The organism is Boseongicola aestuarii (assembly GCF_900184815.1).
In the GTDB taxonomy this organism is placed as follows: domain Bacteria; phylum Pseudomonadota; class Alphaproteobacteria; order Rhodobacterales; family Rhodobacteraceae; genus Boseongicola; species Boseongicola aestuarii.
In genome coordinates this window covers 456,606-512,163 of the sequence record NZ_FXXQ01000001.1, presented here as the reverse complement: position 1 = coordinate 512,163, position 55,558 = coordinate 456,606, and the positions used below count along the sequence as shown (strand labels likewise).

56 protein-coding genes and 4 tRNA genes (2 of these 60 only partly in view) are annotated in these 55,558 nt (G+C 59.9%); 38 read left to right on the top strand and 22 right to left on the bottom strand.

Features of this window, described 5'->3' with window-relative positions; genetic code table 11:
• From BOA8489_RS02515 to BOA8489_RS02505, 3 genes are all read left to right on the top strand, one after another.
• A protein-coding gene (locus tag BOA8489_RS02515; protein ID WP_093972374.1) for a sarcosine oxidase subunit gamma crosses the window boundary here: on the top strand, positions 1–104 show its 3' end. 469 nt of this gene lie to the left of the window's left edge; the window shows 104 of its 573 coding nt (coding positions 470–573); its start codon lies off the left edge, out of view; the stop codon is at positions 102–104.
• A gap of 97 nt (positions 105–201) precedes the next feature.
• Complete coding sequence (locus BOA8489_RS02510; protein WP_093972373.1) at positions 202–801, top strand: superoxide dismutase; 600 nt, start codon at positions 202–204, stop codon at positions 799–801.
• A gap of 142 nt (positions 802–943) precedes the next feature.
• Entirely contained in the window at positions 944–1,402 is a 459-nt protein-coding gene (locus tag BOA8489_RS02505; protein ID WP_093972372.1) for a host attachment family protein, read from the top strand.
• Between the two features lie 35 nt (positions 1,403–1,437).
• On the opposite strand, the gene BOA8489_RS02500 is transcribed toward BOA8489_RS02505, so the two are convergent.
• Complete coding sequence (locus BOA8489_RS02500; RefSeq protein WP_093972371.1) at positions 1,438–1,653, bottom strand: hypothetical protein; 216 nt, start codon at positions 1,651–1,653, stop codon at positions 1,438–1,440.
• Between the two features lie 144 nt (positions 1,654–1,797).
• Positions 1,798–2,352, bottom strand: coding sequence for an LOG family protein (locus tag BOA8489_RS02495; protein ID WP_093972370.1), 555 nt, complete (start codon positions 2,350–2,352; stop codon positions 1,798–1,800).
• Between the two features lie 128 nt (positions 2,353–2,480).
• Here BOA8489_RS02495 and BOA8489_RS02490 point away from each other — a divergent pair, with 128 nt between their 5' ends.
• Positions 2,481–3,851, top strand: a complete 1,371-nt coding sequence (locus tag BOA8489_RS02490) for a LysM peptidoglycan-binding domain-containing protein (protein ID WP_093972369.1) — start codon at positions 2,481–2,483, stop codon at positions 3,849–3,851.
• Between the two features lie 106 nt (positions 3,852–3,957).
• Positions 3,958–5,772 (top strand): ABCB family ABC transporter ATP-binding protein/permease, encoded by a 1,815-nt coding sequence (locus tag BOA8489_RS02485; RefSeq protein WP_093972368.1) that lies wholly within the window; start codon positions 3,958–3,960, stop codon positions 5,770–5,772.
• Positions 5,773–6,099: 327 nt separating this feature from the next.
• Here the strand turns inward: BOA8489_RS02485 and BOA8489_RS02475 are convergent, their stop codons facing one another.
• Both BOA8489_RS02475 and BOA8489_RS02470 read right to left on the bottom strand, forming a co-directional pair.
• Complete coding sequence (locus BOA8489_RS02475; RefSeq protein ID WP_093972366.1) at positions 6,100–9,810, bottom strand: efflux RND transporter permease subunit; 3,711 nt, start codon at positions 9,808–9,810, stop codon at positions 6,100–6,102.
• On the bottom strand, positions 9,807–11,042 hold the full coding sequence (locus BOA8489_RS02470; protein WP_093972365.1) for an efflux RND transporter periplasmic adaptor subunit: 1,236 nt from the start codon (positions 11,040–11,042) through the stop codon (positions 9,807–9,809). Before BOA8489_RS02470 ends, BOA8489_RS02475 begins: the two co-directional genes overlap by 4 nt.
• Before the next feature lie 213 nt (positions 11,043–11,255).
• Between BOA8489_RS02470 and BOA8489_RS02465 the strand changes: the two genes are divergently transcribed.
• The 3 genes from BOA8489_RS02465 to der are packed head-to-tail and all read left to right on the top strand — an operon-like array spanning position 11,256 to position 14,809.
• Entirely contained in the window at positions 11,256–11,912 is a 657-nt protein-coding gene (locus BOA8489_RS02465) for a tetratricopeptide repeat protein (RefSeq protein ID WP_093972364.1), read from the top strand.
• A 50-nt stretch (positions 11,913–11,962) separates the two neighbouring features.
• A complete protein-coding gene (locus BOA8489_RS02460; RefSeq protein ID WP_093972363.1) occupies positions 11,963–13,291 on the top strand; it encodes an outer membrane protein assembly factor BamB family protein in 1,329 nt (442 codons plus the stop codon).
• A 51-nt stretch (positions 13,292–13,342) separates the two neighbouring features.
• On the top strand, positions 13,343–14,809 hold the full coding sequence (gene der, locus BOA8489_RS02455; protein ID WP_093972362.1) for a ribosome biogenesis GTPase Der: 1,467 nt from the start codon (positions 13,343–13,345) through the stop codon (positions 14,807–14,809).
• Positions 14,810–14,821: 12 nt separating this feature from the next.
• On the opposite strand, the gene BOA8489_RS02450 is transcribed toward der, so the two are convergent.
• Entirely contained in the window at positions 14,822–15,601 is a 780-nt protein-coding gene (locus BOA8489_RS02450) for a TspO-related membrane protein (protein WP_245813629.1), read from the bottom strand.
• Positions 15,602–15,838: 237 nt separating this feature from the next.
• Here BOA8489_RS02450 and BOA8489_RS20105 point away from each other — a divergent pair, with 237 nt between their 5' ends.
• A complete protein-coding gene (locus BOA8489_RS20105) occupies positions 15,839–16,036 on the top strand; it encodes a hypothetical protein (protein ID WP_141138217.1) in 198 nt (65 codons plus the stop codon).
• Positions 16,037–16,051: 15 nt separating this feature from the next.
• On the opposite strand, the gene BOA8489_RS02440 is transcribed toward BOA8489_RS20105, so the two are convergent.
• Both BOA8489_RS02440 and serS read right to left on the bottom strand, forming a co-directional pair.
• The gene (locus BOA8489_RS02440) at positions 16,052–17,803 is read right to left on the bottom strand and encodes an FkbM family methyltransferase (protein WP_093972359.1); all 1,752 of its coding nucleotides are present in this window, start codon (positions 17,801–17,803) and stop codon (positions 16,052–16,054) included.
• A 61-nt stretch (positions 17,804–17,864) separates the two neighbouring features.
• Positions 17,865–19,154: a serine--tRNA ligase gene (gene serS, locus BOA8489_RS02435; RefSeq protein ID WP_093972358.1), complete on the bottom strand. Its 1,290-nt coding sequence runs from the start codon at positions 19,152–19,154 to the stop codon at positions 17,865–17,867.
• A gap of 142 nt (positions 19,155–19,296) precedes the next feature.
• Between serS and BOA8489_RS02430 the strand changes: the two genes are divergently transcribed.
• The 12 genes from BOA8489_RS02430 (at position 19,297) to BOA8489_RS02375 (ending at position 28,157) form a co-directional block, all read left to right on the top strand.
• Entirely contained in the window at positions 19,297–20,067 is a 771-nt protein-coding gene (locus tag BOA8489_RS02430; protein ID WP_093972357.1) for a DUF6782 family putative metallopeptidase, read from the top strand.
• Positions 20,068–20,200: 133 nt separating this feature from the next.
• Positions 20,201–20,527 (top strand): preprotein translocase subunit YajC, encoded by a 327-nt coding sequence (yajC, locus tag BOA8489_RS02425; protein ID WP_093972356.1) that lies wholly within the window; start codon positions 20,201–20,203, stop codon positions 20,525–20,527.
• A gap of 9 nt (positions 20,528–20,536) precedes the next feature.
• A complete protein-coding gene (gene secD / locus BOA8489_RS02420; RefSeq protein ID WP_093972355.1) occupies positions 20,537–22,201 on the top strand; it encodes a protein translocase subunit SecD in 1,665 nt (554 codons plus the stop codon).
• A 4-nt stretch (positions 22,202–22,205) separates the two neighbouring features.
• Positions 22,206–23,189 carry a protein translocase subunit SecF gene (gene secF, locus BOA8489_RS02415; RefSeq protein ID WP_093972354.1) on the top strand — a complete coding sequence of 328 codons (984 nt, stop codon included), beginning with the start codon at positions 22,206–22,208 and terminating at the stop codon, positions 23,187–23,189.
• Between the two features lie 10 nt (positions 23,190–23,199).
• A complete protein-coding gene (locus tag BOA8489_RS02410; protein ID WP_176440179.1) occupies positions 23,200–23,934 on the top strand; it encodes a sulfite exporter TauE/SafE family protein in 735 nt (244 codons plus the stop codon).
• 13 nt (positions 23,935–23,947) lie between these two features.
• Complete coding sequence (locus BOA8489_RS02405) at positions 23,948–24,301, top strand: Mth938-like domain-containing protein (protein ID WP_093972352.1); 354 nt, start codon at positions 23,948–23,950, stop codon at positions 24,299–24,301.
• A gap of 112 nt (positions 24,302–24,413) precedes the next feature.
• Complete coding sequence (gene ccmA / locus BOA8489_RS02400; RefSeq protein WP_093972351.1) at positions 24,414–25,037, top strand: heme ABC exporter ATP-binding protein CcmA; 624 nt, start codon at positions 24,414–24,416, stop codon at positions 25,035–25,037.
• Complete coding sequence (gene ccmB / locus BOA8489_RS02395) at positions 25,034–25,690, top strand: heme exporter protein CcmB (protein WP_093972350.1); 657 nt, start codon at positions 25,034–25,036, stop codon at positions 25,688–25,690. The genes ccmA and ccmB overlap by 4 nt, the downstream gene beginning before the upstream one ends.
• 54 nt (positions 25,691–25,744) lie before the next feature.
• Complete coding sequence (locus BOA8489_RS02390; RefSeq protein ID WP_093972349.1) at positions 25,745–26,473, top strand: heme ABC transporter permease; 729 nt, start codon at positions 25,745–25,747, stop codon at positions 26,471–26,473.
• Positions 26,473–26,622, top strand: coding sequence for a heme exporter protein CcmD (gene ccmD / locus BOA8489_RS02385; protein ID WP_093972348.1), 150 nt, complete (start codon positions 26,473–26,475; stop codon positions 26,620–26,622). Before BOA8489_RS02390 ends, ccmD begins: the two co-directional genes overlap by 1 nt.
• Positions 26,619–27,155 carry a DsbE family thiol:disulfide interchange protein gene (locus BOA8489_RS02380; RefSeq protein WP_093972347.1) on the top strand — a complete coding sequence of 179 codons (537 nt, stop codon included), beginning with the start codon at positions 26,619–26,621 and terminating at the stop codon, positions 27,153–27,155. Before ccmD ends, BOA8489_RS02380 begins: the two co-directional genes overlap by 4 nt.
• A gap of 354 nt (positions 27,156–27,509) precedes the next feature.
• Positions 27,510–28,157 (top strand): DUF3047 domain-containing protein, encoded by a 648-nt coding sequence (locus BOA8489_RS02375; protein ID WP_093972346.1) that lies wholly within the window; start codon positions 27,510–27,512, stop codon positions 28,155–28,157.
• An 88-nt stretch (positions 28,158–28,245) separates the two neighbouring features.
• Here the strand turns inward: BOA8489_RS02375 and acnA are convergent, their stop codons facing one another.
• Complete coding sequence (acnA, locus tag BOA8489_RS02370; RefSeq protein WP_093972345.1) at positions 28,246–30,933, bottom strand: aconitate hydratase AcnA; 2,688 nt, start codon at positions 30,931–30,933, stop codon at positions 28,246–28,248.
• 233 nt (positions 30,934–31,166) lie between these two features.
• Here acnA and BOA8489_RS02365 point away from each other — a divergent pair, with 233 nt between their 5' ends.
• Positions 31,167–31,862, top strand: a complete 696-nt coding sequence (locus BOA8489_RS02365; RefSeq protein WP_093972504.1) for a DUF1223 domain-containing protein — start codon at positions 31,167–31,169, stop codon at positions 31,860–31,862.
• Here BOA8489_RS02365 and BOA8489_RS02360 read toward each other — a convergent pair.
• From BOA8489_RS02360 to purB, 5 genes are all read right to left on the bottom strand, one after another.
• Positions 31,859–32,773 carry a lysophospholipid acyltransferase family protein gene (locus tag BOA8489_RS02360; protein ID WP_093972344.1) on the bottom strand — a complete coding sequence of 305 codons (915 nt, stop codon included), beginning with the start codon at positions 32,771–32,773 and terminating at the stop codon, positions 31,859–31,861. The genes BOA8489_RS02365 and BOA8489_RS02360 overlap by 4 nt on opposite strands.
• A gap of 47 nt (positions 32,774–32,820) precedes the next feature.
• Positions 32,821–33,870 (bottom strand): flagellar motor switch protein FliG, encoded by a 1,050-nt coding sequence (locus BOA8489_RS02355; RefSeq protein WP_245813628.1) that lies wholly within the window; start codon positions 33,868–33,870, stop codon positions 32,821–32,823.
• 65 nt (positions 33,871–33,935) lie between these two features.
• Positions 33,936–34,487 (bottom strand): tetratricopeptide repeat protein, encoded by a 552-nt coding sequence (locus BOA8489_RS02350; RefSeq protein WP_093972343.1) that lies wholly within the window; start codon positions 34,485–34,487, stop codon positions 33,936–33,938.
• A gap of 4 nt (positions 34,488–34,491) precedes the next feature.
• On the bottom strand, positions 34,492–34,662 hold the full coding sequence (locus BOA8489_RS20325) for a hypothetical protein (RefSeq protein ID WP_176440178.1): 171 nt from the start codon (positions 34,660–34,662) through the stop codon (positions 34,492–34,494).
• Positions 34,663–34,746: 84 nt separating this feature from the next.
• Positions 34,747–36,054, bottom strand: a complete 1,308-nt coding sequence (purB, locus tag BOA8489_RS02345) for an adenylosuccinate lyase (protein WP_093972342.1) — start codon at positions 36,052–36,054, stop codon at positions 34,747–34,749.
• Positions 36,055–36,225: 171 nt separating this feature from the next.
• On the opposite strand from purB, the gene BOA8489_RS02340 reads away from it, so the two are divergent.
• The 5 genes from BOA8489_RS02340 (at position 36,226) to zapE (ending at position 40,974) form a co-directional block, all read left to right on the top strand.
• Complete coding sequence (locus BOA8489_RS02340; RefSeq protein WP_093972341.1) at positions 36,226–36,654, top strand: DUF6314 family protein; 429 nt, start codon at positions 36,226–36,228, stop codon at positions 36,652–36,654.
• Positions 36,655–36,741: 87 nt separating this feature from the next.
• Entirely contained in the window at positions 36,742–37,341 is a 600-nt protein-coding gene (locus BOA8489_RS02335; RefSeq protein ID WP_093972340.1) for a biotin transporter BioY, read from the top strand.
• 133 nt (positions 37,342–37,474) lie between these two features.
• A complete protein-coding gene (locus BOA8489_RS02330) occupies positions 37,475–38,641 on the top strand; it encodes an amidohydrolase (RefSeq protein WP_093972339.1) in 1,167 nt (388 codons plus the stop codon).
• A gap of 70 nt (positions 38,642–38,711) precedes the next feature.
• Positions 38,712–39,845, top strand: coding sequence for an FAD-dependent monooxygenase (locus BOA8489_RS02325; protein WP_093972338.1), 1,134 nt, complete (start codon positions 38,712–38,714; stop codon positions 39,843–39,845).
• 40 nt (positions 39,846–39,885) lie between these two features.
• The gene (gene zapE, locus BOA8489_RS02320) at positions 39,886–40,974 is read left to right on the top strand and encodes a cell division protein ZapE (protein ID WP_093972502.1); all 1,089 of its coding nucleotides are present in this window, start codon (positions 39,886–39,888) and stop codon (positions 40,972–40,974) included.
• Positions 40,975–41,036: 62 nt separating this feature from the next.
• Here zapE and tpiA read toward each other — a convergent pair whose 3' ends face one another.
• Genes tpiA through BOA8489_RS02300 form a run of 4 tightly spaced genes read right to left on the bottom strand, consistent with a single transcriptional unit; the run spans position 41,037 to position 43,180 of the window.
• Positions 41,037–41,783, bottom strand: coding sequence for a triose-phosphate isomerase (gene tpiA, locus BOA8489_RS02315; RefSeq protein WP_093972337.1), 747 nt, complete (start codon positions 41,781–41,783; stop codon positions 41,037–41,039).
• A gap of 54 nt (positions 41,784–41,837) precedes the next feature.
• A complete protein-coding gene (locus BOA8489_RS02310; RefSeq protein WP_093972336.1) occupies positions 41,838–42,227 on the bottom strand; it encodes a HesB/IscA family protein in 390 nt (129 codons plus the stop codon).
• A gap of 24 nt (positions 42,228–42,251) precedes the next feature.
• Positions 42,252–42,815 (bottom strand): sugar O-acetyltransferase, encoded by a 564-nt coding sequence (locus tag BOA8489_RS02305; RefSeq protein WP_141138215.1) that lies wholly within the window; start codon positions 42,813–42,815, stop codon positions 42,252–42,254.
• 5 nt (positions 42,816–42,820) lie between these two features.
• Positions 42,821–43,180: an SUF system Fe-S cluster assembly protein gene (locus BOA8489_RS02300; RefSeq protein WP_093972334.1), complete on the bottom strand. Its 360-nt coding sequence runs from the start codon at positions 43,178–43,180 to the stop codon at positions 42,821–42,823.
• A 130-nt stretch (positions 43,181–43,310) separates the two neighbouring features.
• On the opposite strand from BOA8489_RS02300, the gene tgt reads away from it, so the two are divergent.
• Positions 43,311–44,441, top strand: a complete 1,131-nt coding sequence (gene tgt / locus BOA8489_RS02295) for a tRNA guanosine(34) transglycosylase Tgt (RefSeq protein ID WP_093972333.1) — start codon at positions 43,311–43,313, stop codon at positions 44,439–44,441.
• On the opposite strand, the gene BOA8489_RS02290 is transcribed toward tgt, so the two are convergent.
• Both BOA8489_RS02290 and BOA8489_RS02285 read right to left on the bottom strand, forming a co-directional pair.
• Positions 44,438–45,352 (bottom strand): hypothetical protein, encoded by a 915-nt coding sequence (locus tag BOA8489_RS02290; protein ID WP_093972332.1) that lies wholly within the window; start codon positions 45,350–45,352, stop codon positions 44,438–44,440. The two genes, tgt and BOA8489_RS02290, sit on opposite strands and share 4 nt — an antisense overlap.
• Positions 45,353–45,414: 62 nt before the next feature.
• Positions 45,415–45,924: a hypothetical protein gene (locus BOA8489_RS02285; RefSeq protein WP_093972331.1), complete on the bottom strand. Its 510-nt coding sequence runs from the start codon at positions 45,922–45,924 to the stop codon at positions 45,415–45,417.
• Between the two features lie 357 nt (positions 45,925–46,281).
• Between BOA8489_RS02285 and lon the strand changes: the two genes are divergently transcribed.
• Complete coding sequence (lon, locus tag BOA8489_RS02280) at positions 46,282–48,693, top strand: endopeptidase La (protein WP_093972330.1); 2,412 nt, start codon at positions 46,282–46,284, stop codon at positions 48,691–48,693.
• Positions 48,694–48,780: 87 nt separating this feature from the next.
• Here lon and BOA8489_RS02275 read toward each other — a convergent pair whose 3' ends face one another.
• Positions 48,781–48,990, bottom strand: a complete 210-nt coding sequence (locus tag BOA8489_RS02275) for a hypothetical protein (RefSeq protein ID WP_093972329.1) — start codon at positions 48,988–48,990, stop codon at positions 48,781–48,783.
• A 274-nt stretch (positions 48,991–49,264) separates the two neighbouring features.
• On the opposite strand from BOA8489_RS02275, the gene BOA8489_RS02270 reads away from it, so the two are divergent.
• The 5 genes from BOA8489_RS02270 to BOA8489_RS02250 all read left to right on the top strand — a co-directional run bounded on the left by BOA8489_RS02270 (position 49,265) and on the right by BOA8489_RS02250 (position 52,102).
• Positions 49,265–49,339: transfer RNA gene (locus tag BOA8489_RS02270), tRNA-Val, on the top strand.
• 138 nt (positions 49,340–49,477) lie between these two features.
• Complete coding sequence (locus tag BOA8489_RS02265) at positions 49,478–50,053, top strand: histidine phosphatase family protein (protein WP_093972328.1); 576 nt, start codon at positions 49,478–49,480, stop codon at positions 50,051–50,053.
• Between the two features lie 369 nt (positions 50,054–50,422).
• Positions 50,423–50,887 (top strand): redox-sensitive transcriptional activator SoxR, encoded by a 465-nt coding sequence (gene soxR / locus BOA8489_RS02260; RefSeq protein WP_245813627.1) that lies wholly within the window; start codon positions 50,423–50,425, stop codon positions 50,885–50,887.
• A gap of 60 nt (positions 50,888–50,947) precedes the next feature.
• Positions 50,948–51,023: transfer RNA gene (locus BOA8489_RS02255), tRNA-Val, on the top strand.
• Positions 51,024–51,160: 137 nt separating this feature from the next.
• Positions 51,161–52,102, top strand: a complete 942-nt coding sequence (locus tag BOA8489_RS02250; protein WP_093972327.1) for a pirin family protein — start codon at positions 51,161–51,163, stop codon at positions 52,100–52,102.
• Between the two features lie 73 nt (positions 52,103–52,175).
• Here BOA8489_RS02250 and BOA8489_RS02245 read toward each other — a convergent pair whose 3' ends face one another.
• Positions 52,176–52,793: a class I SAM-dependent methyltransferase gene (locus BOA8489_RS02245; RefSeq protein ID WP_093972326.1), complete on the bottom strand. Its 618-nt coding sequence runs from the start codon at positions 52,791–52,793 to the stop codon at positions 52,176–52,178.
• An 87-nt stretch (positions 52,794–52,880) separates the two neighbouring features.
• On the opposite strand from BOA8489_RS02245, the gene BOA8489_RS02240 reads away from it, so the two are divergent.
• The 4 genes from BOA8489_RS02240 (at position 52,881) to BOA8489_RS02225 (ending at position 55,096) form a co-directional block, all read left to right on the top strand.
• Positions 52,881–53,819, top strand: a complete 939-nt coding sequence (locus BOA8489_RS02240) for a LysR family transcriptional regulator (protein WP_093972500.1) — start codon at positions 52,881–52,883, stop codon at positions 53,817–53,819.
• A 41-nt stretch (positions 53,820–53,860) separates the two neighbouring features.
• Positions 53,861–53,937, top strand: a tRNA-Asp gene (locus BOA8489_RS02235).
• Between the two features lie 122 nt (positions 53,938–54,059).
• Positions 54,060–54,136, top strand: a tRNA-Asp gene (locus BOA8489_RS02230).
• 105 nt (positions 54,137–54,241) lie between these two features.
• The gene (locus BOA8489_RS02225; protein WP_093972499.1) at positions 54,242–55,096 is read left to right on the top strand and encodes an alpha/beta fold hydrolase; all 855 of its coding nucleotides are present in this window, start codon (positions 54,242–54,244) and stop codon (positions 55,094–55,096) included.
• Here BOA8489_RS02225 and BOA8489_RS02220 read toward each other — a convergent pair.
• Positions 55,093–55,558 carry the final stretch of a M20/M25/M40 family metallo-hydrolase gene (locus BOA8489_RS02220; RefSeq protein WP_093972325.1) on the bottom strand. It continues 911 nt past the right edge of the window, so only the last 466 of its 1,377 coding nucleotides appear in the window; its start codon lies off the right edge, out of view; the stop codon is at positions 55,093–55,095. The two genes, BOA8489_RS02225 and BOA8489_RS02220, sit on opposite strands and share 4 nt — an antisense overlap.

The following is a 55,558-nucleotide window of genomic DNA, read 5'->3' as shown; positions in this document are numbered from 1 at the left end:
GTGAAGATCAGGCGACTATTGTCTGTTTCAGGTCCGTCGGGACATACGTTTTCGACCTGCTTGTGCGGTCGTCGAAACCGGGCTCGGAGGTCGGGCATTTCTGAAAGCTGGCTGTGTCAGTTGCCGGAACGCCCTTGACCTGACCGCCTGTCGGCGCAATTAGAACGTCAGACACCGCAATTCAAACAAACGAGGCATGTCATGGCTTTTGAACTTCCCGATCTTCCCTATGCGCACGATGCGTTGGCCGCAAAGGGCATGAGCGCAGAGACGCTCGAATATCACCACGACCTGCACCACAACGCCTATGTCACCAATGGCAACAAGGCGATCGAAGGCACTGAGTGGGACGGCAAGACGATGGAAGAGATCATCGTCGGCACCTACAACAAGACCGCGGTTGCGCAGAACGGTATCTTCAACAACATCAGCCAGCTTTGGAACCACAACCAGTTCTGGGAGATGATGGGGCCGGGCGACGCCGGGATGCCGGGTGAACTGGAAAAAGCGCTGGTTGAGACCTTTGGCTCGGTTGACGAGTTCAAATCGCAATTTTCGGCTGCTGGCGCTGGGCAGTTCGGTTCAGGCTGGGCCTGGCTTGTGAAGAACGCTGACGGTTCGCTGGCTGTGACGAAGACGGAAAACGGCGTGAACCCGCTTTGCTTTGGTCAGACGGCCTTGCTTGGCTGTGATGTGTGGGAGCATTCCTACTACATTGATTTCCGCAACAAGCGTCCTGCTTATCTGACGAACTTCCTCGACAACCTGGTCAACTGGGAGAACGTCGCCAGCCGCATGTGATGGCGCGACATCGAGACCAAGACAAAACGGCCGCCTTCGGGCGGCCGTTTTTCGTTTTCGGGTCGGTCTGATTGCGCAGGATCAATCGTCCATGCGCCATGTGTCGTAGACCAGATGCCGAAAGTGGCATGGGAGACGACAGATGAGAAAGCTGGATCACGGGACGTGGGTCTTGGTTGCGGATGGAGAAAAGGCGTTGTTTCTGGAGAACGTAACGGACAGTCTGAACCCGAATTTGCAGGTGCGTCACGAAAAGCATCAGGAAAACCCTCCGAATTCCGCGCAGAAATCCGATACCGCCGGACGCCGGAGCGATGGTATGTCGCAAGCGCGGTCAGCGGTTTCCGAAGCCGATTGGCATCAGCTTCAGAAGGATCGTTTTGCGGATGAGCTGGCAGAGATGCTGTACGACCGGGTGCATCGGGGGCATTTCCGCCGCATTGTGCTGGTGGCACCTCCGAAGACCTTGGGCGAGTTGCGCGCGAAGCTGCATCCCGAAGTCGCCCGTAGCGTGGTTGGCGAGGTCCACAAGACCCTGACCAATCATCCGCTGGATCAGATTGAAAAGATCGTCAAAAGCGAATTGGAGGCGTCGGCCTGAACGTCGGGGGGTGACTGGGCTGAAGCGCCTTTGGCCTACATGGACCAGGTCAGCACAAAGAGCATAGCGATCAGCGCTGGTACGATCAGTTTCATAGGCCAAAGCAGGGCCGGGATGCCAAAGGTGAAGATAGCGATGCCCCAGATTGCCAGCAAGGTGAAGATCACCAGCAGGATTTTCGCCTCAAGGCTGAGTGTCACACCGAAGCGAGGGGTGCGGGATGGTGTTTGCTGGGGGTCGATTGCGGTCATGAGGCTCTCCTGCTCATGAGGCTCATCTAGTCGCAGGGGAGGCTCTGTTCAGAGGGCGGATTGCCGCAGTGCGACGGGCGATCGCAAGGCGGGTTTCGGCGCGCAGATTGAGCCGGATTTCAGGCGTTGACCGAAAGGGAAGCCCTATTCCGGCGTTTTCAGGTGCGCCATTGCCTCGTCGACGGTCGCGGCAGTTTGGAATAAGGCGCGCATCGAAACATCGGCAAAGCCCTGTTCGATGACATGGTCGATGAGGGTCAAGAGCGGGTCCCAGTAGCCGCTTACATTCAGCAGGACGATCGGTTTGGTGTGAAGGCCGAGTTGCGCCCAAGTGAGAACCTCAAAGAACTCGTCGAGCGAGCCTGCGCCTCCGGGCAGGACAAGCACGGCGTCAGCGTTCATGAACATCACTTTTTTGCGCTCGTGCATGGTTTCGGTGATAATCCGGTCACCAAAAGCGCCGCGCGGTGCTTCGCGGTTCAAAAGGTGCGTCGGGATGACCCCCAGTGTGCGCGCGCCCGCATCCGTGGCAGCCTGTGCAACCGCGCCCATAAGCCCGATATCCCCCGCTCCATAGACCAGGCGCCAGCCCCTTTCACTGATGGCGAGACCGGTTTCGCGGGCGGCCAGAATGAAGGCGGGATCGGCTCCAGGACGAGAGCCACAATAGACACAGACGGAAAACGGGGTCGAAGTCACATGCAACTCCTTTTGATGAAACGGGTTTTGACCCCTGATAGCGGTGTTGCTATGGTCTCTCAAGCGCGGTCCTCGGGACAGGACTGTTGACGCATTTGGGGATGACCCGAGAGGCAGGGGAGAGGCTCGTGAAAGCGACCCGGATTGGTGGTGGCGTTTTGGCTGTCGCGCTTTTGGCGTTGGCTTTGTACTTTGGTTTGCGCGGGGGCGACGGCGACGATGTCGCGGCGCCGGGCGAGGTGCTTTCGCCGGACAGGGACGAAATTGTGGTCGAGCGGGCCGAAGTCGTTCCCGATGCGGTGGAGACCGCGCCTGAGGTGGCCGAGTCGGAATCGGAGGCCGAAGTCGCGCCGGAGCCGCGAATTTCGACGGCAGTCTTTGACATTGTGCGGGTCGAACCTGACGGCGAGACGGTGATAGCCGGTCGTGCTGCCGCGAATTCGATGCTGACGCTGTTGCTGGATGGCGACGAAGCTGGGACGTCCGAGGCGGATGGAGGCGGGAATTTCGTGGTACTCTTGTCGCTTGGGGCGTCGGACGTGCCGCGAGTTCTGACCTTGCTCGAAATGTTTGCTGATGGCGGGCAGGCGTTTTCGGACCAATCGGTCATTCTGGCGCCAAGCCCGAAGGTGCTGGTGGCCGAGGTCGAGGCTGAGGCTGAGGATGCCGCTGAGACGCGTGAGGAAGGTGTCGCTGCTGTATCGGAGGCCACGCAGGGCGTGGTCGAGGCGGTGGACGACGCCGCTGACGTTGCCGAGGCCGCTGACGAGGCCGTGACAGAGGCCGCTGACATTGCCGAGGCCGTGACAGAGGCCGCTGACGTTGCCGAGGCCTTGACAGAGGCCGCGGAGGAAGTTGTCACCGCAGTCGCACCGCAGGCACCGCAATCGCCGGAAACCGCGCCTGTAGTCGCTCAGGAAACCGCGCCTGTGGCCGCTCAGGAGACCGCTGCTTCCGCTCCGACGATCCTGTTGGCGGACAGCGAGGGCGTACGCGTCATTCAGAGCGGCGGAAGCGGTCCGCAGGTGGTGGATAACGTTTCGATCGATGCGATCAACTATGACAGTGCCGGCGAGGTTGCCTTGACGGGCAGGTCTTCGGGACCGGGATCGGTGCGCGTTTATCTTGATAATCAGCCCATTCTAGATTCTAGCGTTGGAGCCGATGGCCAATGGCGCGCCGATCTGCCCGAGATCGATACCGGCACCTACACGTTGCGCGTCGATGAGTTGAACGCCGAGGGCGATGTGGTCTCGCGGGCTGAAACTCCGTTTCGTCGCGAACCGGTCGAGGCCATTCAGGCGTTGGATCTGGGCGCGAGAACAGATCGCGCTCCGGTGGCTCTGATCACGGTGCAGCCCGGCAATACGCTTTGGGGGATTGCGCGGGACAAATATGGCGAGGGTCTTTTGTATGTGCGCTTATTCGAGGCGAATGCGGGCCGCATCCGCGATCCCGATCTGATCTATCCGGGCCAGATTTTTACTGTGCCGGACTAAAGATTTACGGACAGAGAATGGCTGGTGCTGTGCATTTTTGCACGGCTTCGGCGCTGGCCAAGGCCGCGCCTTGCGCTTAGTGTGGGCGTTCGCAAACGAGGCAGGCATGAGCGGAACATATTCAACAGAGCTTGAACGCAAGAGCGGCTGGCGCACGATCCGTAAGGTCGCGCCCTACCTTTGGCCGGACGAACACCCGTGGGTGAAGCGGCGCGTGGTCTGGGCTTTGCTGGCTTTGTTCGTTTCAAAGCTGGTGACGGTCGGCACGCCGTTCTTTTACAAGGCCGCGGTCGATGCATTGTCGGGCGATCAGACGGACGCTGTCTGGATGATGACACTGGGGGCGGTCGGGTTGACGGTGGCCTATGGTATGGCGCGCCTGATGGGCGTAGGCTTTCAGCAGTTACGAGACGCCATTTTCGCGGCCGTGGGCCAGCGGGCCTTGCGGCAGTTGGCGCTTGAGACGTTTTCGCATATCCACCGGCTTTCGCTGCGCTATCACATCACGCGCAAGACCGGCGGGCTCAGCCGGATCATCGAGCGCGGCGTCAAGGGCGTCGAGTTCCTGTTGCGCTTCATGCTGTTCTCGATCGGTCCGTTAATCCTGGAATTGTTGATGATCGCGGTTGTCTTTGCGGTGGTTTTTGACTTTTCCTACGTCGCCGTGATCGCGGTGACGATTGCGATCTACATCTGGTTCACGTTCAAGGTTACCGAGTGGCGCGTGAAAATCCGCAAGGAGATGAACGACCAGGACACGGATGCCAACCAAAAGGCGATCGACAGCCTCCTGAACTTCGAGACGGTGAAGTATTTCGGCGCCGAAGCGCGCGAGGCTGCGCGGTATGATGTGGCGATGGCAGGTTATGAAAAAGCCGCTCTGAAGACCTCCTATTCGCTGGCGTTTCTGAACTTCGGACAGGCGCTTTTGATCACAGCCGGGTTGATCATCGTGATGGTCATGGCCGCAATGGGTGTGCAGGACGGCACGCTGACGGTGGGCGATTTCGTCATGGTGAACGCCTATATGATCCAGATCACACTGCCTCTGAATTTCCTCGGCTCGGTTTACCGCGAGATCCGCCAAAGCCTTGTGGACATGGGGGAAATGTTTGATCTGCTTGAACAGCCAGCCGATGTCGTAGACAAGCCCGGCGCCAAGGAGATCGACGTCACCGGTGGCGAAGTCGTGCTGGATGATGTGCTGTTTGGCTATGACGCGGCGCGACCCATCTTGAAGGGCGTGTCGCTCAGGGTTCCGGCAGGCAAGACCGTTGCGATCGTCGGGCCGTCGGGGTCGGGCAAATCGACCGTGGGGCGCTTGTTGTTCCGGTTTTACGATGTGGACGGCGGTGCGCTTCGGATTGACGGGCAGGATTTGCGGGACGTCACTCAGGATTCGCTCCATGCCAAGGTAGGCGTTGTGCCGCAAGACACGGTCCTGTTCAACGATACCGTGTTTTACAACATCGCCTATGGGCGGCCCGAGGCCTCGCGCGCCGAAGTTATCGAGGCAGCCAAGGCAGCGAAAATCCACGACTTCATTTCAAGCCTTCCGGATGGGTACGATACAACCGTGGGCGAGAGAGGGCTGAAACTGTCGGGCGGTGAAAAACAGCGCGTGGGCATTGCGCGTACGCTGCTGAAGAACCCGCCGATCCTACTGCTGGACGAGGCGACCTCGGCGCTTGATACCGAAACCGAAGCGGAAATTCAGCAGGAACTGAGGGCGATGGGCGAAGGTCGCACGGTCCTGACGATTGCGCACCGGCTGTCGACGATCCAGCACGCGGACCAGATCGTCGTGTTGGAAAACGGCGTGATCGTGGAAGAAGGCAAGCACGAGGATCTTCTGGCGCGGGACGGTCGGTATGCCTCGCTGTGGTTCCGACAGGCGGCCGAGGAAGACCGCGCGGCATAACGCGGCGCGCGGTCGTGTTAACCGGGTCCTAAGTCAGCGGGCGGCGAAACTTGCCGCAATACCGCCTGTTTTCTGAAGTTCACCGGCTAACTGTCGAGCAAAGAAAGAAAAATCGGATTATCCACAGTGTCGGTACCACGTCGGTATTTTGTCGGTATCACGTCGGTGTTTTTCCACCGGGCGGTCACGGCCCCTGACGCGCAACAGGTCGATTTCGGCAAGGTGGCACAGAAGCATTCACAAATGACCAAGGGCGCGCGCGCTGCCCCCTTCACCCTTTTCCAAATACCAAACCGCGGCGCGCGCCAGCGCGGCGCAAACAAGGACTCACTCGGCCGCTTTCAACTCTGCGCCACCTGCTTTACCGCGCGCGGACGGATCGACCGTCACGTCCCAGATGATCTCGGGGTTCTTTACGCCGCGGGCAGCTTTTCTGAGGGCCTGATCTCGGGCTGTCTTTGAGCCTGACCCGTGACTGAGCGCGCGCAGCGTATTGAGCGACCGATAGGCTCCGGTCCAGAACCAGACGCGCAAGGCCAGCATCGAGGGCGTAAAGACAAGGGTCAGGACCGTGGCAATGCCCAGGCCGAAGACCACGGCAGTTGCCAGTTGTTTCCACCAAAGCGCCGTCGGGCTGTCGATGGAATAGCCGCCGCCGATGAAGTCGAGGCTGAGACCGAACATCATCGGGGCGAGGCCCGCCATTGTCGTGATCGTTGTCAGTAACACGGGGCGAATGCGGGCTTCTGCGGTGCGCACGATCGCCTCGATCCGGGGCATATATTGCGAATATTCCTGGTAAGTGTCGATCAGGACGATGTTGTTGTTCACCACGATCCCCGCCAGAGCGACGATGCCCGTTCCGGTCATGATGATCGAAAACGGCTGATCCATGACCAGCATGCCGATCAGCACCCCGGTGGTGGACAGAACCACGGCCAGAAGGACAAGTGTGGCGTTATAAAACGAGTTGAACTGCGCCAGCAGGATGATGAACATCAGGCCAAGTGCCGCCGAAAAGCCGACTTGCAGGAATGCCGCGCTTTCGGCCTGTTCTTCCTGATCGCCGGTCCATTCCCAGCCCATTTCGGGCGGCAGCGGGGTCTCGGTTTCGAGCCATTCGGTCAGGACTGCGATACGTTCGTTGGCGTTGACGGGTCTGGGGGTCAGGGTATCCTCGGCCAGCCCCCTGGTGAAATCAGCGCGTGTGCTGCCGTCCAGAAGTGACACTAGTTCGTATGTCACTTCGCCTTCGCTCGAAGTGATTTCGCGGGCGACGGCGATGTCTGTGGCGTTGGTGTCGGTCAGGGTCACAAGGTTCGCCACCACGTCGGCTTTCACGTCGAAATAGCGTTTCTGATCAATCCGGTTGATCTGGGCCAGTTGGGCGACCGGCTCGCGCGTGATGAAGTTCGACAGCGGCACAAGGCCATCCGCGGTGCGCACTTTCAGGGTGTCCAGCGTGGACAGGACGCGGTCTTTTTCGGGGAGGCGGACGCGGATGTCGACCTCCTCGTCCGAGCTGTCGACGCGCATGGTGTCAAGCAGCACACCGCGCGTGACAAGCTGAACCATGCCGCCAACGGTGGCTACGTTCGCGCCATAGCGTCCGGCTTTTTCGACGTCGACGTTGATCTGCCAGTCGATCCCCGGCAGCGGCAGGTTGTCTTCGATATCGACAAGGCCGGGGGTTTGCTCGAAGCGTGCGCGCACCATTGCGGTGGTGGCCAGAAGTTCTTCCCAGTTGTCGTGTTTCAGGCGCAGGTGCACAGGTTTGCCTGAGGCGGGGCCGCGGCTGAGGTTCAGGATTTCGACGCGGATGCCGGGGATGCGGTCGAGACGGGTTTGAAGATCCTCCAGGACCACATCGCCGTCGAGTTCCTCGATCGTCACATCGTGGGTGTCGGCGTAGTCGCCGCGCCGCTCCCATGGGATCAGTTCGATCTGAACCTGGCCGATGGTGTCAGAGGGGCCCGCCGCGCCACCGGTGTTGGCGTTGAGGCCGCCTGCACCGGCGAAGGCAAAGGCGCTGTCGATGCCGTTGGTGTCGAGGATGACCTGTTCGACCTGGCTGACCAGTTCGTCTTTTTCCACGATGCCGAGGTTGCCGCGGGCGCGGACATAGACGATGGCCTGTTCGGGTTCGCTTTCGACGAAGAATTCGACGCCATTGTTGTTGGTTCCGAAGTAGCTGAAGACCGAAACGACGAAAAAGCCGATCGCGACGATCGACACGATGGGCATGACCGGGTTGCCGGCGATGAACTTGATGAAAAGGCCGAAAGGCGTGCGACGGTGGCCGGCGTTGATCTTGACCGCGCGACGCTCGATTTTGGCTGCGCCAAGTGTGATCGAGGACAGCATCGCGCCAGCGACGAATAGCAGTGCACCGAAAATCGAGCCGCCCATGCCCGTGCCTTCGGGAAGGAGGTATTCGGGGTTCAGAACCTGCATGGCGGCTAGGAACATCAGGTAGAGCGATGGCGGCACGAGGGTGGCGCGCACCCACCACGGGGTCGATCGTTTAAGGGCGTCGGAGGAGCGTTCGAAGGTGCGGCTCATGCGCCCTGCGACGCCGCCCATAACGGGAAGGTAGATCAGCGCGACGACAAGCGAGGCCGTTAGGACGAAGATCAGGGTGACGGGCAGCATCCCCATGAATTGTCCCGGAACGCCGGGCCAGAACAGCATTGGAAGGAACGCGCAAAGTGTCGTCGCTGTGGAGGACACGATGGGCCAGAACATTCGTTTTGCCGCCTCGACGAAGGCGTGCATGGGGCCGGCACCTTCCTGGATGCGTTTGTCGGCGTATTCCACGACGACGATCGCACCGTCGACCAGCATTCCGACTGCAAGGATCAGGCCGAACATCACGATGTTCGAGACAGTGACTTCCATGATGGCAAGGAAGGCGAAGCACAAAAGGAAGGACGTCGGTATCGCAAAGCCGACAAGGAGGGCAGAGCGCGAACCGAGGGCTGCAAGGACGACGATCATCACGAGGGCGATCGCCGTTAAGACCGAGCCTTCAAGTTGGCTGACCATCGATTGCACCTGACGCGACTGGTCGTTGGAAGTGCCGACGTCGATGGCTTGTTGCAATTCGGTGGGCCACGCGGCGCGGGCGTCTTCGACCTCGGCTTTTACAAGCGCGACGGTGTCCATGATGTTGAAGCCCTTGCGCTTGACGACTTGCAGGGCGACGGTGTTTTCGCCGTTGAAACGTGCGGTTCCCGCACGGTCTTCGAACGTCAGCCGGATTTCGGCGAGATCGCCAAGCGTGATTACACGGTCGCCCTCAACCTTGACGGGCAGGTTGTAGATGTCGCGCTGGTCGTCGAAGGACGACGGGATCTTGACGGCGAAGGCCCCTGTGGCGCTTTCGACTTCACCGGCGGCGATCAGTTGGTTGTTGTTGGTGACCACGCTGATCAATTCGCCAGCAGTGACGTTGTAGGCTTCGAGGCGCAGCGGGTCGATGATGACTTCGACCATTTCGTCCCGGTGTCCCGTAAGCGCGGCTTCAAGGACGGGCTCGAGGGACTCAAGGCGGGCCTGAAGGTCATTTGCGACGCGCAAGAGCGTGCGTTCGGGCAGCGCGCCTGTGAGGTTCACGATGATGATCGGGAACTCGGAGAAGTTGATCTCGTTGATCGAATACTGTTCAGCGCCTGCGGGGAATTTCGCTTCGGCGTTGTTCATGGCGTCGCGGACATCGGCCATGATCTTGGTCTTATCCCAGCCGAATTCGAATTCCATCGCCACGCCCGCGTAGCCTTCGGAGGCGGTGCCGGAGAGGGATTTCAGGCCGTCGAGGTCGGAAAGCTCGGTTTCCATTGGCTTGACGAGCAGCTTCTCGCTGTCCTCGGCCGAGATGCCGGGGAAGGGGACCGAGACGAACAGGGCGGGGATTTCAATGTCGGGTTCGCCCTCTTTTGGCAGACCCGCATAGGCCAGCGCGCCCGCCAGAAGCGACAGGATGATGAAGGCGATGACCATGCGGGCACGACCCGCGGCCCAGTCGACGATCCCGGTCATTGGGTGGCCTCTTCGCGGTAGGTGACGTTGACGGGCACGCCTTCGGTCACGAACTCCTGGCCGACCACGATGACGTCGACGCTTGGCGCAAGGCCGTTGACCCATATGCCCTCGATTGTGTCACGCAGCACCGAGACGGGGGCGAAGGTGGCGACGTTTTCGACGGCGAGGCGCACGCCAAGATCGCCGTTGTCGTTAAGCGTCAGGGCCGACTGCGGCAGCAGATGCGCCGAGGTGCCCTCCGATTGGATGGCGATTTCGGCCGTCTGGCCGTCGCTGATCGAAAAGTCGGGGTTGGCCACTTCGACATCGACGCGAAAGGTGCGCGTGTTCGGGTCGGCAGAGCGGCTGAGGAAGGTCACGCGGCCCACGACTTCGCGGCCTGAGGCGAGACGCGCGCCTGCGAGCGCGCCGAGTGTCACGCGCTCGACCATGGTTTCGGGAACGAAGCCCACCATCTTGATCGGATCGAGCTGGATGATCGTTGCACAGAGCGAACCCGGTTGCATGAGCGAGCCGATCTCGGCGCTGTCCGTTTCAAGGATGCCCCCGAAGGGAGCGCGGACTTCAAGCTGATCGAGCTGATTCTGGGCGGCGGCGACGCGGGCTTCGGCGGACTGGATGCCCGAGCGCGCGCTTTCGACGCCGCTGATGGCCGATTGCACACCCGCGCGCGCGCTTTCGACCGATGCCGTGGCTTGCGCGACGCGGGTATCGGAGGCGAACCCGCCCTGGGAGAGGCGTTCGGCGGCGTTGTCGTTGATTTCGGCTTCGGTGAGGCGAGCGCGGGCTTCGGCGACGCGGGCTTCGGCCTCGGGCAGACGCGTGATGGCCTCGCGCAGGCCGGCTTGCGCCTCGGCTAGGGCAATGGCGCGGGTGCCGGGATCGAGACGGCAGAGAAGATCGCCTTCTTCGACGCGTGCTCCGGCTCGCAGCGGATCGGAGATGACCTGACCGGAGGTTTCGGCGCGCATATCGACCTGGCGGGCCGCTTCAGTGCGCCCGCGCAGGATCACGGCCCCGTCAATCGAGGACGCCGACGAGCGGATGGCCACGACGCTGACAGCAGAGGGTGGTGCGCTTTCGTCGCGGTCGGCAACGGCGTCGATCACTTCTGCTTCGGTGGTTTCAGGTTCGGCACCCGAGAACGAGACAAGCGCATCACGCTGAAACACCAGAAGAAAGAGGACTCCGACAACCAGGATTGCCGTAATGATTGGGAACAGGCGCATCGTGCTACTCTTTTAGTCTTTGATCATCGGGTGGCGGCGGAATAGCCGCAATCTTTGAGGAATATTGCTGAACTAATCAGTTCAGTTCTAGCATTTCCCCCTTTTTTTGGCAAATTGCAAGTGGCGGCCGTGATTTGTCGCCTTTGCAATCGGCAAAAACGCACGATAAGAGGGCGGAAACGCGAAAAAGTGATCGCCAAAAGGAGTGCTGGGGTGTCGGAACAAGACTCGTTTATCAACGAAGTCAGCGAAGAAGTTCGCAAGGACCGCCTGTATCGTTTGTTCAAACGCTACGGCTGGATCGCGGCCTTGGGGATTGTGGTCATCGTGGGCGGTGCGGCGTGGAACGAGTGGCGCAAGGCTCAGGCGACGGCAGCAGCGCAGGGCGCGGGTGACGCAATCTTGGCGGCCTTCGAGGGCGACGCCGAGGCGCGCGCGGCGGCTTTGGCTGCGATCGAGCCGGGCGACAACGCGGCGCGCAATGCGATCTTGGCGCTAATGCAGGCGGGAGCGGCTTTGGCGACGGAAGATCGTCCGGGCTCGGTTGCATTGCTGGAAAGCTTGGCGGGCGATGCCTCTGCACCGCGGCCCTACCGGGATCTGGCGACATTGAAGGCGGTTATTCTGGGCGCAGGCACGACCGATCCGGAAGACCGGATCGCGCGGTTGAATGCGCTGGCGCTTGGGGGCGGGTCGTTCCGGCTCTTGGCGTCCGAACAGATTGCTTTGGCGGAAATCGAAATGGGCGACCGCGAGGCCGCGCTGGCGAGGTTGCGCGAAATCAATGCGGATGCTGAGACAAGTCAGGACTTGCGCCGCCGTGCGTCACAGTTGATTGTGGCTTTGGGTGGGTCTTTGACCGACGGATAACTGTTCGAACCAAGGGCAGACGTGAGGGGCATTTCGTGGTGAGTCGCAGCATGAGAACAGGGTCGGGCGTGGCACTTGCTTTGGCGATCCTTGCGGGATGCGGCGAGCAGGAGCTGATCCTACCGGGCGAGAGGCTTGACTTGCGCGATCGCGCCGATGGTGCCGTGATCGCGGTTGCGGATCAGGGCCCCGGCGTTGCTGAAGGGCCGCCGCCGTCGCTGGGTCTGGTGGCAGCAAGTGTGAATGCAAGCTGGACGCATCCGGGTGGGAATGCCGCGCATACGATTGCGCATCCCGCCCTGGGTCGCGCGCTTGAGCCACTTTGGTCTGCGTCCATAGGCGAAGGCAATTCGCGCGGACACAGGATAACGGCCGATCCGGTTGTGGCGGATGGTCTGATTTTCACGAAGGACAGCCGGGCCTTGGTGTCGGCCTTTTCGCTTCGCGGTGAGCGGCTCTGGACGCGGGATTTAACGCCTGCGAGCGATCGGTCCGACGACGCCTCGGGCGGTGGTTTGACGGTGTCTGGCGGCCTGCTTTTTGCTACCAGCGGCTTTGGCACGCTGACGGCGATGGACGCCGCGACCGGGGCGGTGCGCTGGACACAAGCCTTGAATTCAGCCGCGGCGGGTGCACCGACGGTCGACGGGGGCCGGGTGTTCGTGGTGACGCGCAACGGGATCGGCTGGGCGATTGATGCGTCGAACGGGCGTATCCTGTGGGAAGTGCTGGGACGCGAGGGACCGGCGAGTCTGGTTGGCGGGCCGGGGCCATCAGTGGCGGGGCCGCTGGTGATATTTCCGTTCGCATCGGGGCAAATGGTGGCGGCAGGGGCCAACACGGGCGCGCCCACATGGGCCGCCAGTGTCGCGGGGCAGGATGCGACGCGTGCGTTCTCGGCGATCATGGATCTGAGCGGTGCTCCGGTTGTGGATACGATGCGGGTGTATGCAGGCAGCCACGCGGGCCGCGTTTCAGCGATGTCGCTGGCTTCGGGGCAGGTCGAGTGGACGGCGCGGGTGGGGGCTTTGAACCCGATCTGGCTGGGCGGGAATTCATTGTTTTTCGTGACGCCCGAAAACGTTTTGACGCGGCTGGATGCAGCATCGGGGCAGCAATACTGGTCGGTGGACCTGCCGTTGTTCGAGGCGCGTCGGGCAAGCCGGATCAAGGCGACGTTCGTGCATTACGGACCCGTTCTGGCGGGCGGTCGGTTGATTGTAGCGTCGGATGACGGCGTGTTGCGTCAGTTCGATCCCGTGTCGGGCGCCTTGTTGAGCGAGACCGAGTTGGGCCGTGGTGCGGCGCGCAATCCGGTCGTGGCGGGCGGTGTGATGTATCTTGTGACCGACGACGGTCAGATCCGCGCTTTTCGCTGACCCATTAAACGTGTAAGAGCGCAATCTTACGTTTCTTCTGGGCAGGACCCCATGTCGTTTACTTTGGCCATCGTCGGGCGACCGAATGTCGGAAAATCTACGCTTTTCAACCGGTTGGTTGGGAAAAAGCTTGCCTTGGTGGATGACCAGCCGGGGGTGACTCGGGATTTGCGTGAAGGGGCTGCGCGGCTGGCCGATCTACGGTTTACGGTGATTGACACCGCCGGCCTTGAGGACGCGACCGATGACAGTCTGCCGGGGCGGATGCGCCGATTGACCGAGCGCGCGGTGGAAATGGCGGACGCTTGTCTGTTCATGGTCGATGCGCGCGCAGGAATCTTGCCGGATGACGAGGTGTTTGCTGATATTCTGCGCAAGAAGTCCGCGCATGTGATCCTGGCGGCCAACAAGGCGGAAGGACGGGCCGCAGAGGGCGGTTTGCTTGAGGCCTATTCGCTGGGACTGGGTGATCCGGTGCGGATGTCGGCGGAACACGGCGAAGGCATGACCGAGCTTCTCGACTTTTTGCGCCCCATCGCGGAAGAGGGCGCAAAGGCCGAAGCGGCGGTCGAGGATGCTGCGCCACTAACCAATATTGACGTCAGCGAAGATGATCCGGACGAGGTGCGGATGCCGACCGCGGCGCGGCCATTGCAGGTGGCCGTCGTGGGTCGACCGAACTCTGGAAAATCTACGCTTATCAATCAGTTGCTGGGCGAAGATCGTCTTTTGACCGGACCCGAGGCGGGAATTACGCGGGATGCGATTTCGTTGCCTTTGGATTGGGACGGGATGCCGACCCGGATTTTTGACACCGCCGGAATGCGCAAGAAGGCGCGGGTGCAGGAAAAGCTTGAGAAACTCTCGGTGGCCGATGGCCTGCGAGCGGTGAAATACGCCGAAGTGGTAATCGTGCTGCTGGATGCGGCGATCCCGTTCGAGCAACAAGATTTGCGGATTGCCGATCTGGCCGAGCGCGAGGGGCGCGCGGTGGTTGTTGCGGTGAACAAGTGGGACGTCGAAGAGCACAAGCAGGAAAAGCTGCGCGAATTGCGCGAGGCGTTCGAGCGTTTGCTGCCGCAATTGCGGGGCGCGCCTTTGGTAACGGTTTCGGCCAAGACAGGTCGCGGCATGGACCGGTTGCGCGAGGCAGTCGAGCGGGCCTATGTGACGTGGAACGCGCGTGTGACGACATCCAAACTGAACCGCTGGCTGGCGGGAATGGTCGAGGCGCATCCGCCACCCGCACCCGGCGGGCGACGCATCAAGCTGCGGTATATGACGCAAGCCAAGACGCGACCGCCGGGATTTGTGGTGATGGCGTCGAACCCCGAGAAGTTGTCGGATTCGTATAAACGCTATCTTGTCAATGGGTTACGGATTGATTTTGATATGCCGGGCACGCCAATTCGGCTGTGGTTTCGCAGTCAGGCGGATCAGAACCCTTACAAGGACAAGAAGAAATCCACGCCGTCGCGGCTTCGAAAGCATCTTGGCAAGCCATCGCTGAAAGAGTGACGTTTGCCTTTGTTACTGCGCTAAGGGTGTGCGGTTAACGTATATGAACAGACCTGCGAGCACGGCCGCCCCCAGGGCGGCCAAACCGGCGATCAGTGGCGCTGTCGAGGCATTCTGGACGATGACGGCAACAAGCGCCCAGGCCACCGCGAAGGTGAATATGCCGGGTGATTTGCGGGTGGTGATGATGTTCATTGCGATGGTGAAAGCAAGCGCAATGGCGATGATGGCCCAGACAGTCTGGCCGAAAAGAATACCATAGCCCGCGCCGAGCAAGGCGACCGAAACCGAACTGGCCGCGGTGAGCCAGCCTGCGTAAAGCCCGATGGGCGCGCGCAGAAGCCAGCGATCTTTGGCGGGTGTTCTCAGCAGCGCGACCAGCGCGGAAATCAGCATGGCCCAGATCAGGATGGTCGCCCAGATTGGGCTGAGTTCGGCGACGGGCAGCCAGATTGCTCCGATCGTCAGCGAGACGAACAGGGGTGGGCGCGTCGGGATCCATTCGGGGTCGTCCGGGCGCACGAACAATCCAAAGCCGGTCGACGCCAAAAGCCAGAGATAAATCACGCCCCAGATCGAGAACGCATAGCCCGCTGGCTGGGCAGGCGGGTCGTCTTGCGGGATTGGGTAGGCGTTTGGATCGAACCCGTCGAAGGAGACGACAAACGGGCCGGCGGCAAAGGCGACGGCGGCGGTAAAGGTTAAGATGACATAGGCACGGTGGGATAACATGTCGTTAGAGATGGCGCACCGTGGGTGTGGTGGCAAGGCGTTGCCGGTTTTGTTTTTCACATCGGCGCGCAGGCGCCGTCGGCGGTGTTCTGCGCTTGGGTCGGCTGCAAGTCGCGGTGCCGGGGCGCGGGAAGCAGCGCGAATTGGCCGCAGATTGCTGCGCTTGGCGTGCGGGATTGCGGGGCAGTGTCGAACGCCTCAGGTCAGAGCGGATGCTTCATTGGATCACACGGGCGGGTCCGCCTACCAGTCAAGAGAGTTACTATACGATCTATCTTAATTACAGTTGCTTGCGCGGTGCTTGCCGGTACTGTCTGGGCGCAGACCATAGTCGGGGACAGCGACGGCGACGCCGTTTCCTCGATGGAGGAGTTGCACGCGGCCTACCCGGAAGTCAGCGACGAGCTACTGGTGCAGATCGACGTAGACGAGGACGGCGCGATTGACGAATACGAACGGGCCGCCGCGTTAGCGGGCGGTGTGCTGGGCGGCTAGGTTCCGGTTTTCGGACTAGTTGTTCGGGGCGTCGCCGTCAGTGCCTTTCGCCGGAGGCGGCGTTCTTTGTTCCTCGGCGATGTTAACGATTTCGGCCCGGCGTGCGCGATAGGCGGGGTCGGCGTTCAGGTCGTCAATGCGGGCCTGATGCGCAGCGTTGCAGGCCTCGTGAAGCGCCATGAGTGTCATGTCTTTTTCGAACTCGGCGTGGACCGCACGCGCGAGGGATTTGCCGTTTGAGAGGTCCATTTCGTGGTGCGCACCGCGGTTTCGCCGCCGAAAATAGGCGTTTGAGACCTGTTTGCCTTTGATTACCACGTCGCCGCGCCATGCTTTCACGAGGAAGCTGTCGATGGAGCGCAAAGGGTAGTGTTCCAGCGATACCAGATCGCGGGCGCGGCGCGAATCGAGGCCGTTCTCATTTGGATCGTCGGCCAGTGAACTCACCGGATTGCCCGAACCGTTGAGCCAGACGGCATCGGCGGGGGGAATTGCGAGATCGGGGCGGTGATTGCGGACTTTTTCGATGCGCTTGGACAGGCGGGTGAGGGATTTGACGCCAGCCTTTGCGCGCCAGCGTCCCGGCTTCAGGGATTGATGGGCCGGAAAAAGGTCGGTGACCCAGCCCGGTTGAAAGTGCATCTGGTCATTGGTGCCGTGGTTCAGTTCCGAGATGGACAGGACGTCGAAGGCGGGGAGGTTTTCAAGGAGGCTTTCGAGGGTGCCTTCGGGGGTTCGGATGTTGACGAATTCGTCGACGTCGATCGAAAGCATGAAGTCTGCGGCGCGAAATACCGGCATGGTCTGGACGTAGTTCAGCGCTGTCGGCTGGTAGTAGCCGGAACCGAGAAGGCTGGCGGGATTGGGCAGGTGAGTGAGGTCCCCGCGTGCGTCCAGGTGGTCAAGGAGCGTGTCCGTTCCGTCGGTGCAATCGTTTGAAAACACGACGATATCCGTGATGCCGATGGCTTTGTGCCACGCGAGCCATTCCAGAATGAAGGGGCCTTCGTCTTTCATGCAGGTGGCCAGCAGGGTGCGCGGGTTTTCGGGCGGCCAGTTGGGGGTGCGCTCAAGGATATAGACGGTGGAGGGCCGGGGTTGGGGGTGCGCGGCGAGACCTTTGGATTGGAGCGTTTGCAAGAGCGCGTCGCGGGCTTTGGTGCCGTAGACTTTGGGATGGGTCTCAAGAACGATGGCGCCCACCTGCGAAAGGTCGAGGTCGTCGAAGAGGTCTTGCTCGGCGCCTTCGATGTCACAGGAGATGATCGTCGGACGGAACGTGCGGATAAGGGTGTCGAGACCGAGAGTTTGCACATCATGTTCGGCGGTGAATGGGCGCGATTTGGGTTCGGCGGAAGAGGCCCAAAAATCTGTTCGGGCATAGAATTTGCCGGGTGCGCCGGAGGTTTTTGAGATCAGGCCGTGTTTCAGCGTGGCATTGGAGACAGTGTTCAGGCGCCAGACCTCTTGGATCATGGGGAGAAGTCCGGGATGGGCTTCGATTGAGAGGACTTCGCCCTTTGGAAGAAGCTTTGCGGCGGTGGCGGCAACAAGGCCGAGGCCTCCGCCGAGATCAAGCAGACGATCGTCAGGTTTCAAAAGCGATTTCAGGTGGTTGAGTTCACCTGCTTCGTAACGGCCGTTGCGCAGCGGTTTTTCGATGTTGGGCGTGATGATGTTTGGCACGAAGGGCACGCGCAGCCCGTTTGTGTCGATGATTTCATCGTAGGACAGAGGCGGTTCAAGCGTGTTTTGATTGTCGGCCATGCCTGCTGCTCCGGCTTTTCGGGGAAGTGTCCGCGAAGCCGGAGCGGGGGTCAATGGGGTGTCAGGCAAGTGCGCCTTCGGGCGTGATGCGGGTTTTGCCGCCGAGCCATGGCGACAGGGCTTCGGGCAGGGTCACGCCGCCGTCTTCAGTTTGACCGTTTTCAAGCACCGCGATGAGGCAGCGACCGACCGCGAGGCCGGAACCGTTCAGAGTGTGGACGAACTGCGGCTTGCCGTCTTCGTCGCGGAAGCGTGCGTTCATGCGGCGGGCCTGAAAGTCGCCGCAGGTCGAAACCGACGAAATCTCGCGGTAGGTGTCTTGGCCCGGCAACCAGACTTCGATGTCGTGGGTGCGGCGTGCACCGAAGCCCATGTCTCCGGTGCAAAGAACGACCGTGCGATAGGCAAGGCCAAGGCGTTCGAGGATACCTTCGGCGCAGGCCGTCATGCGGGCGTGTTCGACGTCGGATGTGTCAGGGTGAGTGATCGAGACCATTTCGACTTTTTCGAACTGATGCTGGCGCAGCATTCCAGAAGTGTCGCGGCCCGCACTGCCGGCTTCGGAGCGGAAGCAGTTGGTGTGGGCGACATAGCGGCGCGGCAGGTAGTCGGCGTCGAGCACCGCGCCCGCGACGATGTTGGTGAGCGAGACTTCGGAAGTTGGGATCAGCCACATGCCTTCGCGGGTCTGGTAGCTTTCTTCGGCGAATTTCGGCAGTTGGTTGGTGCCATACATGGCTTCGTCCCGCACCAGAACGGGCGGTATGGTCTCGGTCAGGCCGTTTTCGTCGGTATGAATGTCGAGCATGAATTGCGCCAGAGCGCGGTGCACCCGCGCGACCGCACCGGACAGCAGGACGAAACGGCTGCCAGAGAGTTTGGCGGCGGTCTCGAAATCCATCCCGCCTTGCACGCCTTTGATTTCAAAGTGTTCTTTTGGTTTGAAATCAAAGGTGGGCGGCGTGCCCCAGCGTTTCAGTTCGACGTTGTCGTTTTCGTCGGCGCCTTCGGGAACGTCATCGTATGGCAGGTTTGGAAGCGACATCAGCGCATCGCGCAGTTGCGCATCGAGGTCTTTGGCGACCTGTTCCTGCTCGGCGGTGGCTTTCTTGGTGTCGGCGACTTCGGCGCGCAAACGGTTGAATGTCTCGTCGTCGCCGGCGGCTTTGGCCGCTCCGATTTCCTTTGCCGCGGCGTTGCCCGCGGCCTTCATCGTTTCCGCCGCCTGAATGGCGGCGCGGCGTGCTTCGTCGATAGCCAGGATGTCCGACGACGCGCCCGAGTTCCCGAGCTTTGCCATGGCGGCGTCGAAAGCGGCGGGGTGTTCGCGGATGGCGCGGATGTCGTGCATTGTCCTGTCCTTTTAGAGTGTCGTTTTTGATGGGCGCTATATGGCGGATTTTGGAGGCCGTGGAAATGGGGGAATACGCGATATCGCCCGGATCGTGGGTCGTGGGCTTGATCGGTGCGTCCCAAGCGGGCAGTGATAGGACATGGTTCGGCGTTTTCTCATTTTGTTTGGACTGCTGTGCGCGCAGGCGGCGTCCGCCGATGCGGAGGACTGTTTGCAAGCGCCTTATAAGGGAAAAGCGGCGCCTGCAGCTTTGGTTGAGGTCGTGCGTGACGTCGAGACGGTGTTGGCGCCCTTTGCAGAGTTTCGCACGGCCTGGGCCGAGGCTGGGCCGGAGGTCTGTTTGTCGGGCGATCTGCATGATGAGCGCGGTTTCTTTGATCCTGGCCGAAACCGGATCGTTCTGGATGCCTCGCTTTCGCGGGGTTTGATGGGGGCAGTCCTTATCCACGAGCTGCGACATGTCGAGCAATTTCAGAGGGGTACATGTCCGAGCATTCAGTTGGACATGGCCGAATACGCGCGCGCGACCTTTGCCTTGGAGGCCGATGCCAATGTTTCAAGCGTGGTTGTGGCATGGCAGGCGCGAAGGTCGGGTGAGCCTGCGTTCTGGGATGGTTTGCGCGACTGGGGGATGAGCGGGGATATTGCCGACCGGTTTGAAGAAGTGATGGAGCGAACGGGGGATGTCTCGCTGGCAGCGGCGGCGGCATTTGATCAATGGTATGACTCGGATGTGCGCCGCGAGCGGTATTATGTTGCCAGTTGCAGTGCCTTTCTTGACGAGCAGGACAGGACACATGCCTTGTCCAGCTATGGGGTGTTGCCCCCCGATTATCTTGCAGGGTTGTGCCGATTGCCAGACGGGCGGGCTTATGACTGCGCAGAAGGAAACCTGGCCCCTGTTCGCTGAACGGCGTTTTGATTGCATCTGAGTCCGGTTTGGTGGCCTGCGTTGCTTGCCAACCTTTCAGCCCCTAGATAGGGTGCGCGCCAAGCTGAAATGGGGGCCGCTCAGAGCCTCGACTTAGACAAGGATTAACCAGATGTTCGTCACGCCTGCATATGCGCAAGCGGCTGCCGGTGGCGGGGATGTATTTACGTCTCTCGTCATTCCGATGGTGCTTATTTTCGGTATCATGTATTTCCTGCTTATCCGTCCGCAGCAAAAGAAGCTGAAAGAGCATCAGAGCATGGTCGAGGCATTGCGTCGGGGCGATCAGGTCGTGACCGCTGGTGGGATCGTCGGCAAGGTGACGAAGGTGCGGGACGATGCCGAGATCGAGATCGAGATTGCGACCGGCGTGAATGTTCGCGTCGTAAAGCACACGATTACGCAAGTTCGGTCGAAAACCGAACCCGCGAAGACTTAAGGGTACTTTATGCTTCAGATCGCCGCCTGGAAGCGATTCACCATTTGGGCGGTTTGCCTGATGGGCCTGCTTCTTGCGTTTCCAAACGGGTTTTATTCCCGCGTCGAAATGCACAATGACGCCGTCGCCGAAATCGAAGCGCTTGGGTCTACGCCCGAGCGGGAGGAAGCGGCCGCCCTGTGGCCGTCATTCCTGCCGTCGTCGCTGGTCAATCTGGGGCTTGATTTGCGCGGTGGCGCGCATCTTCTGGCCGAAGTTCAGGTGGCGGACGTCTATGTCGAACGCATGGACGGCTATTGGCTGGGTGTCCGCGATGCCTTGGTGGCGATCCGTGACGATGTTGGATTTGTCGAGCGTGTGGAAGACGCCCCTGAGGGTGAATTGCATGTGCGGATATCGCAGGCCGAGGGATTGCCCGCCGCATTGACGGCGGTGCGTGCCTTGGCGCAACCGGTGGCGTCATTGACGGGTGTCGGGGCGACGGACATTTCGGTGTCGGGTCGCGGAAACACGATCATCGTGTCCTTGTCGCCAGAAGAAAAAGCGGCGACGGACAACCGGACCATTCAGCAGTCACTGGAGATCATCCGGCGTCGTGTTGATGAAGTCGGCACACGCGAGCCGACGATCCAGCGGCAGGGTTCGGACCGGATATTGATCCAGGTGCCGGGGATTGGCTCGGCTGAGGAGTTGAAGGCGCTGATCGGGACGACCGCTAGGCTGACGTTCCATCCGGTGATCCAGCAGACCTCGAACGCGGAAGCGGTTCCGGGGCCCGGCGAGATACTGGTGCAGGATCTGGATGACAGTTCGCTTTACTACATTCTGGAGCGGACAGCCGTGGTGACGGGCGACGATCTGGTCGACGCACAGCCCGGTTTCGACCAGAATGGGTTGCCGTCGGTGACCTTCCGGTTCAATCCGTCAGGTGCGCGGGTGTTCGGGCGTTACACCACGGAAAACACCGGGGCGCCGTTTGCGATTGTTTTGGATAATCAGGTGATTACCGCCCCTCGGATCAACGAGCCGATCACAGGCGGCTCGGGGCAAATCACCGGGAACTTTACGGTCGATAGCTCGACTCAATTGGCGGTTTTGTTGCGTGCGGGTGCCTTGCCGGCCGAGATGACTTTCCTTGAAGAGCGCACTATCGGGCCCGATTTGGGCGAGGATTCAATCCGAGCGGGGCGCATTGCCGCGCTGATTGCTTTCGCGGCGGTGCTGGTCTTTATGGCTTTGTCCTATGGTTTGTTCGGGATTTTCGCGAATCTCGCCTTGCTGCTGAACGTGGCGTTGCTGTTCGGTCTTCTGAGCCTTCTGGGTGCGACTTTGACCCTCCCGGGGATTGCAGGGATCGTGTTGACGATCGGTATGGCGGTTGACGCCAACGTGCTGGTTTTTGAGCGAATACGCGAGGAACTGAAGACCGCGAAGGGGCCGAGCCGCGCGATCGAGCTTGGCTATGAAAAGGCTCTGAGCGCGATTATCGATGCCAACATTACGACCTTCATGACGGCGATGATCCTGTTCGCATTGGGGTCGGGGCCGGTGAAGGGCTTTGCGGTGACGCTGATGATCGGGATCGTGACTTCGGTATTTACGGCAATTTTTGTGACGCGACTGATCGTCGTCATGTGGTTTGAGCGGAAGCGTCCGCGGACAATCGAGGTTTGATGATATGCGACTGAGACTTGTTCCCGCAGAGACCAACTATGATTTTTTCAAGCTTCGTTATGTGACGATGGGCGCCTCGGTGGTTGCGATGATCGTTTCGATTGTCTTGTGGCTGACGGTAGGGCTGAACTTCGGCATTGATTTCCGGGGCGGCACGACGATCCGTTCGGAGGCTGTGCAGCCCGTGGACGTTGCCGCGTACCGTCAGGCGGTAGATGCGCTGCAATTGGGGGATGTGGCAATTTCCCAGGTGTTCGATCCAACCTTCGCGGACGATCAGAACGTGTCGATGATCCGAATTCAGGCGCAGGACGGTCAGGAAAGCGTCACCGGGACGGTCATCGCCGAGATGGAGGCCGCCCTGAAGGCGGTGGACCCGTCGTTGAAGTTTACCTCGGTGGAAAGCGTCGGACCGAAGGTCTCGGGCGAATTGATTCGTACCGCCGTGATCGCGGTTGCGGCAGCAATGGCGGCGATCCTTTTCTATATCTGGCTGCGGTTCGAGTGGCAGTTTTCGGTGGGTGCCGTAGTGGCGTTGTTCCATGATGTGATCCTGACGATCGGCATCTTCAGTCTGTTGCAGATCCGGTTCGATCTGGCGACGATTGCGGCGATCCTGACGATTGTGGGCTATTCGATCAACGACACGGTGGTGATCTTCGACCGGCTTCGCGAGAACCTTCGCAAGTTCAAGACGACGCCGTTGCAGGAAGTTATGAACATGTCGGTAAACGAGACGTTGAGCCGGACGCTGATGACCTCGGGAACCACTTTGCTGGCCTTGATTGCTCTGTTGTTTTTGGGCGGAGACGTGATCCGTGGCTTTGTTTTCGCGATCACATGGGGTGTGATTGTCGGCACCTATTCATCGGTTTACGTGGCAAAGAACGTGGTTCTTTTTCTGGGCGTCAAGCGCGACTGGTCCAAACCTGATGGTGGTTCGGGCGGAGGCGGTGCTGGCACTCAGTTCGCGAATATAGATGCCTGAGGTCTTCTCCGTGGCACTGGCCACGGAGGGCCTTTACTTCATTGCATTTGGCGCTTTCCTTGCAGGAATTGTGCGCGGGTTCACCGGTTTCGGCACAGCAATGGTGTTCATGCCGATCGCGGCTCAGTTTCTGGGGCCGTTCGAAGCCTTGACCGTCATGTTGGTGAAGGATCTCGTGGCGCCTTTGATGCATGTGCCGCGTGCGTTGCGGGAAGGTCAGCCGGGCGATGTTGTGCGGCTTGGTATCGGGGCGGTGCTGGCGGTTCCTCTGGGTGTTTTCCTGTTAAGCCTGATTGACCCGGTGACGTTTCGCTGGGGGGTGTCGTTAACGTCGTTTACGCTTTTGGTGCTGCTGGTTGCAGGAGTGCGCTACCGGGGCGTCTTGACGAAGACACTGATCTATTTGGCCGGTGGATTTGGTGGGCTTTTGGCGGGGTCTGTCGGATTGCCGGGGCCACCGGTCATCATGCTTTACATGGCGTCGACATTGCCTGTTTCGGCGGTGCGCGCGAACCTGACCTTGTATCTCATACTTGCGGATCTCATTCTGGTCGCGGTCTTGTGGGTCGGAGGTTTTCTGGTGTTTGCCGCGCTTGCGCTTGGCGTTCTGATGATCGCGCCCTATCTTGCCGGGAACTGGGCAGGGGCGGTGTTGTTCCGGCCTGAAGCCGAGAAGGTTTACCGCTGGGTCGCGTATTTGATCATAGCGGCATCTGCGCTGTCGGGAATGCCGATCTGGGATTGAGGAAGCTTTGGCGATGCGACTGAATGAGGTCACTTTCAATGATGCGGTGCCTGTCGATGGCTATGGGCCGGGGTTCTTTCGTCTGGGTGGTGCGGTGTATGATGCGCCGGTTGCGGTTTTGCCGTCGGGCGTGTCAGCCTGGGGCGGATTTGAAGACGCGTCGCTGTTCGTGGCGGCTGACGTTGACATCGATTTTCTGCTGGTCGGCACGGGTGCGGATATTGCGCATATTCCGAGCGCTTTTCGCGGGGCGTTGGAAGCGGTCGGCATCGGTGTCGAGATCATGGCCTCGCCGCAGGCGTGCCGCACATACAACGTGTTGCTGGGTGAGGGGCGCCGTGTGGGCGTGGCTTTGATCGGCATCTGAGCGCGACAGAGATTTACTGCCTCCGGCGGTGGTATTTTCAAAAGGGTGAAGTGACGCTTTGGCGCATGTCTGGCGTGGACAATGGGCGAGGGTTGGGCCATGCCTAGGGGCAATGGTAGAGCCTTTGTTGAAAGTTGTGGATTTAGCCTGTGCGCGGGGCGGTTTGACCGTTCTGGAAGGCGTGTCGTTTGAGGTCGCGTCCGGGTCGGCATTGGTGCTGCGCGGGCCGAACGGGTCGGGCAAGACCACGTTGTTGCGCACGCTGGCGGAGTTGCAGCCAGCGGTGTCCGGGGAGATTTTCGCGCCCGAGGACACGGTGGCCTATGCGGGTCATGCCGATGGTCTGAAGGGGACATTGAGTGTCGGTGAAAACCTGACGTTCTGGGGAAGTCTTTTCGGGTTCGGGGATATAGCGCCGGCGCTGGATGCGTTCGAGTTGCGCGATCTGGTGGCGCGTCCGGCGCAGTCTTTGTCGGCGGGTCAGAAGCGGAGGCTTGGATTGGCGCGATTGCTTGTCACGGGGCGGCCGGTCTGGTTGCTGGACGAGCCGACGGTGTCGTTGGATGTAGCGGCCGTGGGTTTGTTCGGACGCGCGGTCGAGCGGCATCTGGCCGGGGGTGGCATCGCGGTGATTGCCACGCATATCGATCTGGGGATTGATGCGGACGTTCTGGATTTGAGCGGCTTTCGGGCCAGCGCGCCGCAGGGCGGGGCGTTTGATGAGGCCTTTGCATGAGGGGGCTGTTGATCCGGGATCTGCGGTTGGCGATCCGGGCCGGTGGCGGGTTCGGGCTGGCGTTGGCGTTCTTTCTGATCGTGGTCATTCTGGTCCCGTTCGGGGTCGGGCCTTCGGCGAATGTGCTTGCGCCGATTGCGCCGGGTATCTTGTGGCTTGGCGCCCTTTTGGCTTGTCTCTTGTCGCTGGACCGGATTTTCGCGACCGATTTCGAGGATGGCTCGCTTGAGTTTTTGGCAACCGCGCCGGTGCCTCTGGAGGGAGTGGTGGCCGTGAAAGCGCTGGCGCATTGGCTGACGACAGGTTTGCCGTTGACGCTGGCCGCGCCTGTGTTCGGCATATTCCTGAACTTGCCAGGCGGTGGTTATGGCTGGCTGGTGGCTTCTTTGGCGCTTGGAACGCCGGCGCTGAGCATGATCGGTGCGTTCGGCGCGGCACTGACGGTCGGACTGAAGCGGGGTGGATTGCTTTTGTCATTGCTTGTTTTGCCGCTCTATATTCCGACGCTGATTTTCGGCGCGGACACGGTGCGGCGGGGTGTCGAAGGGTTGGATGCGGGAACGCCGCTGATCCTGATGGCGGGCATCACCTTCGGAACTCTGGCCCTGTTGCCATTTGCGGGGGCTGCGGCACTCCGCGTCAATCTGCGCTAGGCCGTTCGCGCGGTCGTGTCTTGTGGGCCTTTCGCGGGCGGATTAGAAGAACATATGTCATTTTGGGAATACGCAAATCCGCGCCGTTTCATGGCCTTTACTGACCGGGTGATGGGGCCTGCGTTCGTGCTTGCGGCTGTGGCGTTGTCCGTCGGGCTGGTCTGGGGCTTTTTCTTCACGCCGGATGATTTCCGTCAGGGCTCGACCGTCAAGATCATCTACCTGCACGTGCCGTCGGCCTTCATGGCGATCAATATCTGGGTAATGATGTTGGTCACGTCGCTGATCTGGCTGATCCGCCGTCACCATGTGTCGGCTCTGGCGGCCAAGGCGGCGGCCCCGGTCGGGGTGACCATGACGCTGATCGCTTTGATGACCGGAGCGATCTGGGGGCAACCGATGTGGGGGACCTTCTGGGCGTGGGACCCGCGGCTGACGTCGTTCTTGATCCTGTTCCTGTTCTATCTTGGCTACATGGCTCTTTGGTCGGCGATCGAGGATCCGGATACGGCGGCGGACCTGACTTCGGTACTTTGTCTGGTGGGATCGGTTTTTGCGTTTTTGTCGCGCTATGCGGTGAATTTCTGGAATCAGGGTCTTCATCAGGGGGCGTCCTTGTCGATGGACGCCGAAGAGAACATTTCGGATGTGTTCTGGTTCCCGCTTCTGGTCTGCCTTGCCGGGTTCTTTTTCTTGTTCCTTGCGCTGGTGCTGTTGCGGACCCGAACCGAAATTCGCAAGCGCCGGGCGCATGCGATCACCTTGCGGGAGCGTGCGGCCTGATGCCTGATCTTGGACGATATGCGCTTGAGGTGAGTCTCGCCTATGGGGTGTCGCTTTTGCTTTTGGTGGGCATCGTGGCGGTGAGTGTCGCGCAGTCGCGTCGCACCAAGCGGCTTTTGGATGAAGCCGAGGCCCGGTGGAAGAAATGAAGAAGATCCCGCTTTTGGCGATCTTGCCACCGGTGATTTTCGCCGCCCTGGCCGGGTTGTTTCTGGGTGGCATGTTTCGCGATGATCCGGACGCTTTGCCGTCCACCCTGGTAGGCGCGCCAGCGCCGCAGGTGGATGTTTCGCCCATCCCCGGCTTTGTCCCGTTCACACGGGCGGTTCTGGAACAGCCGGGTGTGAAGATCGTGAATTTCTGGGCGAGTTGGTGCGCGCCGTGCCGGGTCGAGCATCCTTACCTGATGCAATTGCAGGCCGAGGGATTGCCGATTTACGGGGTCAATCAGCGTGACAAACCGGAAAACGCACGGGCGTTTCTGGCCGAGCTAGGGAACCCATACGAGGGCATCGGCGGCGACGCAAATGGGCGGGTCTCGCTGGATTGGGGGGTGTACGGTTTGCCGGAGACCTTCGTGATCGATGGCGAAGGTACTGTCTTGTTGCGGTTTGCCGGGCCTGTCACCGAGGTCATTCTGGAAAACCGTATCCGTCCGGCGCTGGCGGCAGCAGCAGACTAGACTGGCTTTACGGTGGCCTTCGGTTCAGGAGCCGAACAGCCAGACGGCCATCAAAGCGAGAAGGGCGGCACCCTCCATGGGCGGTACAGATGTTGGAAAGGCCCGGGCAATCACCCGGAGGCGGTCACTTGTCCGCTGGATACTCATTAACGAAACCCCACATACATTTACGCCTTTCTTTTGCCGGATTCGGGGGCGTTTGCCGAGGAAACAATAGGTTTCAGCCGATATTGTCCGGGTTTGAGAGACAATCAGGGCTGTGCGCGCGGTTTGGTTGTGAGGCGGAACACAAATCCGTGCGTGGACGGCGACAGCTTTGGGCAGGGTGCTAGTTTCTTTCAAAAGGAGTTTTGCATGTTCAGGATTTTGATGGCTTTGGTCGTCGCGCTGTTCATCGCGCCCGCAGTCGTCAGCGCGCAGCAGGTGATGTTTGGCAATGGCTGGAAAGAGCAGCGGTTTTCGATGCTTTCCAGCAATGATTTCTCGCTGAACGGAGACAGCCTTGGGGTGCACTCGGACGGGACGGTGTCGCTTTTGTGGACAGCTTTGCCGCCCTCGGCTTGGCAAAGCCGGGTGGCGCGATGGGCTTGGGCAGTCGAGACATCCGTGACGGCGACCGATCTGACACAAAAGGGCGGCGATGATCGCAATATGTCGGTCTATTTCATTTTCCTGCAGGACAGCAGCCTTGCAGCCGCCGAGGGAAAAGGTGTGATGGCGTTGCTGGATAACCCAGATGTGCGTGTTTTGATGTATGTCTGGGGTGGCGCGGAAAGCCCCGATACAGTGCTTCCGACGCCTTATCTGGGGCCGCGCGGGCGCTCGATCATCAAGCGCGGCGCGGGGACGGGGGCGGCCACGGAAATCGCGGATCTGGCGCGGGATTTTCGGCGCGCCTTCGGGGAGGAACTGGAAAACCTGGTCGGGCTGGCTGTTTCGGCGGACAGCGACGACACGGGCGGCGAGATTGACGCGCGCCTGTCGCGGTTACGGCTGGAGTAGGATCCGCTGGAGCGTCGCGCCGATACGGCACCAGAAAAAAAGCCCCGCCGATAGATCGACGGGGCTTTTTCTTTTTTGATGCAGGGATTTAAGCTGCTGCGAGGTTGCGCAGAACGTAGTGCAGCACGCCACCATGTTCGATGTATTCTTTCTCGATGGCGGTATCGATCCGGCATTTGATCTGGATGTCTTTGGTCGTGCCATCCGGATAGGTGATCGTGCAAGGGACGTTCGAAAGCGGTTTGAGGTCGCCTTCGAGTCCGGTGATCGACACTGTTTCGTCGCCAGTCAGGCCAAGCGATTTGCGGGTGTCACCACCGGTGAACTCGAACGGAATCACGCCCATGCCAACGAGGTTCGAGCGGTGGATACGTTCGAAGCTTTCGGCAATCACGGCTTTGACGCCCAGAAGCGCGGTGCCTTTGGCGGCCCAGTCACGGCTGGAGCCTGCGCCGTATTGCTCGCCACCGAAGACAACCAGCGGTGTGCCCTGCTTCTGATAGGCCATCGCGGCATCGAAGATCGACTGCTGCGTGCCGTCGGGGCCTTTGGTGTAGCCGCCTTCAACGCCGTCCAGCATTTCGTTCTTGATACGGATGTTGGCAAAGGTGCCGCGCATCATGATCTGGTGGTTGCCGCGGCGCGAGCCGTAAGAGTTGAACTCGCGCGGGGCGACCTGACGGTCGATCAGGTACTGACCGGCGGGGGTCGATTCCTTGAATGAACCAGCCGGCGAGATGTGGTCGGTTGTGATCATGTCACCGAGAACCGCAAGAACGCGGGCATCGTGCAGGTTTGAGATTACGCCGGGTTCGGCGGCCATACCTTCGAAGTAGGGTGGGTTCTGGACGTAGGTCGAGGACGACGGCCAGTCATAGGTGAGGCTGTCGGTTGTCTCGACGCCCTGCCATTTCTCGTCACCGGTGAAGACTTCGGCGTATTTCGACATGAAGGCTTCGCGCGTAACTGTGGCCTCTACGAGGTCGGCGATCTCTTTCTGTGTCGGCCAGATATCTTTCAGATAGACATCATTGCCATCCTTGTCCTGACCGAGGGGTTCAGACGTGAGGTCGATGTCCAGCGTGCCAGCCAGAGCGTAGGCCACGACCAGCGGTGGCGAGGCAAGGTAGTTGGCGCGCACATCGGGGCTGATCCGGCCTTCGAAGTTACGGTTTCCGGAAAGGACCGAGGTGGCGACCAGGTCGCCGTCTGCGATAGCCTTGGAAAGTTCGGGCTGGATCGGGCCTGAGTTGCCGATGCAGGTTGTGCAGCCATATCCGACGAGGTTGAAGCCGATGGCATCAAGGTCTTCCTGAAGATTTGCCGCTTCAAGATAGGCCGAAACCACCTGTGAGCCGGGGGCGAGAGATGTTTTCACCCAAGGTTTACGATTCAGCCCAAGTGCGCGCGCTTTGCGTGCGACCAGGCCCGCGCCGATCATCACGTAAGGGTTGGATGTATTGGTGCAGGACGTGATCGACGCGATCACGACTTTACCAGATTCCAAGGTATAGTCCTCGCCTTCGACGGGCACTTCTTTACCCATCGGGCGTTTGAAGGTTTCGGCCATTTCGCGGGAGAAGGCCGTCTTGGCATTGTCCAGCGCGACAAAGTCCTGCGGGCGCTTGGGGCCGGAAATCGCCGGAACAATGGTGCCCATATCGAGGCTGAGTGTGTCGGTGTAGACGGGGGCGTAATCTGCGCCGCGCCAGAAACCGTTCTCTTTTGCGTAGGCCTCGACCAGAGCGATACGCTCTTCCGAGCGGCCCGTTGTGCGCAGGTAGCGCAGCGTTTCGCCGTCGACCGGGAAGAAGCCGCAGGTGGCGCCATATTCCGGCGCCATGTTGGCGATTGTCGCGCGGTCGGCAAGTGGCAGGGTGTCGAGTCCTGCACCATAGAATTCGACAAATTTAGAGACGACGCCTTTCGCGCGCAGCATTTCGACGACTTTCAGCACCAGGTCTGTGCCGGTGGTGCCTTCTGTCATCTCGCCGGTCAGTTCAAAGCCGACGACTTCGGGAATGAGCATTGAGATCGGCTGACCCAGCATCGCAGCTTCGGCTTCGATGCCGCCGACGCCCCAGCCGAGAACGGCAAGGCCGTTGACCATGGTCGTGTGGCTGTCGGTGCCGACAAGCGTGTCAGGATAGGCGACGGTTTCGCCGTGCTGATCCTTGTCGGACCAGACTGCCTGCGAGAGATATTCGAGGTTCACCTGGTGGCAAATCCCGGTTCCGGGTGGCACGACGCGGAAATTATTGAACGCGGACTGTCCCCATTTGAGGAAAGTATAACGCTCCATGTTACGCTCGTATTCACGGTCGACGTTCATCTGGAAGGCACGAGGGTTGCCGAATTCGTCGATCATCACCGAGTGGTCGATGACAAGGTCAACCGGGTTCAGGGGGTTGATCTTTTCAGCGTCGCCACCGAGGGCCACAATTCCGTCGCGCATGGCGGCAAGGTCAACCACGGCCGGGACGCCGGTGAAGTCCTGCATAAGAACGCGGGCAGGGCGGTAGGCGATTTCGCGGGGGTTCTTGCCACCTTTGTCGGCCCACTCGGAGAAGGCTTTGATATCGTCCACAGTGACGGTCTTGCCGTCCTCAAAGCGCAGCATGTTTTCCAGCACGACCTTCAGGGCCGCAGGCAGGCGCGAGAAGTCGCCAAGGCCGGCTGCTTCGGCGGCGGGGATAGAATAATAGGCGACCGACTGGTTGCCGACAGTGAGCGTCTTGCGGGTTTTGGCGGTGTCCTGGCCAACGGTGATGGGCATGTCGGGTGGCTCCCTTGAATAGAGGTTTGCGCTTTATGGCGCGCGTGACTTGAGCTTTCTGTAGCGTTTCGAATGTGCGTAGCGCAAGGGGGATGCGGTAATTTGTATACCATAGTGTACAGTATTTCTACAAACTTGGGAGACTTTTGTAACGTGCTCTCGCAAAACCTTGATTGGCGTGTTTGGATGCAAGGCGATAGTCAGGCAGCCTAAGGTAGATATGGATGGCGGTTATGCGGCTTTTGGTTTGGTTCTCGGCAATCTGGATGGCGCTGGCGTCTTTTGCTGCGGCGGAAGAAGCGGTGGTTGTAGAGTTGTTCACGTCGCAGGGTTGTTCGTCGTGTCCACCTGCCGACAAGATCCTGTCAGAGCTTTCCAAACGGGAGGACATCATCGCTTTGGCGCTGCATGTGGATTATTGGGACTATATCGGCTGGAAGGACGCTTTCGCCGATCCGGCACACACGATTCGCCAGCGCGGGTATTCCCGCGCCGCCGGAAAGCAGACGATTTACACCCCACAGATGGTGGTCGGCGGGGTTGATCACGTGGTCGGCTCGAACCCGATGAAGCTGATGGACACGATTGAGGCGCACCGCGCGCGCGTCAAGCCGGCGTCGGTCACACTGGGACGGGACGGCGACCGGGTATCGGTGTCGATCCGCGCGACCGGACCCATGCCGTCGGGCGGCGCGGTGGTGCAGGTAGCGACCGTGACGCCGATGGAGACCGTCGAAATCCGTCGTGGAGAGAATGCTGGGCGCACGCTGAATTACCACAATATCGTTCGCAAGCTGGTTGAGATCGGCAAGTGGGACGGGCGCGGGACCTATCGCGCTTCGGTCAGGGTGCCGGACGGGGTGCGGGTGGTCGTGTTGGTTCAACGCTCGGCTTCAGGGCCGATTTTGGGCGCCGCGCAGTTGCGCTAGGGCTTTGCAGTCGCCCGGCCTGGCCGTTTCCAGCGTTTATGAATCCAAAACCACTGATCCATGTGGGCGCGCGTGATCGCTTCAACGCTATCGTTGTAGGTTTGCATCATCTTTTCCGGTTCACCGTGCGGGATTGGGGTGTCCGCGAAAATCCGGAAGGTCAGGCCATCTGGTTGGCGCAGGCCGTATATGGGCACAAGCAAGGCATCATATTTCAGTGCCCATTCGGCAGCGGACACCGGCGTATGAGCGGGCTGGCCGAAAAAGGTCAAGAGGGGCGCTTTGGTAGAGCCGATGTCGCCGACGATCCCGATGGTGCCGCCCTTTTTCAGGTGCGAGATAAGCGAGGCGATCCCGCGGCTTGTTGTTGGATAGACCGGGCTGGCGATTTGCTCGACTGCTTCGACATAGTGGTCGTTGAAGCCGGTGTTACGCATCGGTTTGTAGAGCGCGGCCATTTCGTGGCCCGCCTGGGCGAAGGCGCCACGCACAGCGTCGTAATTGCCGATATGCGCCGTGAGAAGGACGATGGGACGGCCTTGTTTCTTGGCCTCGTTGATCGCTTCGATGCCGGGGCCACTTTGGGGTGCGTCCCTGACCCTGTCGAGAAAGGCGTCACCCGAGTAGATTTCAATCAGGGTGCGTCCGACGTTGTTGGCGACACGCGCTGAGATGCGATGCTTTTCAGCCTCAGACATTTCGGGCGCGACGAGGTCGAGGTTGGCGCGGACGCGCTTGTTCCAGCCCGAGAGTGGCGCAAGAACCGTTTGCACCAGCCAGCCGACAAGGCGGACGCGGGTCTCGTAAGGCAGCAAGAGCGCACCACGAAGCACGGATTGCGCTGCAATGTTCTGCACTTTGTGTGCGAGGGGGGGCGCGGGAGCGGGTACTGGCGGCGTTGTTTTCGACATGCGCCTTCTAGATAGAAGTCGCGCGCATTCTGCACAAGCGGACTTCGCTATTCGTCCTTGGCCACGAGGAATATTTCACCACTGCTTTCAAGCGCGCGCACGGTGTTAACGATGCGCATCATGGCGGCTTCGGCGTCGGCAGTGGTGACGCCTTTTTTCTCGGCCGCTTCGCTGCGCAGACTGTCGGCGAGGCGTTGCGAAATATTGTCCATGATGAAGTCTACGGTGGCGATGTCTTCGCCTTGTGCGCCCGCGATCGCGGTCAGCAGGTCGGATTGGTCGATGTCGCGCTGAATGCGGGGGATATCCCTGCCGGCGACGCGGTCCTTGATATTGGCGAAGGTGAAGATCGCCTTGCGAACCTTTTCGGCGAAGTCCGCGTCTTCTGCGTCGAGGTCGTCGAGGACCTGATTGCGCACAGTCGCAGGAGAGTAGTTAAGGATGGCACCGACCCGGTCGACGGGACCGTCCGAAAAGGCGCGGACCGGGCGGGTATCGAGTTGCTCGGCCAGTGCGATGCCGACCCGCCGGACCATGGGGGGCGCGACGGCGCCGGTGAGGGAGATGGCATATGTAATGCGCCGGGCGCGATCACCAGGCAGTAAGCCAAGCAGCTCGGCCGCCTTGGAGACCTTCAGCTTGGAAAGGACGATCGCGGCGACTTCGATGGATTCGTTCTGAAGGACCTGCGCGAGACGGTCGTTGTCGACCGTGCCGATCTTGTCCCACGGGTCGCCGTGATAGTCGTCAGAGGACATGCGCCGCACACGGCTGGACGCACTGGCCGAGATGACGTCTTCCAGAAGGCCAAGTGCGCCTTCCAGACCCGCAGGAAAGGACAGACCAATTTTTTCAATGGCGTCCGCGAATTCCGCCGCGACAGCATCGACGGTATTCTGATCGACCGGCGTCATGCGGGCCAGTTGCAGGGTGAGTTCTGTCTGCAAGCTGTCGGGCAGGTCGGCAATGGCTGGCACCGAACCGCTGGAAAGCAGCAGGCGCACGACAATCGCCGCTTTTTCACGCCCCGTCAGGCCCGAAGTCGATGCCATACCCGGCAAATCCAATGGATTGGCCAAAGCCAGGTCTAGAGACATTTCCTCACCTCCGTTCGCGCCTGTTCTAGGCGCGAACGATTAAATTTTGCCTACCAACTGCGGAGTTAATACCCGCTGTCGGCACCATCGAGGTGAAGGCGCAGCGCGATTTCGGGCCATGTCTGGCGACCGCCACGCTGGCGGATTTCGGACAGTTGGTTTTCGGCGGCCTTTATGAAACCTGCGTCTGCCAGACCCTGGCCATAGTAGGAGCGGGCCAGAAGGTTGTTCGGATTGGCGTCGAGCGCGGCAAGGTAAAAGCTTTCGGCACTGGTCCAGTCACCTGATTTTCGGGCCACAAAGCCTTGGTATGTCAGGGTCTTGTCGGTCTTTTCCATGCGCGCCAGAACGCGGATCGCATCTTCCAGACGGCCCGCCCATGCAAGCTCGCGTGCGTCGAGATAGAGCGCGGCCTGATCGTCGATGGAAGCTTCGGGGGTGACGCAGGCTTTGGTCGCATCGTCGTAGATGAACCCTTCGGCGCAGTCTGTGGTTGTCTCGGTCGGCTTTGGCGGAGCCGAAAATTCCTCAAGCTCGACCGCAAGAGCGGGGGTAACCATCGCGAGCGTAAAAAAGGCGGCTCTGATGGAGCCGCCCAAAGTCACCGAGGGAATCATGCTTTTAGCTTGTTGTTGGAACACAACCTTGTGCCTCTGAACTGTAAACACTGCCTTCCGCGCAAGACATCGATGCGGTTTCGGACTTGGTGTGGCCAAAGCTGCACCCTTCAGCAAGGGCCAGCGACGGCGCTGCAACAAGGGCCAGAGCGGCCAGAAGGATTTTCGTCTTCATTGGTCTCTCCATCATTGACATGACAGAAAGGTAGCACGCAACAGGCGTTGGTCAAAGCCGAGATATTGTGCGGTTTTGAAACAGTCAGGAGGGGCCGAAGACGCGGGCGAATATGGTGTCGACGTGTTTGGTGTGGTGGCCGAGGTCAAAGTTTTCGGCGATCTCGTCGGGCGACATGGCTGCGGTGACTTCGGCGTCGCCGAGAAGCTCGGTCTGGAAGTCCTTGCCTTCTTCCCAGACCTTCATCGCGTTGCGTTGCACAAGGCGATAGGCGTCTTCGCGACTGACGCCCTTTTGAGTGAGGGCGAGAAGCACACGCTGAGAATGAACAAGGCCGCGGAACTGATTGAGATTCCTCATCATATTGTCGGGATAGATCACCAGTTTCTCGATTACGCCTGTGAGGCGCGCAAGCGCAAAATCGAGCGTCACGGTTGCATCAGGCGCGATACCGCGTTCGACCGAGGAGTGCGAGATATCGCGTTCATGCCAGAGTGCTACGTTTTCCATGGCGGGCACGACGGTCATGCGGACAAGGCGGGCAAGCCCGGTGAGGTTTTCGGTCAGCACGGGGTTGCGTTTGTGCGGCATCGCTGAGGAGCCCTTTTGGCCTTTCGAGAAGAACTCCTCGGCTTCAAGCACTTCCGTGCGCTGCATGTGGCGGATTTCGATGGCGATGTTCTCGATCGAGGACGCGATGACGCCTAGGGTCGCGAAGAACATGGCATGACGATCGCGGGGGATGACTTGTGTCGAGATCGGCTCGGGCGTCAGGCCGAGCTTTTCGCAAACGTGGGCTTCGACAGCCGGATCGATATTGGCGAATGTGCCGACGGCGCCGGAGATGGCGCCGGTGGCGATTTCGGCGCGGGCGTTTCTCAGTCGTGCAAGGCCACGGTCCATTTCGGCGTAAAAGCGCGCGAATGTGAGGCCCATGGTGACGGGTTCGGCGTGAATGCCGTGCGAACGACCGATACGGACGTCCATCTTATGTTCGATCGCGCGCGTCTTGAGGGCGGCGAGCAGCTTTTCCATATCAGCGATGAGGATGTCTGCGGCCCGCACAAGCTGGACGTTGAGCGTGGTATCGAGGACATCTGAGGAGGTCATACCCTGATGGACGAAGCGGGCTTCGGAATGACCAATGATTTCTGCAAGATGCGTGAGGAACGCGATGACGTCATGCTTGGTGACGGCTTCGATCTCGTCGATGCGGGCGACGTTGAATTCGACGTCATTGGCTTTCCAGACGGCAGCGGCGCTTTCGGCGGGAATGACGCCGAGGGCGGCCTGAGCGTCGCAGGCGTGGGCTTCGATTTCGTACCAGATGCGGAATTTGGTTTCGGGCGACCAAATGGCGACCATGTCGGGGCGGGCGTATCTGGGGATCATGTTTCTTCAGCCTTTCGAATTGCGTGCGCGCGCTCTGCGTTTAGACTGGGTCGGCGGCAGGAACAAGGAGCGCGGGATGCGCTATTTTTTCGCGGGATCGGCTTTGGCCGCTGAACGGTATTGTGTGGATGTGCCGGCGCCATCGGGCGCTGGTCGGCAAGGGGGCGGTGTATGAGTGGATTGGGGTCTCTGACGGCTTTGGAGGGGCGCTGGAAGATGGCGCGCGAAATCGTTCACGACGATGGGCGGCGCGATGTGTTTCAGGGCGAGAGCGTGTTTCAACGCTCGGGCCGACGGTTGGTGCAGGACGAGGCGGGCGTTTTGACGCCGGCGCGGGGTGGCACGCCGATGAAAGCGACACGACGGTATGTCTGGAGCGTGGATGGGACCCGCGTGGATGTAGCGTTTGGGGATATGCGCCCCTTTCATTCTGTGCCTCTGGGGGTCAAGGCTTATGAGACGACCTATTTGTGTCCGCCTGATCGATACCAGGTATCGTATGATTTCAAGGATTTCCCTGAGTGGTCTGCGGTCTGGCAAGTGGAAGGGCCGCGCAAATCCTATCGGATGGAGACGCGCTATTCGCGGATTTCGGGGTGACTGATTTTGCCCTCGCGCGTGCTTGCGGGCGGGGGCGCGGGGTGCGATAGTCCGGTCAAAGCAAACTTCAACGACGAGGGAAAACTCATGTCCACACTTACAGCCCGCCCGGTGCTGGCCGATCTGTTCGGAACGAATGAAGGCAGCGCGCTGCGCGTCAAGCAGGTCGTTCTGGTTCTGGCAGGGATCGCGGTTCTGGCGATTGCCGCGAAAATCCGCATTCCGATGTGGCCGGTGCCGATGACCATGGGGACATTCGCGGTTCTGACCATCGGTGCAGCCTATGGTCCGCGTCTGGGGCTGACGACGATTCTTGCCTATCTTGCAGTTGGCGCGCTTGGGTTCAACGTATTCGCCGGTTCGTCGTCGACGGAATACGGATTGGCGTACATGATGGGCGGTACGGGCGGATATCTGGTTGGATATGCCTTGGCGGCTGTGGCGCTCGGGGCTTTCGCGCGGGCAGGATGGGATCGTTCATTTGGCAAGATGGCTGCGGCTTTGTTTGCCGGTAATGCGATCATCTACCTTCCAGGGCTGGTCTGGCTTGGTGTGCTTTATGGTTGGGACAAGCCGCTTTTGGAGTGGGGTCTGACACCGTTTCTGGCGGGCGACGCCCTGAAGCTGGTTCTGGCGGCGATGCTGGTGCCGGCGGTCTGGAAGCTGGTTGGCGACGCGCGTCGTTGAGATTGTTTCGCCGCCCTTCGGGGCGGCGACCGACTGGGGGCTTCGCCCCCAGACCCCCAGGATATTTGAGCCAAAAAGAAGACGGGGCGATTTGCCCTGCGCTTGAGGTGTTTCTTGCATCAGGAGGTGCGTTGTGGCGGTCAGAAATCGGTTTGCCGAGCTTCATGACGAGATAAGCGGGTGGCGTCGCGAGATGCATCGACACCCTGAGTTGCAGTTCGATGTGGAGCGCACGGCAGGGTTTGTCGAAGAGCTTTTGCGCGATTTCGGCTGTGACGAGGTTGTTGCGGGCATCGGGCGCACCGGCGTGGTCGGGTTGATCCGGGGACGCAAGACCGGGTCTGGCCGGGTGATCGGACTTCGCGCGGACATGGATGCCTTGCCGATTCATGAAGCGACCGGCGTCGAATATGCCTCGACTGTGCCGGGCAAGATGCATGCCTGCGGGCATGACGGGCATACGGCGATGCTGTTGGGAGCTGCGAAATATCTGGCGGAGACGCGCAATTTCGACGGCACGATCGCGGTGATCTTTCAGCCTGCCGAAGAGGGTGGCGGCGGTGGGCGCGAGATGGTCAATGACGGATTGATGGAGCGGTTCGGAATCGACGAAGTGTATGGGATGCACAATGTGCCGGGCCGGGCCTTGGGGGAATTCGCGATCCGGCCGGGGGCGTTTTACGCCTCAACCGATGAGATACATATCACGATCACCGGAAAGGGTGGTCATGCCGCCCAACCGCATCAGACAGTGGATGCGACGTTGGTGGGTGCTCATGTGGTGACCGCCTTGCAGACGATTGTCAGCCGCCAGATCGACCCCGTTGATCAGGTTGTGGTGTCGATCACGTCGTTCGAGACCTCGACGACCGCCTATAATGTCGTGGTGGAAGAAGTCGTGCTGAAGGGCACTTTGCGCACGATGACCGAGGAAAACCGGACATTCGCGAAGCGGCGGATCGTGGAAATTGCGACCGGGATCTCGGCGTCGCTGGGTGCGAAGGGCGATGCGCAAATCCATGAGGGATATCCGGTTATGATCAATAGCGCCGAGCATGCCGATTTTGCAGCGCAGGCGGCCGCCAAGGTGGCGGGCAAGTGTGAGACGGCACCTGTTTACCTTTGGGGCGAGGATTTCGGGTATATGCTGAACGCCCGACCGGGGGCCTATATTCACCTCGGGATTGGTGACAATTCACCGCTGCATCATCCCGAATACAACTTCAATGACGAAGCCATTCCGGCGGGGTGTTCGTTTTTTGTCGAGCTGGCCGAGAGCCGTCTGCCCATAGCCAGTTAGACGTTTTTGAGGTCGATCAAGGCGCCTGGGCCGTGGGTGTCGCAGGATCGCCAAAAGAAAGGCGGGACCCATGACCGATAGCCTAAACATCACGATCGCGGGCGCAGGCATTGGCGGTCTGGCCGCTGCGACGGCATTGGCTCGAACGGGGCATTCCGTTGTCGTGGCCGAGCGCGCACCAAAGATCGGTGAGGTCGGGGCCGGCATCCAGATCAGTCCGAATGGGATGGCCGTGCTGCGCGCGATCGGCGTGGCGGGTGATCTGGAACCTGTGTCCTTGAAAGGCACTGCGGTTCGGCTGTTTGATGGCCCGAGCGGTCGGGAAATCCTGAAACTCGATCTGGAAAAGCATGGGCACGGACTGGAGTGGCGGTTTGTTCATCGTGCGCGATTGATCGAGGTTTTGAAGGCGGCTGCGGAAACCGCTGGTGTGCGGGTCGAGACGGGACGCGAGGTTGCGCCCCTGCCGGAAGGTGCGGCTCTGCCGGGCGACGATCTGTTGATCGGGGCGGATGGGCTGCATTCGAAGGTGCGGGCACGGGTGGATGAGGCGACAAAACCGTTTTTTACCAAACAGGTGGCGTGGCGCGCCCTTATTCCGGGTGACGGACCGCCGGTGGCAGAGGTCCATATGGGCCCCGGACGCCATGTGGTGAGCTATCCGCTGCCCGGTGGTTTGCGCAATGTCGTGGCCGTCGAGGAACGATCCGGTTGGGCCGAGGAGGGCTGGAGCCACAACGATCACCCCGGCAATCTTCGGGGAGCCTTTGCGGGCTTTTCACCGCGGGTTCGCGGATGGCTTGAGGCTGTGGATGAGTGTTTCCTCTGGGGGTTGTTCCGGCACCGTGTTGCGGATCGATGGTGGGATCGACAGCAGGTCTTGTTGGGCGATGCCGCACATCCGACGCTGCCGTTTCTGGCGCAAGGGGCCAATATGGCGCTGGAAGATGCCTGGGCTCTGAGTGCGGCGATCGGGTCGGGACCATTGCCTGAGGCGCTGGCGCGCTATCAGGACCAGCGGCGCGAAAGGGTCTTGCGTGTGGTCGAGGCCGCGACGGCCAATGCACGTAATTATCATCTGAAAAGCGCGCCTGTGCGGTTGGCAGCGCATGGTATCCTGCGGCTGGTTGGTGCTGTGGCTCCGGCGCAACCGCTTCGCCGTTTCGACTGGCTTTACGGGTATGACGTGACCAGAGAGGAATGAGCCTCTTTTCATTTGCGTGGCGGCGTGGTTCATCTGTGGCATGTCGCTGACAAGCCTAATAACGACCGCCTATCGCGCCAGAATCGAAGCTGAACATCTGACCCCTGATCCGGCGCAAGAGGCAGTTTTGAGCGAGCTTGATTGCATCGCGATGGGTTTGAGAAACGCGCCCCAAAAGGGTGGCAGTCTGGGCTGGATGTTCGCCATAAAGTCGGAACCCGTTCGGGGATTGTATCTGTGGGGCGGGGTCGGGCGCGGCAAATCCATGCTGATGGATTTGTTCCACGAGGCCGCTGGCGTCGAAAAGAGCCGACGCGTGCACTTTCACGCTTTCATGCAAGAGGTTCAGACCGCGCTGCACGCCGCGCGCAAGACCGGCGTGGACGATGCGATCCGCCCGGTGGCGGACGAAATGGCGGCTGGACTGCAGCTTTTGTGTCTTGATGAGATGCAGATCACCGATATCGCGGATGCGATGATTGTCGGGCGTTTGTTCGAACGCATGTTCGAGGCGGGTGTGACGGTTGTCACGACGTCGAACCGGCCGCCGGACGACCTCTATAAGGACGGGTTGAACCGGGCGCTGTTCTTGCCGTTCATCTCATTGATGAAGGACAAAATGGAGGTCTGGCATCTGCATTCGCCGCGCGATTGGCGGCAGGATCGGCTGGAAGGTGCCAAGACATACTTCCATCCGGCGGATGCTGCGGCGCGCGCCGAAGTATCCGCACTCTGGCAGGATTTCGCGGGGGATGCGTCGCATCCTCTGGTTCTGAAAGTGAAGGGGCGCGAGGTTACGATTCCGGCTTTTGCAAATGGCGTGGCGCGGGCACAATTCTACGACCTTTGCGGGCAGCCGCTGGGGCCTGCGGATTATCTGGCACTGGCGGACGCGATCCGGGTCCTCATTCTCGAGGACATCCCGCGGCTGTCCAGCGAGAACTATAATCAGGCGCGGCGCTTCGTGACGCTGATCGACGCGCTCTATGAGGCCCGCATCCGTCTTATCGCGACGGCAGCCGATACTCCGGAGAACCTCTATATCGAAGGCGAGGGCAGCTTTGAGTTCGAGCGCACGGCCAGCAGATTGCGCGAAATGCAATCGGCCGAGTGGATGGCCGAAGACTAGGGCTTCACCCTTTCAAAAATACCACGGGGGAAGCCTACAGGCCGGGGGCAGAGCCCCCGTTCTCATGCACGCTCAAGCGCGGCGACGATGCCGCCGAAGTCTTCCGCTTTCAAGGACGCGCCCCCAACCAAGGCACCGTCTACGTCCGCCACACCGAAGATTTCGTCGGCGTTCGATGGTTTTACGGAGCCTCCATAGAGGATCGGCATATCATCACCCGCCGCACCGAAACGTGCCTTGAGACGAGACCTGATGTCGGCGTGGACAGCGGCGATTTCGTCGAGTGTGGGCACCTTTCCGGTGCCGATGGCCCAGACCGGTTCGTAAGCAATCACGGTGTTGTCGCCATCTGCACCGTCCGGCACAGACCCTGAGAGCTGACTTGCGACCACGTCTATGGTTTGCCCGGCCTCGCGCTCGGCGAGCGTTTCGCCCAGGCAAATCACGGCGACCAGTCCGGCCCTCCAGACAGCGGCTGTTTTCGCGGCGATATCGCTGTCCGTCTCTCCGTGATCGGCGCGACGCTCTGAATGACCGACTATGACGTGGCTGCCGCCTGCGTCGGCGATCATTTCGGCGGAGATATCCCCGGTATGCGCGCCCGAGGTTGCCGCGTGGCAATCCTGCCCGCCGGTTTTGATCGTAGTGCCGGATGTGCGCTCGCTCAGACGTGACAACAGCGTGGCGGGCGGACAGATCAACATATCGCAGCCGGGGTTTGGGTATGCCTTGGCGAGGGCTTCAATCTCGGCAAGGCTCGCGCCCGTGCCGTTCATCTTCCAGTTTCCTGCGGCCAGTTTGCGCGCCATGTGGCGTCCTCCAAATTCAGGGTTTGGCGGACAATGGCGGACGGGGCAGGAAGGTCAAGCCTTGGGCGCGTTTTCGAGTTCTGCCGCCAAAGCCGCGACGTCTTTGAACTTGATCGACTCTCCGCATCCGCAAGCGTCTTCGACGTTAGGATTACGGAATTTGAAGCCGCTTTCCAAAAGCGAAGTTTCATAGTCGATTTCCGTGCCGAAAAGGAACATCTGCGCCATCGGTGCGATCATCACACGCGCACCGCCCTGTTCGACGACTTCGTCCATGGGGTCGACCTCGCTGGCGTAATCCATGGTGTATTCCATGCCCGCACAGCCGCCCTTTTTGACGCCGATGCGCAGGCCGGCATGGCCTTCGCGATTCATCAGCTTGGCGATCTGTGTGATCGCAGCCGGGGTCATCTGGACGGCCTGTTTGCCGGGGATCGAGAACATCGGGGTTACTCCTTTGATCCTAATTTAAGTCGTTGTGTGCGCTGAAACAAGCGGGCGCGCGGGATTTCCGGCGACCGTGGCCTGCGCTGCCACGTCACGCGTGACAACTGCGCCTGCGCCGATGATGGCGCCACCGCCGATTGTGACACCAGGCAGGATGATCGCGCCGCCGCCAATCCAGACGTTCTTGCCGATTGTCACGGGGCGGCCCAGTTCGAGCCCTTTTTCGCGTGTTTCAGGATCGCGCGGGTGATCGGCGGCTAGGATTTGCGTCAGGGGGCCGATCTCGGTTCTGTCACCGATGCGAATCGGGCAGACATCCAGCAGCACGCAGCCGTAGTTCATGAAAACGCCCTGGCCCAGATAGATGTTGTAACCATAGTCCACTTGAAACGCCGGTCTGACGGCGGCCGTTTCAGCGCCGCTGCCCAAAAGCTCAGTCAAAATGCCGACGCGCGCCGGATCGCCGACGATTGTCTGGTTGTAGACGCGCATCAGTTCCTGCGCCCGCCGGCGTTCGGCCACCAGTTGAGGATCACCCGGGCGATAGAGCGCACCGGAGATCATTTTTTCTTTTTCGGTCGGCACTGGCCTTACATGAAACCGAGTTCAAGGCGGGCTTCGTCGGACATCATGTCCATGCCCCAGGGCGGCTCCCATGTCAGTTCGACATCAACGGATTTGACGCCGGGCAGCGGCTCGATCGCATCGGCGACCCAGCCCGGCATCTCCCCTGCGACGGGGCAACCGGGGGCGGTAAGGGTCATGATAACCGTCACAGCCCCTTCGTCAGCGATTTCAATGGTATAGACCAAGCCGAGGTCGAAAATATTGACCGGAATTTCCGGGTCAAACACCGATCGACATGCGTCCACGACGGCTTCATGCAGCGGGTGATCCGTGCTGGATGGTTTGATCAGCGGAGCCCCTTCAAGGGGTGCGGTAGAGTTCATGACGCGGTCCGATTTCTAGTTCTTGAGTCTTTATATAGGGAATAGGCCGCTTGGGTAAAGGCGGGGATTGGGGGTTCCGGGCGCGCGGGTTTCCTTTTACATCGCTTCTTGGTGCAAAGTGGGGGCCGTGATGACTGCGACTTTTTCATTCGATCTGAAGGCCACGGACGGCGCGGCGCGCACCGGAGTTATTTCGACTCCGCGTGGAAACATCCGCACGCCTGCGTTCATGCCGGTTGGCACGGCCGCGACCGTGAAGGCGATGATGCCGGAAAGCGTTGCGGCGACGGGTGCGGATATTCTGTTGGGCAATACCTACCATCTGATGCTGCGGCCCGGAGCCGAACGAATCGAGCGATTGGGCGGTTTGCACAAATTCATGAACTGGGAGCGCCCGATCCTGACGGACTCGGGTGGATTTCAGGTGATGAGTCTGGCGGATTTGCGAAAGCTCACCGAGAAGGGCGTGACGTTCAAGAGCCATATTGATGGCTCCAAGCACGAACTGACGCCCGAGCGTTCGATGGAAATTCAGCGACAGTTGGGGTCAGATATCGTGATGTGCTTTGACGAATGCCCCGCGCTGCCGTCCGATCGCGCCCGGATCGAGGACAGCATGCGGCTGTCGATGCGGTGGGCAGCGCGCTCGCGCGAAGCTTTTGGAGACCGGCCGGGCCACGCGTTGTTTGGGATTCAGCAAGGCGGTCTGGAACAGGATTTGCGACAGGAAAGTGCCGATGCCTTGCGTGGAATCGGGTTTGATGGCTACGCGGTGGGCGGGCTTGCGGTTGGCGAGGGGCAGGAGGCCATGTTCGCCGTGTTGGATTATGCGCCTGCACAATTGCCGGTCGACAAGCCACGGTATCTGATGGGCGTTGGCAAGCCGGACGACATTGTGGGTGCGGTGAAGCGCGGAATTGACATGATGGACTGCGTCTTGCCGTCGCGTTCGGGGCGGACAGGTCAGGCGTTCACGCGCCGCGGCGTGGTGAACATCAAGAACGCGCGCCACGCCGATGATCCGCGGCCCCTGGATGAGCAATGCGCCTGTCCGGCGTGTTCTAAGTATTCGCGGGCCTATCTGCACCACGTATTTCGGGCGGGTGAAATGATTTCCGGCATGTTGCTGACCTGGCATAATCTTCATTATTTTCAAGAGATTATGTCGGGGATGCGTGCGGCTATTGAAGAAGGAGCCTTTGAGGAATGGGAGCGCGGGTTTCATGAAACCCGGGCCAAGGGCGACATCGATGCGCTTTAGGCAGATGCCGTCTTGAGCTGCTTTTTTTCGATTTTGCGTCGCGCGGCCGCTTGTAGGTGGCCGTAGAGCGACTTGTCCTTGCCGCCGTGCAAGCGCGCTTCAAGGTGGTCCGCGTAGTCTTCAGCGAAGTTTCGGCTCCAAAAGTCCCAAAGGCTCATCGGGGCCATGCCGGTGAGGGTGGTTTTTATCGCTATTTCGGTTGTTTCTGGGCCGGTTGAAGTGAGGGCATAGGACATGTCCTGGCCGCGCACGAAGCCTTTTTGGCCGTCATGGTGAATGGTGAAAGCAAGCGTGCCGTCTTCTTTTTTGTCCGCGATTTCTACGAATACGGCGTTTTCTCCATCCTTTGGGGGACGGTGGACAAGGTCAATGTCCGCGAGGTCGGTGCCGGGAGCGCGCCCCGGGATCATACGGTCTGCGACCTTATCCAAGGGCAGGGAGATGGCGCGCATGGAACTACTTTTGAAGGAGAATCCGAAAGGCAGGTATTTCCAAACGACCGACGACGTCGACATGATCGCGGCCCAGCAGAATAAGATGCTGCCGATATTGCCAAAGGTCGCGCGGACAGTGCTTCCGAGGCCGAGGCCTTCAAACACAAGGATGATCGCCGCACTCCCGACCATGCCGTCGAGGTAGGCCTGAAACCGCATCGGGACGAGTGTGATGGCAACTATGGTCGCAATGAAAGCAAGGACGAATGCAATCAGGGCGATGGCAAGTAGAGTAAAGGCAAAAGGCGGGAGGTCCAGAAGCAAGAAAAGCTGCAAGGCTTCGAACGTCTCGCTGGCCCCTTCGGCCTGAACTACGGTCTGAAAGCCCCAGACCAGAGGCAGCCAAATCGTGTCACGGCCCGCTTGCAGCGCAGCCAGAATGAAGCCGATCCCAAACACGGTCGTATAGGACAGCAAACGGCGGCTTCGTCGGCGGATAAAGGGGCGGTGAGTCACGTTGTTTCGGAGTCGAAGAGAGGTCAGGCCGGGACGGCGACCGCATCATCCATCCAGCCGACATAGTTGCGTTGCCAAGCAGTCCCCGCGACGCGGACCTTGCCGCGACCTTCGGTGGCATAGGCGTGCAGACGCGCGCGCAGGCCAGTGCGGGCGGAGCGGGCAATTCTGCCGTGGATCACGCGACTGACCGCCACGCCGAAGCCAACCACGATACATGCGTTCAGAAGAGGTGAGGCAAGAATGGTTTCACCAAGAGTGGGGAAACTGAAGGCCAGTGCCGCGATCCCGAGCCTTGAAATGGCGATGGCTTCCAGCATGAAGCGGAAAGACGGGGCAAGGATGCAGACAAGGAGCGCAGCAATGCCGATGATGAATGCATAGATCAGCCCGACAATGAACGGGGCGGGCAATCCGAACAGGACCATGTCCAGACGCGCATAGAAAAGGATACCTGCGACAAAGGCCGTCAGGGTCACAAAATAAAGCCGTCTTCTTTCAAAATGCACCGCGTATCGTAAGCCTGCCCACATATGCAGTTCCCATTCTTGCCTGTTTGAGCGCCCCTCAGCACTTTTTTTGTTAATAAGAGACTAAGGTTAAAATGCGGCCAATCCATTAATTTTCTCTAAAAACGAAACAGACGGCGGTATCCTGCCGGTCTGTTGTCGATCGTCGGCGGGATGATGAACCTTTCACGAGTTTCGCAAACTTCGCGAATTGCCTTGCGGGACTGGTTGCACCTTGCATCTGAAAGGCCCACACTTGGGAAAGCTTGAAACAGTGGTTGAAGCCCGTGGTCTGACCCCCACATATAGTACCAAAGTTAGGAGAGGCTTTTGGTTGCCGCGTGTCGGGACCGGGTCTCTTGCCAAGTATGAGGACATATAATGACCGTCTCTTTTGAAGACTCCTTTCCGGTCCTGCCGCTGCGCGACATAGTCGTGTTTCCGCATATGATCGTGCCGCTCTTTGTCGGGCGCGAAAAGTCGGTGCGCGCGCTTGAAGAAGTGATGCGTGACGACAAACAAATTCTGCTGTCCAGCCAGATCGATCCGTCGATTGACGATCCGTCGATTGACGGCATCTTCCGCGTAGGCGTGCTTGCCAACGTGCTGCAGCTTTTGAAACTGCCCGACGGCACTGTCAAAGTGCTGGTCGAGGGCCGTGCGCGCGTGCGGATAACCGATTTCGTGGAAAATGACGTGTATTTCGAAGCCTTCGCCGAACCTTTGAGCGAGGAAATGGGCGACGAAGCGTCGGTCGAGGCGCTTGTGCGCTCGGTTGCCGAAGAATTCGAGCGCTATGCAAAGGTCAAGAAGAACATCCCGGAAGAAGCTTTGGCGCAGGTCAGCGAGACCCGTGAAGCGGCTAAGCTTGCCGACCTCGTTTCGGGGCATCTGGGTGTCGAAGTTGACCAGAAGCAAAAGCTTCTGGAGACGCTTGTCGTCGCGGAGCGGCTTGAAGTCGTGTACGGACTGATGCAGGGCGAAATGTCCGTGCTGCAGGTCGAAAAGAAGATCAAGACGCGCGTGAAGTCGCAGATGGAGCGCACCCAGCGCGAGTACTATTTGAATGAGCAGATGAAGGCCATTCAGAAGGAACTTGGTGACGGCGAAGAGGGGGCCAACGAGGTCGCCGAGCTTGAAGAGAAGATTGCCAATACGAAGTTCTCAAAAGAGGCCCGTGAAAAGGCCGAAGCTGAGCTGAAGAAGCTGAAGTCGATGTCTCCGATGTCGGCGGAAGCGACGGTTGTGCGCAATTACCTCGACTGGATGCTGGCGATCCCATGGGGCACGAAATCGCGGGTCAAGAAAGACCTTGGCCGTGCCGAGGCTATTCTGGACGCGGATCACTATGGGCTTGAGAAGGTCAAGGAACGCATCATCGAGTATCTAGCGGTGCAGCAGCGTTCGAAGAAGCTGAAGGGGCCGATCATGTGCCTCGTCGGACCTCCGGGCGTGGGTAAGACCTCGCTGGGTAAGTCTGTCGCCAAGGCAACGGGGCGCGAGTTCATTCGCATCTCGCTGGGTGGCGTGCGTGATGAAAGCGAAATTCGCGGTCACCGGCGGACCTATATCGGCTCAATGCCCGGCAAGATTATTCAGGCGCTGAAGAAGGCAAAAACGACGAACCCGCTTATCTTGCTCGATGAGATCGACAAGATGGGGCAGGATTTCCGGGGCGACCCGGCGTCGGCGATGCTTGAGGTCCTGGATCCGGAGCAGAACGGCACGTTTGTCGATCACTATCTGGAGGTCGAGTACGACCTTTCGAACGTGATGTTCCTGACGACAGCCAACTCCTACAACATGCCCGGGCCTCTGTTGGACCGGATGGAGATCATTCCACTGGCCGGTTACACCGAGGACGAGAAGCGAGAGATCGCCAAGCAGCATCTTCTGGCCAAGCAGATGAAAAACCACGGATTGAAGCCAAGCGAGTTCGAGCTGACCGATGCGGCGCTGAACGAGATGATCCGCACTTACACCCGCGAGGCTGGTGTTCGAAATCTTGAGCGTGAAATCGCAAAGCTGGCGCGCAAGGCCGTGACCAAGATCGTTCGCAATGTTGAGGGCAAGGTCGTCATCACCCCGGAAAACCTCGAAGACTATCTAGGGGTGAAGAAATATCGGTATGGTCTGGCCGAAGCGACGGATCAGATCGGCGTCGTAACGGGTCTTGCCTGGACGAGCGTTGGTGGCGATCTGTTGCAGATCGAAGCGCTGCGCCTGCCGGGCAAGGGTCGGATGAAGACCACCGGTAAGCTTGGAGATGTCATGAAGGAGTCGATTGATGCGGCTTCCAGTTATGTTCGCTCCATTGCGCCCGAGATCGGGGTGAAGCCTCCGAAATTCGACACGATGGATATTCACGTTCATGTGCCCGACGGGGCAACACCAAAGGACGGGCCGTCTGCCGGTTTGGCTATGGTGACGTCGATCGTCTCGGTTCTGACGCAGATTCCGGTGAAGAAAGATATTGCGATGACCGGCGAGGTCTCCTTGCGCGGGAACGCAATGCCGATCGGTGGTCTGAAAGAGAAGCTGTTGGCGGCCCTTCGTGGCGGCATCAAGACGGTGCTGATCCCTGAAGAGAACGAGAAGGACTTGTCAGAGATCCCAGACAACGTGAAGGAAGGGTTGAACATCATTCCTGTCACGCATGTCAGCGAAGTTCTGAAGCACGCGCTGGTCCGCGCACCGGAGCCGATTGAATGGGACGAGGCTGCGGAAGAGGCCGCGGCGGCACAGCGTGCCCTTGAGGGACGCGATGGCGGCTCGGGTGCTGTCGCTCACTGACGCGAAGGCGATATCGGAAATGAGAAAGTGCGCGCCGGCAAGGCGCGCCCTTTTTTCACAAGACCCTTAAGTGAGTCTTGTCAGGATTCAGCGGTCCAGAATTGTTGCGGCCATGATCGCCATTGCAACAAGTGGGAAGATCATGTCGGCAGCCGAGCCCGAAGACGCGGTGGATTCTTCGACAACAACCTCTGGTGCCATTACGGCTTCTTCTTCAACAGCAGCGTCGAGGCCGCCCGCACTTACGGAAGTGGCCATCATTGCCGCGATTGCAAAACCTGCAAAAGAGTTTTTCATTTCATGTCCCTAGTCGGTACTGAGCGACGAGAAGCTTCGACGTCATGTCTATTGTGTGCGATTTCTCGCATGGCCCCACCCTGGAACCATGGCGGTGTATCTATGACAGTGTTACGTCGCTTCAAAGATGTATCGTTGCGTCACAATACACCTGTCGAGATTTTGTGATAAATTTGTCGAATTGTATGGCGGTTCGCACTGATTTTGGGCGCAAAAAGCTCTCGGATCGATGCTCTTGCAGGTGAATGAGACCCTCGCTACAAAAACGTCCCTTGGGTGATTGGCTCAGTGGTAGAGCGGTTCGTTCACATTGAAGATGTCAGGAGGTCAAATCTCTTATCACCCACCATTGCAACGAGGCCGCGACAAATGCAGATGTTGCAAGATGTGAATGGCCTGACCGACGCGTTTTCCTGCGGAAAGCCGCTGGGTCAGTCGTTCGATTCTCTTGTCGCACACCAAGTTCAGGGCCGTCGGTATTTCAAGAATGACCACTTATCCCGAGATCTACGTTCTTCGTCACGTCGAAACGGTTTGGAACCGCGAGGGGCGCTGGCAGGGCAGTCTGGATTCCCCATTGACGGAAATGGGCCGGGCTCATGCTGTTGAAATGGGCGCACGGCTGGGGGCGGAAGGCGTTTCGGCGACGACGCATGTGGCGTGGTCCAGCCCTCAGGGTCGTGCGTTGAGGACCTGCGAACTGGCGTTGAAGCCCTTGGGGATCGGGGCCGAGCCTTGCGATGGGCTGCGCGAGATCGGGATCGGTGAGTGGACCGGGATGACACTTGACGAAATGCGGGCGGGTTGGCCGGATTTCAACCTGGGTGGATGGATTGACGTCTATTCCAAGGCTCCGGGCGGCGAAGGGTTCGAAGCCTTGTGGGAGCGCGCTGGTCTTATTCTTGCGCACCTGCGTCAGCCGACCATCATAGTAACCCATGGCATCACGTCCCGTATTCTGCGAACGCGCGCCATGGGCTTATCGCTGGCGGATATGGAAGATCTGCCGGGCGGGCAGGGTGTTATTCACCACATTCAAGACGGCGTGCATCGTACGTTTTGAGCTCTTGAGATCCAAGCTGTTCAAGGTGTTCTGCGAGACGCAACGCGTCGATTTCGCGCTCGACTTCCTGACACAGCGGGCCGCAGGGTTTGGGGCGGGAAAAGAGACGGGGCATTACCATGGTTCCGACTTCCTGATGGCGTTGAGGGTTGGTGGCAGTCCGATGTCTTTCGCGAGATGAGGATCGCGCAAGGCGGCCTCCATGCGCCGTGATGTGCGGTGGTTTCTGAGAGATGTTTTCATGCGATGTGTGATGCGGTGCATTACGTGGGCTATGGGGTGTTTCCTCTTGATTCGGAGCTTCTATTCAGTCAACTTACGACATCAAGTAAACTTGAGGTAAAGCGATTTTTTTCTTGAGAGGGCGAGATGGTCAAATCGAGCGATCTGAGCGTTGGGGAAATGGCGGAGCGGGCGGGCGTGCCGGTGTCCACGTTGCATTTCTATGAAGCGGAAGGACTGATCGAAAGTTGGCGCACTCCTGCCAATCATCGCCGCTATGACCGACGCGAATTGCGCCGCGTGGCGATCACGCGGATTGCGCAAAGCGTCGGGGTGCCTTTGGCAGAGATCAAGCTGGTTCTGGACGGCATTCCGCGCACGAAAGCCGTCAGTGCCAAGACCTGGGCTAGAGCTGCGGCCCCTTGGCAGGCGATGCTGGAAGAACGGATCGCGCTGATGACCCGGCTGAAGGATCAGATGGGATACTGTATCGGATGCGGGTGTTTGTCGCTGGAGAGCTGTCCGCTTTACAACAGTGCCGACACGCTTGGGCAAAACGGCCCCGGAGCACGGCGCTGGATCGGCAAACAAGATGAACGCGCCGAGATTTAGGAAGAAGTTGAAACCGAGGGTCTTGCGTTTTGATGAAACCGAATATACGACACGCGGCGTGGGTGATTAGCTCAGTTGGTAGAGCGCTTCGTTTACACCGAAGATGTCGGGAGTTCGAGCCTCTCATCACCCACCATTCACCGACCCGCTTTGTGAGAAACGCCCGCGTTGCGTGACGCGGGATTCACAGCCTCTGTTCAAAAATCGCGGTACCGGTCCTGTGCCGGATTTCCTAAGTGACTCTCAACGCATTTCATGTAGGAAGCCGCGAGTATGAGCTGGAACCCGGCACTTGATCCTGATTGCCCGACGGGTGATGCCATTGACGCAATCGAAACCGTGATCGTCCCGCGTGCGCGCGATCTGGGAGGATTTGAAGTGCGGCGCGCCTTGCCGGCGCCGCGGCGCCAAATGGTTGGACCGTTCATCTTTTTCGACCAGATGGGGCCGGCTGAACTCCTGCCGACCCGAGGGCTGGATGTGCGCCCTCATCCGCATGTCGGGCTTGCGACCATCAGTTATCTGTATCGCGGACGGATGCATCACCGCGACAGTCTGGGGACGGATTCATGGATCGAGCCGGGGGCTGTGAACTGGATGGTTGCGGGGCATGGGATTACCCATTCCGAGCGTACGGACGATGCGACTCAGGTGGATCCGATGCCGTTTTTCGGCATCCAGACATGGGTGGCTTTGCCGAAAGACCACGAAGACCGCGCGCCGATGTTCCAGCATGCGCGCAAAGATGCGCTGCCCTTGCTGGAAGGAGAAGGCAAGGAAGTGCGCCTGATTCTGGGATCCGCTTATGGTGAGACGGCCCCCGTTGAGGTGGCGTCCGAGATGTTTTACGCGGATGCGCTGCTTGACGCCGGTGCCAAGCTGCCGATGCCGGACAATCATGAAGATCGCGGTGTGTATGTGGTAAGCGGCTCGGTCGATGTGGCGGGGCAGACGTTTGAAACCGGTCAGATGATGGTGTTTCGCCCGGGCGACCGGGTAAGCGTGACGGCCGGCGCCCTGGGCGCGCGTTTGATGATGCTGGGAGGTGCGACCCTGGAAGGACCTCGCCATATCTGGTGGAATTTCGTGGCCTCTTCGAAGGAGCGCATCGAGGAGGCGAAAGAGGCCTGGAGGCGCGGCGACTGGGAAAGCAATCCCCGTTTCCAGTTGCCGCCCGGAGATGACGCTGAGTTCACGCCTTTGCCCGGGCGGTGAAGTTTAAGGGCTCTGCCCTCGCCACCTTTGGTGGCTCACCCGTGGTATTTTGGAAAGGATGAAGTCAGGTGCGTCAGCGTTTTCGCGCCACGACGAACCGGTTGTTCGTATTGGCCGCGTAGTATTCAGTCTCCAGAATATCAAAGCCTGCACCTGTGAAGGCGTTTTCAAGGGTGGTGTTGGTGAGGAACGCCACCTGGGGGGCTTTGCCGACAAGCTGCATCGCTTTGATGACGGGCCGCAGGTACCACTTTTTCCCGAGGCAGGGGGTTTTGGTGATAAGGAGTCCGCCGGGTTTCAGGACGCGGTTGGCCGCGGCAATGGCGGCGTTCAGATCAGGAACGAGATGGTAAAGGTTGAAGGCGAGAACGACGTCTTTGCTTTCGGCGGCGACGGCTTCAAGGTCTGCTTCTGCGACCATGAATTCGAGGCCTGCGACGGGATCGGCCGTCAGCTTTTCCTGCGCGATGGCGATCATTTCCTCGGCATAGTCGGTGCCGGTATAGTGCGAGACGGACGGCGCGAGCAAAATAGCGGTTGAGCCGGTGCCGCCGCCGACTTCGAGCACTTGGTCTTGGGGGCGCAGGTGGCGGCGGACATGTTCGAGGGTCTGTTCGTAGGCCGGCATGTTCGAGATGCGGTGCTTGGCGTACTTGCGCGCGATGCGGTTCCAGAAGTCGGCGTTGCTCATCGGTTGTTCTCCTTGATTGACTTGGTTTCGTACGAACGCCTGCGCATGGAAATTGCGGAAACGCGCAGGTATGCTATACGAATTTGCATGAATTGGCAGGCGGTAGACTTTGACTGGAACCAGGTGCGCGCCTTTTTGGCGACGCTTGAAGAAGGTTCGCTTTCGGCGGCGGCGCGGGCGTTGGGTTTGACGCAACCGACGCTGGGACGTCAGGTCGCGGCATTGGAGGCGCATCTGGAGGTGACCTTGTTTGAGCGGGCTGGACGGCAGTTGGTCCCGACGCCCGCTGCGTTGGAAGTCGCCGACCATGTGCGAGCCATGGGAGAAGCCGCGACGCGTTTGTCGCTGGCAGCCTCGGGACAGTCGCAGTCCGTGGAGGGCACGATCAAGATCACTGCCACCGAGTTGTATTCGGCCTATGTCCTGCCGGAATTCGTCGAGATATTGCATGCGAGCCATCCCGGTATTCTGATTGATATCGTTTCCACCAATTCCTTGAGTGATTTGCGACGCCGCGAGGCGGATATCGCGATCCGCAATGCCGAGCCGACCGATCCGGACCTGATTGCCCGCAAGATCAAGACCGAAACCGGCGGACTTTTTGCGACGAGTGACTTTGTTGCAGAACATGGTCCGTTTGACGCGCTTTCGGATCTTGCGGATACGCCATTGATTGGGTTCGGTGATACCAGCCAGTTTCTGGATACGCTGAAGGCACGCGGCGTGCCGATGACGGCAGCGAATGTGGTTGCGCGCTCGGAAAGTCACATCGTGCACTGGGAGTTGGCGCGACGCGGTCTGGGGCTTGGAATCAACGGATGGGACGTTGGAGTGAAGTTGCCGGACATGGTGCCGGTCTTGCGCGAAGCCTTGTCGTTCGAGTTTCCGGTCTGGCTGGTGGCGCCACGGGAGTTGCGGACGAACAGGCGCGTACGGATCGTATTCGACGCATTGGCGACGCATCTTTTGGCGCACAAGGTCGAGACGGACACCCTGAAACGCCGTGAGCGGTCCAAATCTGCTTGACGCGTTTGATGACTATCCCTAGAAGCGCGCGGGTTGGGTACGCGGTTGTAGCTCAGTTGGTTAGAGTACCGGCCTGTCACGCCGGGGGTCGCGGGTTCGAGCCCCGTCAACCGCGCCAACACATTCCCTTCACGATACTGCGAAAAACGCCGCCCCGGCGGCCGCCTAGAAATATGTAGCGTCCAGAGGGATATTGTTGATTGACGCGGGTGTGTGCCTCGCTTAGATCACCCCCATCGCGCGGTTGTAGCTCAGTTGGTTAGAGTACCGGCCTGTCACGCCGGGGGTCGCGGGTTCGAGCCCCGTCAACCGCGCCACTAAGACCTGTTCCGAAGGAAAGGTCAGAGTCAGTCGTTTTGAAAAAGCGGCGAAAGCATCTTCTTCCCTTGAAATCCCTGGCAACTGCCACGACGCTTATTTCCATGGCAGTATTTGATCATGGCGAAATCAAGATAGCCTATGACGTCGACGGGGCGGGGCCTCCGGTGTTGTTGTTGCACGGGTTTCCCCAGACGCGAGCGATGTGGGCACCGATTGCCGAGGGATTGGCGCAGGACTTCACGGTCATCACGGCAGACCTGCGGGGCTATGGGGCGTCGTCCAAGCCTGACGCTTTGCCGGATCTTTCGAACTACGCGTTTCGTGCGATGGCGGGCGATATGCTGGCACTGATGCGCGCGCTTGGCCACGAGCGGTTTCATCTGGTCGGGCATGACCGCGGCGCGCGGGTGGCGCATCGGTTGTCGCTGGATGCGCCGGATCATGTGATGTCCCTGACGGTGATGGACATCGTGCCGACCTATGATCTGCTGGCGCACTGGTCGTCTGATGTTTCCGCGGCGTATTTTCATTGGTCGTATCTGGCCCAGCCTCCGCCCTTCCCGGAGCACATGATCGGAGCCGACCCGGATCATTTCTATGAGGCCTGTCTGCTTGGCTGGGGCGGGGCGAAGGTATCGGATTTCGCGGCGATCGAGGCGTATCGTGAAGCTTGGCGCAAACCGGCGACGATTGCTGGCATGACGAATGATTACCGCGCGGCTTTGGTGGTTGACGTGACACATGACGCCGAGGACATCGGGCGACGATTTGCCGGTCCGGCTTTGGTGCTCTTTGGGGCTACTGGGGTAATGGGGCGCTTGTTCGATGTGCCGGGAACCTGGAGCGGGTGGCTGGAGGCCATGACCGCCGAGGCAATCCCCGGCGGTCATTTCTTTCCCGACCAGTCGCCAGAGGCGACGTTGGAGGCTTTGCGCCGGTTTCTAGGCGACGTCTAAGATGTAAGACGGTCCAGAATGCGCGCCCAGCTTCGGATACCTTTGTGGAAGCTGCGCACGTCATACTTTTCGTTGGGGCTGTGAAGGCCATCGTCTTCCAGACCAAAGCCGATCAGCATTGTGTCGATGTCGAGGATGTCCTGAAAATGTCCGGCAATTGGGATTGAACCGCCGCTGCCGATGAACGCTGCGGCTTTTGGGAATTCCTGAGACAGGGCTTCACGGGCTTTTTCGAAAGATGGATCGTCGGTTCTCATGACAGAAGCGGGCGAGCAGCCGTGATCGATGAACTCAACTTCGCAGTCGGCAGGCATTTGCGCCTGCACCATCGCGCGGAAATCCTTGCGGATCTTGGCTGGGTCCTGCGTGCCGACCAAGCGGAAGCTTATTTTCGTGCGCGCAATCGAAGGAAGGACGGTCTTGAAGCCGTCTCCGTTATAACCGCTTTGCATCCCGTTCACT

Excerpts from the sequence above, each read along its gene's own strand:
- BOA8489_RS20325 (WP_176440178.1), bottom strand. The coding sequence starts at position 34,662 with ATGAAGACGAAAATCCTTCTGGCCGCTCTGGCCCTTGTTGCAGCGCCG.
- BOA8489_RS02265 (WP_093972328.1), top strand. The coding sequence starts at position 49,478 with ATGACCACTTATCCCGAGATCTACGTTCTTCGTCACGTCGAAACGGTT.
- BOA8489_RS02470 (WP_093972365.1), bottom strand. The coding sequence starts at position 11,042 with ATGCGCCTGTTCCCAATCATTACGGCAATCCTGGTTGTCGGAGTCCTC.
- ccmD (WP_093972348.1), top strand. The coding sequence starts at position 26,473 with ATGCCTGATCTTGGACGATATGCGCTTGAGGTGAGTCTCGCCTATGGG.
- BOA8489_RS02240 (WP_093972500.1), top strand. The coding sequence starts at position 52,881 with ATGAATTGGCAGGCGGTAGACTTTGACTGGAACCAGGTGCGCGCCTTT.
- BOA8489_RS02310 (WP_093972336.1), bottom strand. The coding sequence starts at position 42,227 with ATGTTCTCGATCCCCGGCAAACAGGCCGTCCAGATGACCCCGGCTGCG.
- purB (WP_093972342.1), bottom strand. The coding sequence starts at position 36,054 with ATGATCCCCAGATACGCCCGCCCCGACATGGTCGCCATTTGGTCGCCC.
- BOA8489_RS02325 (WP_093972338.1), top strand. The coding sequence starts at position 38,712 with ATGACCGATAGCCTAAACATCACGATCGCGGGCGCAGGCATTGGCGGT.
- BOA8489_RS02510 (WP_093972373.1), top strand. The coding sequence starts at position 202 with ATGGCTTTTGAACTTCCCGATCTTCCCTATGCGCACGATGCGTTGGCC.
- BOA8489_RS02485 (WP_093972368.1), top strand. The coding sequence starts at position 3,958 with ATGAGCGGAACATATTCAACAGAGCTTGAACGCAAGAGCGGCTGGCGC.
- serS (WP_093972358.1), bottom strand. The coding sequence starts at position 19,154 with ATGCACGACATCCGCGCCATCCGCGAACACCCCGCCGCTTTCGACGCC.
- BOA8489_RS02380 (WP_093972347.1), top strand. The coding sequence starts at position 26,619 with ATGAAGAAGATCCCGCTTTTGGCGATCTTGCCACCGGTGATTTTCGCC.
- BOA8489_RS02275 (WP_093972329.1), bottom strand. The coding sequence starts at position 48,990 with ATGAAAAACTCTTTTGCAGGTTTTGCAATCGCGGCAATGATGGCCACT.
- BOA8489_RS02365 (WP_093972504.1), top strand. The coding sequence starts at position 31,167 with ATGCGGCTTTTGGTTTGGTTCTCGGCAATCTGGATGGCGCTGGCGTCT.
- BOA8489_RS02355 (WP_245813628.1), bottom strand. The coding sequence starts at position 33,870 with ATGTCTCTAGACCTGGCTTTGGCCAATCCATTGGATTTGCCGGGTATG.
- BOA8489_RS02360 (WP_093972344.1), bottom strand. The coding sequence starts at position 32,773 with ATGTCGAAAACAACGCCGCCAGTACCCGCTCCCGCGCCCCCCCTCGCA.
- zapE (WP_093972502.1), top strand. The coding sequence starts at position 39,886 with ATGTCGCTGACAAGCCTAATAACGACCGCCTATCGCGCCAGAATCGAA.
- BOA8489_RS02250 (WP_093972327.1), top strand. The coding sequence starts at position 51,161 with ATGAGCTGGAACCCGGCACTTGATCCTGATTGCCCGACGGGTGATGCC.
- ccmB (WP_093972350.1), top strand. The coding sequence starts at position 25,034 with ATGAGGGGGCTGTTGATCCGGGATCTGCGGTTGGCGATCCGGGCCGGT.
- BOA8489_RS02300 (WP_093972334.1), bottom strand. The coding sequence starts at position 43,180 with ATGAACTCTACCGCACCCCTTGAAGGGGCTCCGCTGATCAAACCATCC.
- BOA8489_RS02430 (WP_093972357.1), top strand. The coding sequence starts at position 19,297 with ATGGTTCGGCGTTTTCTCATTTTGTTTGGACTGCTGTGCGCGCAGGCG.
- lon (WP_093972330.1), top strand. The coding sequence starts at position 46,282 with ATGACCGTCTCTTTTGAAGACTCCTTTCCGGTCCTGCCGCTGCGCGAC.
- BOA8489_RS02475 (WP_093972366.1), bottom strand. The coding sequence starts at position 9,810 with ATGACCGGGATCGTCGACTGGGCCGCGGGTCGTGCCCGCATGGTCATC.
- tpiA (WP_093972337.1), bottom strand. The coding sequence starts at position 41,783 with ATGGCGCGCAAACTGGCCGCAGGAAACTGGAAGATGAACGGCACGGGC.
- BOA8489_RS02350 (WP_093972343.1), bottom strand. The coding sequence starts at position 34,487 with ATGATTCCCTCGGTGACTTTGGGCGGCTCCATCAGAGCCGCCTTTTTT.
- BOA8489_RS02500 (WP_093972371.1), bottom strand. The coding sequence starts at position 1,653 with ATGACCGCAATCGACCCCCAGCAAACACCATCCCGCACCCCTCGCTTC.
- secD (WP_093972355.1), top strand. The coding sequence starts at position 20,537 with ATGCTTCAGATCGCCGCCTGGAAGCGATTCACCATTTGGGCGGTTTGC.
- BOA8489_RS02440 (WP_093972359.1), bottom strand. The coding sequence starts at position 17,803 with ATGGCCGACAATCAAAACACGCTTGAACCGCCTCTGTCCTACGATGAA.
- BOA8489_RS02505 (WP_093972372.1), top strand. The coding sequence starts at position 944 with ATGAGAAAGCTGGATCACGGGACGTGGGTCTTGGTTGCGGATGGAGAA.
- secF (WP_093972354.1), top strand. The coding sequence starts at position 22,206 with ATGCGACTGAGACTTGTTCCCGCAGAGACCAACTATGATTTTTTCAAG.
- acnA (WP_093972345.1), bottom strand. The coding sequence starts at position 30,933 with ATGCCCATCACCGTTGGCCAGGACACCGCCAAAACCCGCAAGACGCTC.
- BOA8489_RS02245 (WP_093972326.1), bottom strand. The coding sequence starts at position 52,793 with ATGAGCAACGCCGACTTCTGGAACCGCATCGCGCGCAAGTACGCCAAG.
- yajC (WP_093972356.1), top strand. The coding sequence starts at position 20,201 with ATGTTCGTCACGCCTGCATATGCGCAAGCGGCTGCCGGTGGCGGGGAT.
- soxR (WP_245813627.1), top strand. The coding sequence starts at position 50,423 with ATGGTCAAATCGAGCGATCTGAGCGTTGGGGAAATGGCGGAGCGGGCG.
- BOA8489_RS02375 (WP_093972346.1), top strand. The coding sequence starts at position 27,510 with ATGTTCAGGATTTTGATGGCTTTGGTCGTCGCGCTGTTCATCGCGCCC.
- BOA8489_RS02405 (WP_093972352.1), top strand. The coding sequence starts at position 23,948 with ATGCGACTGAATGAGGTCACTTTCAATGATGCGGTGCCTGTCGATGGC.
- ccmA (WP_093972351.1), top strand. The coding sequence starts at position 24,414 with ATGGTAGAGCCTTTGTTGAAAGTTGTGGATTTAGCCTGTGCGCGGGGC.
- tgt (WP_093972333.1), top strand. The coding sequence starts at position 43,311 with ATGACTGCGACTTTTTCATTCGATCTGAAGGCCACGGACGGCGCGGCG.
- BOA8489_RS02390 (WP_093972349.1), top strand. The coding sequence starts at position 25,745 with ATGTCATTTTGGGAATACGCAAATCCGCGCCGTTTCATGGCCTTTACT.
- BOA8489_RS02460 (WP_093972363.1), top strand. The coding sequence starts at position 11,963 with ATGAGAACAGGGTCGGGCGTGGCACTTGCTTTGGCGATCCTTGCGGGA.
- BOA8489_RS02225 (WP_093972499.1), top strand. The coding sequence starts at position 54,242 with ATGGCAGTATTTGATCATGGCGAAATCAAGATAGCCTATGACGTCGAC.
- BOA8489_RS02335 (WP_093972340.1), top strand. The coding sequence starts at position 36,742 with ATGTCCACACTTACAGCCCGCCCGGTGCTGGCCGATCTGTTCGGAACG.
- BOA8489_RS02340 (WP_093972341.1), top strand. The coding sequence starts at position 36,226 with ATGAGTGGATTGGGGTCTCTGACGGCTTTGGAGGGGCGCTGGAAGATG.
- BOA8489_RS02285 (WP_093972331.1), bottom strand. The coding sequence starts at position 45,924 with ATGTGGGCAGGCTTACGATACGCGGTGCATTTTGAAAGAAGACGGCTT.
- der (WP_093972362.1), top strand. The coding sequence starts at position 13,343 with ATGTCGTTTACTTTGGCCATCGTCGGGCGACCGAATGTCGGAAAATCT.